The sequence below is a fragment of the Streptomyces sp. NPDC021562 genome, assembly GCF_040640875.1.
Taxonomy (GTDB): domain Bacteria; phylum Actinomycetota; class Actinomycetes; order Streptomycetales; family Streptomycetaceae; genus Streptomyces.
The window spans coordinates 1-57671 of sequence record NZ_JBFACN010000039.1 but is presented as its reverse complement, the minus strand read 5'-3'; the positions used below and the strand labels follow the sequence as shown (position 1 = coordinate 57671).

The window sequence follows — 57671 nt, the reverse complement described above, 5'->3', positions numbered from 1 at the left end:
GCCGCCGTGAACGCCGAACCACGCACCCCCACCGGCCCGGAGCTCCTGCCGTCCGTCCCCCTCCTGCGCGGGGTCGCCGAACTGGCCGCCGACTCGGGGGCCCGGCAGTGCTTCGAGTTCCTGCTGGGCCGGTACCTCGACGCCAACCCCCGCCAGTACACCCTCACCCCGCCCGAACTCGCCGGTCTCATGGCCGACCTCGCCGGCCCCGCCCGCACGGTCCTGGACCCGGCCTGCGGCACCGGCGCCCTGCTGCGGGCCGTGCCCACCGGTCCCGACCGGCAGCTGTACGCCCAGGACAGCGCCCCCGACCTCGCCGCGCTCACCGCGCTGCGCCTCGCGTTGCACTCCCGGGCCCGCGTGCACGCCGCCACCGGCGACACCCTGCGCGCCGACGCCCACCCGGAGCTGCGCGCCGACGCCGTGCTGTGCCACCCGCCGTTCAACGAGCGCAACTGGGGCCACGACGAGCTGGCCTACGACCCCCGCTGGGAGTACGGCTTCCCGGCGCGCACCGAGTCGGAGCTGGCCTGGGTGCAGCACGCCCTCGCCCGGCTCGCCGACGGCGGCACCGCGGTCCTGCTGATGCCGCCGGCCGCCGCCTCCCGCCGTTCCGGCCGCCGGATCCGCGCCGACCTGCTGCGCCGGGGCGCGCTGCGCGCGGTGGTGGCGCTGCCGGTCGGGACGGCGCCGCCGTACAACATCCCGCTGCACCTGTGGGTGCTGCGGGCACCCGACCGGACCCCGGCCGCGCCGGAGGTGCTGCTCGTGGACACCGGGAGGTTCGCGGGGGAGGGGCGGGGCGGCCCCGACCGGGCGGCGGTACGGGACGCCGTGCTGGACGCCTGGCGTGCCTTCGAGCGCGGCGGCGGCCCGGGGGAACGGCCCGGACTGGCCCGGGCGGTGCCGGTCATCGAACTCCTCGACGACGACGTGGACCTCGCACCCGCCCGCCACCTGCCGCCGGAGCCCGCGGCCGACGGCGCGGAGCAGCTCACGGCGGTCCGCGAACGGCTCGGCGAGACCCTGCGACTGACCGCCGACCTCACCCCGCCCCCGGCCGGCCAGGCGCCGCCCGCGCGCTGGCCGCTCACCACCGTCGGTGAACTCGCCCGCGGCGGGGCCCTGGTGCTGCGCACCGGCGGCCACGGCGGGCACGCGCGCGTGCCCGTCCTCACCGACCAGGACGTCCTCGCCGGCACGGCGCCCTCCGGTTCGCTCCCCGAGAGCGAGGAGGCGGCCGTGCTGACCGAGCCGGGCGACGTCGTGGTGCCGGTCCTCGGCGGGGGCTCGGTGGCGCGCGTGGTCGACGACGCCACGGCGGGCGCCGTCCTGGGCCGCAGCCTCGTCCTGCTGCGCCCCGACCGCACGGCGCTCGACGCCTGGTTCCTCGCCGGCTTCCTGCGGGGCAGCGCCAACAACCGGCAGGCCAGCAGCTACGCCTCCACCGCGACCCGGCTGGACGTGCGCCGGCTGCAACTGCCGCGGCTCCCCCTGGAGGAACAGCGGCGCTACGGCGCGCGGTTCCGCGCGCTCGACGAGTTCGAGCGGGCGCTGCGCCACACGAGCCGGCTCGGGGAACAGCTCGTACGCGGGATGTACGACGGTCTCACCACCGGCACGGTCGCACCCGACTGAGCCGTCACCCGGGCGGGGGCGCGGGCCCCCGGCCGGGCTGCGCACAACGGTTCGGTACAACCCCGACCGTATGTCCGTGCCGGGCCATATGCTCGGGACGACCACCGTACGACCGGTGCCTCCGTGAGCGGGCCGCACCGGACGGGCACGTACGCCCTTTTCCCGGCGACACAGGAGCGATCATGCAAGGCCAGGGCCATGCGCAGCCGGTGCAGCGGCCGCCGCACCACGCGGTACTGGCCCTGTTGCGCGTGGTGTTCGTGGCGACGGGCCTGTTCAGCCTCGGTTTCCTGGCGTGGGTGATGCTGCTGCGGCTGGCCGTCGTGACCCGCAGGCCGGTGGATTACGGCCTGCTGGTGGCGGCCGCGGCGGCCGACGTCCTCAGCCTCGTGCTGCTGGGCAGTGAACCCGGCGACGACGTGCACACCCCCGGCGGCTACCTGGGGATCACCCTGCTGTTCGGCACACTGCTGGCCACCGTCGGCTACTACCTCGCGGCCGACGTACGCCACTTCCAGCGCCGGCGCGCGGCGTACGCGGCGCAGCCGTACGGGTACGCGCCCCCCGCCCCGCCGTACACCACGGGCACGGTGCCCCTGGACACGCGGCCGCCGCACACCCCGCCCCCGGTCCTCCACCAGCCGCCGGCGCACCCGCCGATACCCGCCCCGCCCCAGCGCCCGGCACCCGCCCGCATCGAGCAGGTACGCGCCGAACTCGACGAACTCAGCGACTACCTGCGCCAGCACGACGGCCACCACGAGAGCGGAAGGTGACCGTGGCGACGGGACGGCTCGTCGCCGGCCGCTACGAACTGTCCACGCTCATCGGCCAGGGCGGCATGGGCCAGGTGTGGACGGCATACGACCAGCGGCTCGACCGGCGCGTGGCGGTGAAGCTGCTGCGCCCCGACAAGGTGGCCGGCGCGGAGGCGGAGGAGCTGCGCCGGCGGTTCCTGCGCGAGTGCCGGGTGACCGCACAGGTCGACCACCCGGGACTGGTCACCGTGCACGACGCGGGCAGCGAGGGCGAGGAACTGTTCCTCGTCATGCAGTACGTGGACGGCGCCGACCTCTCCGACCACCTGGCGGAACACGACCCCTACCCGTGGCAGTGGGCGGTGGCGGTGGCCGCGCAACTGTGCGCCGTGCTGAGCGCCGTGCACGCGGTGCCGATCGTCCACCGCGACCTCAAGCCGCGCAACGTGATGGTGAAGCAGGACGGCACGGTCACCGTCCTCGACCTGGGCGTGGCCTCCGTCATGGACACGGACACCACCCGGCTCACCCACACCGGCTCCCCGATCGGCTCGCCCGCCTACATGGCGCCCGAGCAGGCGATGGGCGGCGCGGTCGGCCCGTACACCGACCTGTACGCACTGGGCGTACTGCTGCACGAACTGCTCAGCGGCGAGGTGCCGTTCGCGGGTTCCACGGCCCTCGGCGTCCTCCACCGCCACCTGTACGAACCACCGGTGCCGGTGCGCCGGATCCGCCCCGAGGCCCCGGAACCGCTGGAGAGCCTCGTCCTGCGCCTGCTGGCCAAGGACCCGCAGCACCGGCCGGCGTCCGCGCAGGAGGTCTACGAGGACCTGGCGTCCCTCCTGCCCGCGCGCGGAACGCCCTCCGGAGCGCCACTGGACCCGACGCGCCCCTTCCTGCGCCCCCACGCCCCGTGGCCGGACCGCGCGCGCACGCCCGCACCGCAGCCCGCCGCCCCCGTGGCCGCCGTCCCCGGCCGGCCCGACGTCGCCACCGCCGTCGACGAGGTCAAACGGCTGCTCGGGGAGGGGCGGATCACCCGGGCCGTCGACATCCTGGGCGCGATCCTGCCGGTCGCCGCCGACCAGCACGGGGAGCGCTCCACGGTCGTACGGACCCTGCGCAAGCAGTACGCGGCCACCCTCATGGACGACGGGCAGTACCGGCGCGCGCTGCCCGAACTGCGCCGGCTCGCCGACGAACGCGCCGCCGAGGCCGGCCAGGCCGACCCGCAGGCCCTGCGCTTCCGCTACGAGATCGCCCAGTGCCTGGAACAACTCGGCGAACCGGCGGCGGCACTCGCGGAGTACCGCGCGCTGCTGCCCTACTACGAGAACCAGTACGTGGCCGGCGACCCCCAGCTCGCCCACGACGTGCGCCGCCGGATCGGGCACCTGCTGCTCGCCCTCGGCGACCGGCCCGCCGCCCACGACACCCTCACCCGGCTGCTGTTCGACGTCGAGCGGCTGCACGGACCCGGGCACCCCATGGCGGCGGAGGTCCGGCGGACGCTGCAGTGGCTGGGGCAGGTGCGCGGCTAGTCCCACCGCGCCTGATAGGTTGCCGTCCGTTTTCCGCAGGACTTTCTTGCATAGTGCACACACAGGGGTGGGATCCGGCATGTCCAGCCATCGCCAGTCGAAGAAGCGCAGATACATCACCTGGGGCGTCGCGGGCGCCGCCGTCGTCGCCGGCGCCGGCATAGCCGCGCAGACCTCCATGGCGGCCACCACCTGGCCCGCCCAGAAGACGTTCACCGGCCGCGCCTTCGACACCTGCGCCGCGCCCTCCCTCGCCGCGATGAAGGCGTGGAACACCGGCTTCTACGGCGCCGCCGCCGTCTACATCGGAGGCAAGAACCGCGGCTGCAACCAGCCCAACCTCACCGCCTCCTGGGTCAAGTCCGTCTCCGCCCTCGGCTGGAAGCTCGTCCCGCTCTACGTCGGCTCCCAGCCGTCCTGCGGATCCGGCGGCTCCGTGAAGATCAGCGCCTCCACCGCGGCCGCCGTGGGCACCTCCGAGGCGGACGACGCCGTGGCCAAGGCCGCCGCCCTCGGGATGAAGGCCGGCAGCCCCATCTACCTCGACATGGAGGCGTACGACACGACGAACACGTCGTGCAACAACGCCGTGCTGACGTACGTCCGCGCCTTCGACAAGGAACTGCGCGCCAAGACGTACCGCGCGGGCCTCTACGGCTTCACCAGCTCCAGCGCCAAGGCGATCGCCAACGCCACGGACAAGACGGACCTGCCGGGCAACCTCTGGTACGCGCTGTGGGACAAGCAGAACACCACCACCGCGGACTGGCCGTTCGGCTCGACCCAGTTCACCGGGCACAGCCGGGCGCACCAGTACATGGTCAACAGCAAGGAGACGCGCGGCGGTTACACGATCACCGTGGACCGCGACGCGTGGGACGCCCCGGTGGCGATCACGGGCTGAGCCCCGTCCACAGGGAGGGACGACCCGCAAACCCTTCCGGGGGGTGGCGCGGCGGTGCCGGATGCGTGTGTGAATCGTTGGTCGAATGGGTTGGCCAGAGCCTGCCCACTGCCTACCATCGATCACCGCAAGACCTTGTGCACCGTCGCACAATCTCCTCGGGAGGCCTCCTTGCACCGCCGCCGTCGCACCGCGCTCGTCCTGTCCGCCGCGATCGCCGCCGCGGCCCCCCTCCTCACCGCCTGCTCGGGCGGCGCGCACCCGGGCGCGGCGGCCGTCGTCGGCGGCGAGCGGATCACCGTCGCGCAGCTGGAGAACCGCGTGAACGAGGTGCGCCGGGCCCAGCGGGCCGCGGTACCTGACCAGGCGCAGTACCAGCAGGTGCTCTCCGCCACCAGCAGCCTCACCCGGGACACCCTCTACAACATGGTTCTCGACCGGGTGCTGCACCGGGCCGCCCAGGACGCGGGCGTCAACGTCTCCCGCAGGGACGTCGAGCAGATGCGCGCCCGCCTGGAACGGCAGGCCGGCGGCGCCAAGGCGCTCCAGGCCGCCTGGCTCCAGAAGTACGGCATCGCCCCCCGGCAGCTGGACGACAACCTCCGCTTCCAGGTGGAGGCCAACAAGCTCGCCCAGGTCCTCGGCACCGACACCTCGCAGCCCGCCTTCTGGAAGGCCCTCTCCCGGGCCTCCGAGGAACTCCACGTCGACCTCAACCCGCGCTACGGCGCCTGGGACGTGCAGAAGAGCAGCCGGGTGGACGCCAAGACACCGTGGGTACGGGAGGTCACCTCGGCCGGGAGCCAGGTGTCGGCGTAGGCCGGCCGGCACCCGGGTCGTCGCCCGGCCGGCACCCGGGCGGGGATGGCGGTCATACGATCGCTTGATCACCCCGGGGCTGTGGACAAAGCGCGAGGTCGGCGACGGCCGTGCGTTACGTTCGGAGCGTGAACACCACCAGCCCCGAACCCACCACCCCGGAAACCGGCACCGCCACCGACCCCGGCCGCATCGTCCTGCTCACCACCAGCCACCGGGTCGCCCCCGGCCTGCTGTCCTGGCCCGCCTGGCAGGCGCTGCGCACGGCGGACCGCGTGCTGTGCGCCGACGGCGCGCATCCGCAGCTGCCCTACCTGCGGGAGGCCGGGACGGCCGTGGACGAGGCCGCCCCCACCGCCGGGGAACTGGTCGACGCCTGCGCCGGCGGCCGCACCGTGGTGGTCGTCGCGACGGGTGAGGGCGAACCCGCCCTCACCGACGGCCTGGCCCGCCTCGCCGGCTCCGGCCGGGTCCGGATGCCCGAGCTGGAGCTGCTCCCCGCCTCCTACGACCTGCCGGGCGCCCGCCTGCTCGACCTCGTCCAGGTCATGGACCGCATCCGCGAGGAGTGCCCCTGGTCCTCCCGCAAGACCCACGAGGGCCTGGCGAAGTACGCCATCGAGGAGGCCTACGAACTGGTCGAGGCGATCGAGGCCGGCGACCGCGACGAACTGCGCGAGGAACTGGGCGACGTCCTCCTCCAGGTCGTCTTCCACGCGCGGATAGCGCAGGAGGACCCCGACGCCCCGTTCTCGGTGGACGACGTGGCCGGAGGCATCGTCGCCAAGCTCATCCACCGCCACCCGCACGTCTTCGGCGACGAGACCGCGTCGACGCCGGAGGAGGTCAAGGAGCACTGGCTGCGGACCAAGGCGGCGGAGAAGCAGCGGAAGTCGGTCACCGACGGCGTCCCCCTCGGCCAGCCCGGCCTCGCCCTCGCCGCCAAACTCACCTCCCGCGTCCGCACCGCGGGCCTGGACGTCCCCCTCCCCACCGGCGAGGGCATCGGCTACGAACTCCTGGCCCTGGCCGCCCGCGCCGAAACGGAGGGCGTGGACCCCGAAGCAGCCCTCAGAGCAGCGGCCCGCACGTACCGGGACGCGATCAGGGCGGCGGAGGGCTCTCCTTGATCAGCGTGCGGTGAACTCCACGGGGAGTTCCCGCAGTCCTCGCATGATGAGTCCGCCCCGCCAGCGCAGGTCGGCGGGGTACGCTGCGAGCCGGAGATCGGGGAGGCGGCGTAGCAGCGTCTCGAGCGCGGTACGGCCTTCGAGGCGGGCCAGGGGCGCGCCGAGGCAGTAGTGGATGCCGTGGCCGTACCCGAGGTGCTGATTGTCCGCGCGGGCGAGGTCGAGTGTGTCGGGTTCCGTGAACCGTGCTGGATCGCGGTCCGCGGCGGCAAGGACGACGAGGACCGGGTCCCCGGTGGCGATCCGCCGACCGCCGATGGTGAGTGGCTCGGTGGCGTAGCGCCAGGTGGCCAGCTCCACCGGCCCGTCGTAGCGGAGCAGCTCCTCGATCCCGGTGTCGAGCAGCCCGGTGTCACCGGCCTCGATCGACTTCAGGAGCCGGGCCCGTTGCGCGGGGTTGCGCAGCAGCGCGTACACGCCGTTGCCGATGAGGTTGATGGTGGTCTCGAAACCTGCGAACAGAAGTACGAAGCACATGGCGGCGGCTTCGTTCTCGGTGAGGTGCTCCCCGTGGTCGGAGGCGCGGATCAGCCCCGAGATCAGGTCATCGCCGAGGTTGCCCCGTTTGCGGTGGATGAGTTCGGCGAGGTAGTCGCGGATCTTCTTGACGGACCGGGCGACGCCACCGCGCGGGCCGCCGCCGTGCCGGATCATCATGCCTGCCCACTCGCAGAACTTGTCCTGGTCCTCGTGCGGTACGCCGAGCAGGTCGCAGATCGCATAGATGGGAAGGGGGAAAGCGAAGTCGTGGATGAGGTCGGCCTTGCCCTGCGGAGCGAACCGGTCGATGAGGTCATCGGTCAACTCCTGGACCCGAGGCGCCATGTGAGCGACGCGGCGCGGAGTGAACGCCTTGGAGACGAGGCGGCGCAGACGCGTGTGGTCCGGCGGGTCGATGTTGAGCAGATGCGTCATGAGATTGGCGCTGCGCTCACCGGGGATGCCGGTTCTGCTCTTGCCGTGCGCGTCCTGCGCGTGATGGTCGGGGTTCTTCGAGAGCCGTCCGTCCGCGAGAGCCTGGCGTGCGTCGGCGTAACGGGTCACCAACCATGCCTCCACCCCGCTGGGGAGCTTCGTCCAGTGAACGGGAGCATGCTCACGCAGCCAGGCGTAGGCCGGGTAGGGGTCGGCGGCGAACTCCCAGGTGAAGAGTTCAGGAGCGGTGTTCGGGACGTTCACGAGAAGACCGTATCCGGAGTTGGCCCGTGCATGCCCTGTCGCACAGATACCGGATCTCATCCGGATTCATCGGCAAACAGGCCCTCACGAGGGAATTCCGCCTGTTTTGCAGCGCTGTCCGTTGTGGCGCGTTAGGTTCCCACCAACGCAAGAGGTCCCAGAGCCGGCCAGGGCTCCAGGACCTTGCCAGCCGTGGAGGGGCTGACGTGGGCAACGCTACAGCGGTGTCTGCGCCTGCGGTCAACCGTGGGCCGGAACCGGTTCGTACAGTTCGAGCAGCTTTGATGCTGCGCGTGTCGACGCAGGAGCAGACGCAGGGGTACGGGCTCGATGTCCAGGAGCAGGCCGGGCGCGCCTATGTCGGCGCTCGGGCCGGGTGGGTCCTGGACCCTGAGCTGATCTTCAAGGATGTCGGGGTCTCAGGAGCGATCGTCGAGCGTCCCGCCATGCTGCGTCTGGAGGCCGCCGCCCGGCAGGGCCTCATCGATGTGATCGTGGTCCACAAGTTCGACCGCATCGGACGTACGGGTGGCGCGTTCTGGGCCTGGATCTGGGCCATGGAAGACCTCGGCGTCAGCTTCGCTTCGGTTACCCAGGACATCGGCACGACCACAGATCTCGGTCGGCGGCAATTACGGTTCCATGCCCTGATGGCCGAGGCCGAAAGAGATCTGATCTGCGAACGCACGCAGGGCGGACGTCAGCGAGCGGCTCTCGCGGGAGGCTGGGTGGGTGGGCCGCCGCCGTGGGGATACGCCATCGAGAAGACCGGGAGGCGCGGGTCCCGGCTTGTCGTTGCCGAGGCAGAGGCTCATGTTGTCCTCAACGCGGTACGTCTCATCGTGGACGAGAAGAAAAATGTGCGACATCACGGTGCGGCCGCTCGGCGAGGTGCGGAAGCGGTCCGGGGTGAAGTGCAAGGTGACCGCATGGCACGAACGCACGGGAACACCGGTGCCGGCGGAGGTGCCCGAGCCGCTGTGGCCCCTCGTGGAGGAGCTGATGACCGCCCACTTCCGTGGGCGTCAGTTCGCCCGTGGGGTGGTGGACGTCCGCACCCAGGTGAACGGAATTCTGCACAGGTTGCGCACCGGATGCCTGTGGGACGAACTGCCCGCGCGGTACGGGCCGTGGGCGCTCGCCAAGGACCGGCAGAACACGTGGTTCAAGAAGGGCTTCTGGCCGGTACTCGTAAGGCACCTGAACCTCGCCGGAGGGAGCGCACCGGTTCGACGCGAACCATGTGTTCCGCCCCTCGAGGTCATGGTGGGGGCTCCGGGGGGTCGAGCAGAACGTGAGGCGCGCTCAAGTCTGTGATCTTCACGTGATCTGCGCGGCATTAACTTGTGACAAGTGATCGTCTGCCGATACGTTCACCCATCAGCGCGGCGCCCCTGCGGGACCCGTCGCGCAGGTCACCGCTGTCGCTCGAAAGGTTTCCGCATGCTCTCCGGGAACGGTCGTCACCGTCGCCCCCGTCAGGCTCCGGCTCTTCTCGTCGCGGCCGGAGTGACCGGCTCCGCCATCGCCATCCCGCTGCTCGGTGCGGCGAGCGCCAACGCGGCCGACGGCACCACCTGGGACAAGGTGGCCGAGTGCGAGAGCGCCGGCTCCTGGAGCATGGACAGCGGCAACGGCTACTACGGCGGACTGCAGATGTCCCAGGACGACTGGGACAAGTACGGCGGTACGGACTACGCCGCCACGCCCGACCAGGCGAGCCGTTCGCAGCAGATCGCGGTCGCCGAGAAGATACTCGCGGACCAGGGCACCAAGCCCTGGCGGACCTGTGCCCTGCTGGCCGGGCTCTCGTCGGACGACGCCTCGGTGAACGTCGACACGGGCCTCGACGGATCGGATGGTTCGTCCGGTTCCTCCGGTTCTGCAGATTCGTCGTCCGGGTTGTCGGACTCGTCCTCCGCGAGTGACTCCGGCGATTCCGGCGCGTCGTCCGCGACGAAGGGGTCAGGGGCCGAATCCGCCTCCCCCGCTCCGAGTTCCAGCGCGAGTGACACCTCCAAGGCGCCCACTTCCGGCACGTCCGACAGTGCGGGCAAGACGGACAAGTCGGCGCCTTCTGCCTCCGCCTCCTCGAAGGCGAGCGAGAATCCGGTGATTCCGGACTCCGGTGACGACTCGGACCATTCATGGCAGACCGGCAGTTCTTGGAGCCTGGTCGACACGGGTGCCGTCAGCGGTGGCGGCAAGCATCGCGGTGACTCGGCGGACGAAAGTGTGACAAACGGTCAGGAGGTCGCAACCTCGGGCCGTCACGCCTCCGCCGACGCCGGTACCTACACCGTCCGCGACGGCGACACTCTCGCCTCCATCGCCGACTCCCTTGGCCTCGACGGCGGGTGGCGCGCGCTCTACGCGGCGAACAAGGCCGACATCGGCGCCGACCCGAACGACATCGCCCCCGGTCAGACCCTGAAACTCGGTAGCTGAACGGGCCAAATGGGGCGGGAGTTGACGGACCGTTTCGAGATTATTGTCCGCTTTGGTGAAAGTGTGGGATGAGTCTCAGAAGCGCTGATCATCTTTGAAATTCACCTGATCGTCTGATTACGGTCGAGGCCGCTCGTCACCACGAGCCCCGGCTGTCGCAACGCCGAGTCCTGCCAGCGGCCGCCCGGGAACAGTCGTCGCGTCAAGCGCCGTAGGCAGGAGCGGGGGACCCAAGGTAAGCGCCGGGTCCGGCAGTTGAGCCCTCAGGGGCCTCACGGCCGAAAGGCCGCCGGAACCGGCTAGGGGTGGAGCCGCGCGTCTCGCGAGAGCGGGCCGTGCGGCCGGGCAACTCAACCGGCCCGAACCCGACAGCTCACCTCGCAGGCGTCGGTGAGGGGATCTTCCATGCTGTTTTCCGGCAAGGGCAAGCACCGTCGTCCGTCCAAGGCCGTCCGCGCCATCGCCGTCGCCGGTGTCACCGGTGCCGCCGTCGCCGCCCCGCTGATGGCGGCCGGTGGCGCCTCCGCCGCCACCGCCTCCGAGTGGGACACCGTCGCCCAGTGCGAGTCCGGCGGCAACTGGTCCATCAACACCGGCAACGGCTACTACGGCGGCCTGCAGTTCTCCGCCTCCACCTGGGCCGCGTACGGCGGCACCGCCTACGCCCCGCAGGCCAACCAGGCCACCAAGGCGCAGCAGATCCAGGTCGCCGAGAAGGTCCTCGCCGCCCAGGGCAAGGGCGCCTGGCCGGTCTGCGGCAAGGGCCTGTCCGGCGCCGCCTACACCGGGGGCGCCTCCAGCTCCAGCGGCTCCAGCAGCTCCAGCTCCGCCGGCTCGTCGAGCAGCGGCAGCGCCGGCACGAGCAGCCGTACGACCGACACCCAGGCCGCCTCCCGCTCCGCCGAGCGTCCGGCCGCCAAGAAGACCGTCACCACCCCGACCGGCAAGAAGGTCAAGAAGGGTGACGGCGAGTACAAGGTCGTCAAGGGTGACACCATCAGCTCGATCGCCGAGAAGCACAAGGTGAAGGGCGGTTGGCAGGCGCTGTTCAAGCTGAACAAGGACATCGTCGACGACGCCGACTTCATCTACCCGGGCCAGCAGCTGCACCTGAAGTAGGAACCTGAGGGTCACCCCCGTCCCCCGCTCGCCCCGCTCCGGTGCGTTTTCCCCCGAACGCACCGGAGCGGGGTTTCTCTTTGCGGTCACGCTCCTTGACCCGCTCTTCTCCCGTTCTTCATCGGGACCCCCCTTTGTTCCGCGCATGAACAATGAGTACCGTCAGGGTGTCCACGGGCCGGTCGGTCGGCCGGCTGACGGCCCTTGGGCGGTTAGGCTCTAGTCGCAAGGCTGAGCAAGGGCCGACCAGGTCCGCGTGCGCCCTGCACAACCAGCGTCACATCCCAAGAAGGAGATGCTCGTGCCGTCCATCGACGTCGTCGTAGCCCGGGAAATCCTGGACTCCCGAGGCAACCCCACGGTCGAGGTCGAGGTCGGCCTCGACGACGGCAGCACGGGTCGTGCCGCCGTCCCGTCCGGCGCCTCCACCGGCGCCTTCGAGGCCATCGAGCTCCGTGACGGCGACCCCAACCGCTACCTCGGCAAGGGCGTCGAGAAGGCCGTCCTCGCCGTCATCGAGCAGATCGGCCCGGAGCTGGTCGGCTACGACGCCACCGAGCAGCGCCTGATCGACCAGGCGATGTTCGACCTGGACGCCACCGACAACAAGGGCTCGCTCGGCGCCAACGCCATCCTCGGTGTCTCCCTCGCCGTCGCGCACGCCGCCTCCGAGGCGTCCGACCTGCCGCTGTTCCGCTACCTGGGCGGCCCGAACGCGCACCTGCTGCCGGTGCCGATGATGAACATCCTCAACGGCGGCTCGCACGCGGACTCCAACGTGGACATCCAGGAGTTCATGATCGCCCCGATCGGCGCGGAGTCCTTCTCGGAGGCGCTGCGCTGGGGTGCCGAGGTCTACCACACCCTGAAGAAGGTCCTGAAGGCCAAGGGTCTGTCCACCGGCCTCGGCGACGAGGGCGGCTTCGCCCCGAACCTGGAGTCCAACCGCGCCGCGCTCGACCTCATCCTGGAGGCGATCAAGCAGGCCGGTTACGTCCCCGGTGAGCAGATCGCGCTCGCGCTCGACGTCGCCGCGTCCGAGTTCTACAAGGACGGCCGGTACGAGTTCGAGGGCAAGTCCCGCTCGGCCGCCGAGATGACCGAGTACTACGAGGAGCTCGTCGCCGCGTACCCGCTGGTCTCCATCGAGGACCCGCTGTTCGAGGACGACTGGGCCGGCTGGAAGGTCATCACCGACAAGCTCGGCGACAAGGTCCAGCTGGTCGGCGACGACCTGTTCGTCACCAACCCGGAGCGCCTGGCCCGCGGCATCGAGGAGGGCACCGCGAACGCCCTCCTGGTGAAGGTGAACCAGATCGGCTCGCTCACCGAGACCCTGGACGCCGTCGAGCTCGCCCAGCGCAACGGCTTCAAGTGCATGATGTCCCACCGCTCCGGCGAGACCGAGGACGTCACCATCGCCGACCTGGCCGTCGCCACCAACTGCGGCCAGATCAAGACCGGCGCCCCGGCCCGCTCCGAGCGCGTCGCCAAGTACAACCAGCTGCTGCGCATCGAGGAGATCCTCGACGACGCGGCGGTGTACGCCGGCCGCTCCGCGTTCCCCCGCTTCAAGGGCTGAGCCGGTACCGCCTCTCGTGGGTAAGGCTTAGCCAGTCGTACGTACGTCCCCGAACGCGGTCCCGTACCGTGTGCGGGGACGTACGCACGTATCAGGGAGGCGGGGACATGGCCGTGAGGGACCGGGACCGGTTCTCCACCGCGACCAGGCTCAAGCTGCTCGGCGAGCAGACGGCGGCCCGGGTCTACCGCTCCCAGACCAAGCGCCAGGCCCGCCGCTCCCGGCTGACCGGGCGTGCGGCGCTGCTCGCGATCGTGCTGTGCACGATGATCGTGGCGCTCGCCTATCCGATGCGGCAGTACGTCTCCCAGCGCGCCGAGATCGCCGACCAGCAGCGGCAGCAGCGGCAGGCCAGGCAGCGGGTCGAGCAGCTGCGCGACCTGAAGGCGCGGTGGCAGGACGACTCGTACGCCGAGCAGCAGATCCGGCAGCGGCTGCACTACGTGATGCCGGGGGAGACCGGGTACGTCGTGATCGACCCGGGTGCCGCCCGGCAGGCGCGCGCGGACCTCGGGGCGGCCGACCGGCCCTGGTACGCGAACGTCTGGGACGGCGTCGACAAATCCGACGCGTCCGACCAGTGAACCGACAGAAAGCCACGCAGAACACAGTCATGCACACGCCTCCGCCCTCCACTGAGCGTACCGAGCCCACCGACGCCGACGTCGAGGCCTTCAAGCAGCAGCTCGGGCGGCCGCCGCGCGGGCTGCGGGCGATCGCGCACCGGTGCCCCTGCGGGCAGCCGGACGTCGTGGAGACCGCGCCGCGGCTGCCGGACGGGACGCCGTTTCCGACGCTGTACTACCTGACGTGCCCGAAGGCGGCCTCGGCGATCGGCACCCTTGAGGCCAACGGGGTGATGAAGGAGATGACGGCGCGGCTGGAGAGCGATCCGGAGCTGGCGGCGGCGTACCGGGCCGCGCACGAGGACTACATCCGGCGCCGGGACGAGATCGAGGAGCTGTCGGGGTTCCCCAGCGCCGGGGGGATGCCGGACCGGGTGAAGTGCCTGCACGTGCTGGTGGCGCACTCGCTGGCGGCCGGGCCGGGCGTGAACCCGCTCGGCGACGAGGCGATCGCGATGCTGCCGCAGTGGTGGGCCAAGGGTGCCTGCGTGACGCTCGCCGGTGACCCGGCGCCGACGCACACCCCGGAGGACGACAAGTGACCCGCGTCGCCGCCGTCGATTGCGGTACAAACTCCATCCGGCTGCTGGTCGCCGACGTGAACCCGGAGACGGGGGAACTCGTCGACCTGGACCGCCGTATGACGATCGTCCGGCTGGGGCAGGGCGTCGACCGGACCGGGCGGCTCGCGCCGGAGGCGCTCGCGCGGACGTTCGCCGCCTGCCGGGAGTACGCGGAGGTCATCAAGGAGCACGGCGCCGAGCGGCTGCGGTTCGTCGCCACCTCGGCGTCCCGGGACGCCGAGAACCGGGACGAGTTCGCGCGGGGGGTGCTGGACATCCTCGGCGTGGAGCCCGAGGTCATCACCGGCGACCAGGAGGCCGAGTTCTCCTTCACCGGTGCCACCAGGGAGCTGGGCGGCCGGGACGACCTCGCCACGCCGTTCCTCGTGGTGGACATCGGCGGTGGTTCGACCGAGTTCGTGGTCGGTGACGGGCACGTGCGGGCCGCGCGGTCCGTGGACGTGGGCTGTGTGCGGATGACCGAGCGGCACCTGGTGCACGAGGGGCGGGTCAGCGACCCGCCGACCGAGGCCGAGACCGCCGCCATGTGGGCCGACATCGAGCGTGCCCTCGATCTCGCGGAGGAGACCGTGCCGCTGCGCGAGGCGCGCACCCTGGTCGGTCTCGCGGGCTCCGTCACCACCCTCGCGGCGATCCACCAGGACCTGCCGGAGTACGACTCCGCCGCCATCCACCACTCCCGCATCCCCTACGCGCGGGTCCGGGAGATCACCGAGTGGCTGCTGCGGTCGACGCACGCCGAGCGGGCGGCCGTGCCCTCCCTGCACCCGGGCCGGGTGGACGTGATCGGCGCTGGTGCCCTCGTGCTTCAGTCGATCATGGAACGGGTGGGTGCGACGGAGGTCGTGGTGAGCGAGCACGACATCCTGGACGGCATCGCCTGGTCGGTCGCGTGACGGTGTCCGGAGGTCTCGACTGAGCAGGTCAGGTCTCCGGATGAGCGGTTTTTCGGCCTGTGACACGCCGTGCCACGAGGCTCCGCCGGAAACCTTCGTGAAGTTCTTCACAAGGATTTCGGCGCAGGTGAGGGGTCCGGAGGGGCCTGTTGGGCCGTAAGGGGTCTCAACAGGCCCTGGCGGGTGCTCAGGAGAGCGTCCGTGGAGGGTGCCGGGAGGCGCTCGTGCGGGTGACATCGGGTGCCCTCACGGCACCCCCGGAAGCCTGGAGAGGCAGCTCACGCGGCATTGACAACGGGTCGTATCGGAAGTGGGTTCCCGCCGACGACCATGACCTGGGTCACGTGGGCCGCGGAGTGTAGCACGACCCCTGTGAAAGCTTGTGAAGGGGCGCACGAGCAGGGCTCTCCGGGCGGGTGGATACTCGATGCCATGAGCACCACGGAGCGTCCCAGGATCCTCGTAGTAGGCGGTGGGTACGTAGGCCTGTACGCAGCTCGGCGCATCCTCAAGAAGATGCGCTACGGCGAGGCGACCGTCACGGTCGTCGACCCCCGGTCGTACATGACCTACCAGCCCTTCCTCCCCGAAGCCGCCGCCGGCAGCATCTCCCCTCGGCACGTCGTCGTCCCGCTGCGACGCGTGCTGCCGAAGGCGGAGGTCCTCACCGGCCGGGTCACCACCATCGACCAGGACCGCAAGGTCGCCACGATCGCCCCGCTGGTCGGCGAGGCGTACGAGCTGCCCTTCGACTACCTGGTCATCGCGCTCGGCGCGGTCTCCCGCACCTTCCCGATCCCCGGCCTCGCCGAGCAGGGCATCGGCATGAAGGGCATCGAGGAGTCCATCGGCCTGCGCAACCACGTCCTCGAGCAGCTGGACAAGGCCGACTCCACGACCGACGAGGAGATCCGCCGCAAGGCGCTCACCTTCGTCTTCATCGGCGGTGGCTTCGCGGGTGCGGAGACCATCGGCGAGGTCGAGGACATGGCCCGCGACGCGGCGAAGTACTACAAGAACGTGTCCCGCGAGGACATGCGCTTCATCCTGGTGGACGCCGCCGACAAGATCCTCCCCGAGGTCGGCCCCAAGCTCGGCCTGTACGGCAAGGAGCACCTGGAGAGCCGCGGTGTGGAGATCTACCTCTCCACCTCGATGGACTCCTGCGTCGACGGCCACGTGGTGCTGAAGAACGGCCTCGAGGTCGACTCCAACACGATCGTGTGGACCGCCGGTGTCAAGCCGAACCCGGCGCTGGCCCGCTTCGGCCTGCCGCTCGGCCCCCGCGGTCACGTCGACACCGCCCCGACCCTCCAGGTGCAGGGCACCGACTACATCTGGGCCGCGGGCGACAACGCCCAGGTGCCGGACGTCGCCGCCCGCAAGGCCGGCGTCGAGAACGCCTGGTGCCCGCCGAACGCGCAGCACGCGCTGCGGCAGGCGAAGGTCCTCGGCGACAACGTGGTCTCCGGCATGCGGGGCTTCCCGCAGAAGGAGTACAGCCACTCCAACAAGGGCGCGGTCGCCGGTCTCGGTCTGCACAAGGGCGTCGCGATGATCGTCCTGGGCAAGACGAAGATCAAGCTCAAGGGCCGTCTCGCCTGGTACATGCACCGTGGCTACCACGGTCTGGCGATGCCGACCTGGAACCGCAAGATCCGCATCTTCGCGGACTGGACCCTCGGCATGTTCCTCAAGCGCGAGGTCGTCTCCCTGGGCGCCATGGAGAACCCCCGCGAGGAGTTCTACGAGGCCGCCAAGCCGGCGCCGGTCGCCGCTCCCAAGGCCGAGGAGAAGGCCAAGGCCTCCTGACCGCGGTCACCGGTCGCTGAACCACCCGAAGGACCTCCCGCCATCCGTGGTGCGGGAGGTCCTTCGGCGTTCCCGGAACCCGGCGAACTGCATGGCCTCTACAGCTGTTTTGCCCAGTTGTAACGCGGACGGGGGAGTGCGGCCGGGCCCCAGCGGTGTTTACGTGGTACCCGGCATCCGGGATCGACGTCTTGGAGGTGTGCACCATGGCCGACGCCGCGTCGCGGCTGAGGAGTATTGCCGAGCAGGTGCTGGGAGTCCCGCTCCCGGTACGGCTGCGGGCCTGGGACGGATCGCAGGCCGGACCGCCGGACGCGCCGGCGCTCGTCCTGCGCAACCGCCGCGCCCTGCGCCGCATGTTGTTCAAACCGGGCGAACTGGGCCTGGCCCGTGCCTGGGTCGCCGGTGACCTGGACATCGAGGGCGACCTCTACACCGCACTGGAGTCGGTGGCCGGTCTCGTCTGGGAGCGCGGGGAGGACGGCCGTACCCTCGGCCAGGCGCTGCGCGATCCCGGGGTGCGGGCCGCCGTGCGGGAGTTGCTGAGACTCGCCGGGCCGCCCCTGCCGCCCGCCCCGCCCCGCGAGGAGGTGCGCAGACGCCGGCACCTGCACACCCGCCGCAGCGACCGGCAGGCCATCAGCCACCACTACGACGTGGGGAACGACTTCTACGAGCTCGTCCTCGGCCCGTCGATGGTGTACTCGTGCGCCTACTGGGGGGCCGACGGCGACGCGGACACTCTGGAGTCCGCGCAGCGCGACAAGCTCGGACTGGTCTGCGCCAAGCTGGCCCTGACCCCCGGTCAGCGGCTGCTCGACGTCGGCTGCGGCTGGGGCTCCATGGCGATCCACGCGGCCCGGGAGCACGGCGTGAGCGTCGTCGGCGTGACCCTCTCCCAGGAGCAGGCCGCGTACGCCCGTAAACGGGTCGCGGACGAGGGCCTGACGGACCGGGTGGAGATCAGGGTCCAGGACTACCGGGACGTCAGGGACGGGCCGTACGACGCGATCTCGTCGATCGGGATGGCCGAGCACGTGGGCGCCGAGCGGTACCTGGAGTACGCGCAGGACCTGCACGGGCTGCTGAAGCCCGGCGGGCGGCTGCTCAACCACCAGATCGCACGGCGCCCGCAGCGCGACGAGTCGGCCTACAGTGTCGACGAGTTCATCGACGCCTACGTCTTCCCGGACGGCGAACTCGCCCCGATCGGCACCACCGTCACGCAGCTGGAACGGGCCGGGTTCGAGGTGCGGGACGTGGAGTCGATCCGCGAGCACTACGCCCTTACCCTGCGCAGCTGGGTGGCCAACCTGGAGGCCGAGTGGCGGCGCGGGGTCCAGCTGACCAGCCCCGGGCGGGCCCGTGTCTGGCGGCTGTACATGGCCGCCTCCGCCCTCGCCTTCGAACGCAACCGCATCGGCGTCAACCAGGTGCTGGCGGTGCGCACGCCCGAGTCGGGTGCCTCGGGGCTGCCGCTGCGCACCCGCACCTGGCACCGGTAGTCCCTCAAGGACACGAAAGGGGCCCCACGTCGCTCGTGTGGGGCCCCTTCGGCGTACCCGCCGCTACTCGGACTTGATCGCCGACAGCATGTTCAGGCGGGCCGCGCGCCGGGCCGGCCACAGGGCGGCCAGCACGCCGACCACGCCGGCCAGCAGGAGGAAGACCGCCATCCTGGCCCACGGCAGGACCAGTTCGTACGTGGGCATCTTCGCGCCGACCAGCTGTCCGGCCGCCCAGCCGAAGAACACGCCCAGGCCGATGCCGAGCACCCCGCCGAAGAGCGAGATGACCAGGGACTCCAGGCGGACCATCCGCTTGACCGCCTTGCGGTCCAGGCCGATCGCGCGCAGCATGCCGATCTCCTGGGAGCGTTCGAACACCGACATGGCCAGGGTGTTGACGACACCGAGGACCGCGACGATCACCGCCATCGCGAGCAGGCCGTAGACCATGTTCAGGATCAGCGTGAAGGCCTGCGCGATGGAGTTCGACAGGTCCTGCTTGTCCTGGACCTTGATCGCCGGGTTGGAGCCGAGGGCCTTCTCCAGCCTGTCCTTGGCCGCGCCCGACGCCCCGTCCGCCGTCTTGACCATGACCTGCATGTCGGCCGGATCGCTCTGGTGCGGGGCGAGGGCGGCGTTGTCGAGCATGATCCCGTTGATCATCTGGTTGCCCTGGTAGACCCCGGCGACCGTCATCCGCCGCGCCTTGCCGTCCTCGAAGTGGACGGTGAAGGCGGAGCCCGCCTTCCAGCCGTGCGTCTTCGCCGTGTCGTCGTCGACGACGACGTCCGAGCCGCCGACCCGGAAGGTGCCGCTGTCGACCGTGAGGTCGGTCAGGCTGCCGATCGCCGCCCCGTCGACGCCGGTCAGGTACTCGGTGTCGCCGTCGATCCGGGAGGGGGCGTTGCGCAGCGGGCTGGAGGCGGTGACGCCGTCCGTGGCCGCGACCTTCTTCGCGACGTCGGGGGAGAGCGGGTTGCGGTTGGCCATCGAGACGACGTAGTCCGCGCGGATCGCGGAGCTCGCCATCTTGTCGATGGACTTCTGCAGGCTGCCCGCCATCACCGTCATACCGGTGATCAGGGTCAGGCCGATCATCAGCGCGGAGGCGGTGGCGGCGGTACGGCGCGGGTTGCGCACCGAGTTCTGCCGGGCCAGCTTCCCGGCCACGCCGAACCCGCGCAGCAGCGGGGCCGCGGCCGCGATCAGCGGGCGGGAGAGCAGCGGGGTGAGGACGAAGACGCCGATGATGAGGAGGACCGCGCCGAGCCCCATCGGGGCCTGGCCGTCGCTGCCGCTCATGGTCGTCGCCGCCAGGATCACCGCCACGCCCGCCGCCGAGAACAGGGCGCCGATCGTGTTGCGCAGCACCAGGGACCTGGTGGTCGGGGTCGCGTGCAGGGCGCTCATCGCGGCGACCGGCGGGATCTTCGCGGCGCGGCGGCCGGGCAGCCAGGCGGCCAGCATGGTGATGACGACGCCGACGGCCAGCGCGGCGGCCACCGTGCCCGGCGTGACCACCAGGGGGCCGTCCGGGACGGTCGCGCCGAACGAGCCGAGCAGCGAGCGCAGTCCGGCGCCGATGCCGATACCGGCGACCAGACCGGTCACGCCGGCCACCGCGCCCACCACGAACGCCTCGATCAGCACCGAACGGGTCACCTGGCGGCGGGAGGCGCCCACCGCCCGCAGCAGCGCCAGTTCCTTGGTGCGCTGGGCGACCAGCATGGTGAAGGTGTTGGCGATGATGAACGTGCCGACGAACAGCGCGATGCCGGCGAAGACCAGCAGGCCCTGGCGCAGGCCGCTCATGCTGCTGGAGATCAGCTCGGCCTGGTCGGCGGCGAGCTTGTGGCCGGTGGTGGTCTCCACGAGCTTCGCCGGAAGGGCCGCGTCCAGCTGGGACTTGAGGGCGGCCTGACCGGTGCCGGACTTCGCGGTCACGTCGATCTCGTCGTACGCGCCCTTCTTGCCGAACAGCTGCTGGGCGGTCGCCGTGTCGAACAGGGCGAGGCTGCCGCCGGCCGTGACGTTGCCGTCGTCGGTGGTGAAGATGCCGGCGATCCTCGGGGTGAGGACGGGCCCGTTCACCGAGATGCGCACGGTGTCGCCGACCTGGTAGCCGGCCCGTTCGGCGGTCTTCGAGTCGATCAGCACCTCGTTCGCGCCGCTCGGCGCGTGGCCGCCGACCAGCGGGTAGCGGGCGTCCTTGGTGCCCCAGTAGTTGCCGCCCTCGGACTGCCAGCCGCCGCCGATCAGCTTGCCGTCCTTGTCGGCGATGGCGGTGAAGCCGGAGACGACACCGGTGGCGGAGGCGGCACCGGGGACCTTCCCGGCCTTGTCGAGCACCGCCTGGGTGAGGTCGGGTGTCCTGCCGACCTTGTCGCCCTTGGAGTCCTGGTACTTGGCGGTGACGGCGACGTCGACGCCCTTGAAGCCCTTGGCGGAGCTGTTCTGGTAGGCGTCCGAGATGGTGTTGGTGAAGACGAGGGTGCCGGAGACGAACGCGACGCCGAGCATGACGGCGAGCACGGTCATCAGCAGCCGGGCCTTGTGCGCGAGGACGTTGCGCAGGGCGGTGCGGAACATCAGCTGGTACGGCCCTTCGCGTCGAATTGCTTCATGAAGTCGAGGACCGTCTCGGCCGTCGGCCGGTACATCTCGTCGACGATCCGGCCGTCCGCCAGGAAGACCACGCGGTCCGCGTAGGCGGCGGCCACCGGGTCGTGGGTCACCATGACCACCGTCTGGCCCAGTTCGCGCACCGAGTTGCGCAGGAAGCCCAGCACCTCCGCGCCGGAGCGTGAGTCGAGGTTGCCGGTCGGCTCGTCACCGAAGATGATCTCCGGCCGGGAGGCCAGGGCACGGGCGACGGCGACGCGCTGCTGCTGGCCGCCGGAGAGCTGCGAGGGGCGGTGGCCGAGCCGGTCCTTGAGGCCGACCATCCCGATCACGCTGTCCAGCCACTCCTTGTCGGGCTTGCGGCCCGCTATGTCCATCGGGAGGGTGATGTTCTCCAGGGCGGTCAGGGTCGGCAGCAGGTTGAACGCCTGGAAGATGAACCCGATCTTGTCCCGGCGCAACCTGGTCAGCTGCTTGTCCTTCAGGGAACCCAGCTCGGTGTCGCCGATCCGCACCGAACCCGAGGAGAAGGTGTCGAGGCCGGCCACGCAGTGCATCAGCGTGGACTTGCCGGAACCGGACGGCCCCATGATCGCGGTGAACTCGGCCTGCCGGAACTCGACGGTGACCCGGTCCAGGGCGACCACCTGGGTCTCGCCCTGGCCGTAGATCTTCGAGAGGTCCGTGGCGCGTGCGGCCACGGAGGTGGTCCGCCGGTCGGCGATGGGTGTGGTGGACACGGAAGGGTGCTCCTCGGGACGACGGCGTTCGGTCATGGGGACCGCACCATCGTCTCCGCTCCGCCGGCGCGTGAAGTCAGCCGCAGTTCCCGTTCCGGGGGGCGACCGAGGTCGGACCGCGGGGCGCGATCTCATACCTGGGGATGACGGCCGACCCCGAGAGCGCGATCCGGGATCGCTCACTCCGGCGCGTCGAGAACAGGTGGAGCCCCCTTGTTCGGACGGTGAAATTCCGTCATTCCGCGTACGTGCGCACCCACCGCGCGTAACGCTATTGGCAAGTGCGGATGGCTCGTTCCGGCGGCTGATGCACCCTCAGACGTCAATAAAATAAGACAACATCGGGTCGCCCGTCCGCTGTTCGGGGGACGCCTCCCGATAGGGTCGGAGCCTCGTACGCGGAGCCCATGGCCTGCCCGGATGGTGGAATGCAGACACGGCGAGCTTAAACCTCGCTGCCCCTCGCGGGCGTACCGGTTCAAGTCCGGTTCCGGGCACTTCCCGCCCCCTCCGGGTGGCGTCGGCTCACCCCTCGTAGACCGTCAGGACCGCCCCGTCGACCTCGATGCGGCGGCCCGCGCGCATCCCGTTGCGGCGCAGGGCGCGCAGGCACTCCTCGAAGAGGGCGAGTTCGCCGGTGTCCAGAATGGCCGCCGCCAGGTCCAGGAGGTCGCTCACCGACGCGTCGGTGAGCACCTCGGGCAGTTCCCCGGACAGCAGGACGACGGACTCGCCGTCGGGGCCCCGGACCACGGCCGTGGCGGGTCCGCCGTGCACGAACAACACATTTCCCCCTGAGAGCCCGTGGTCGTGCGGCTCTCGCCTGCCGGGCAGGACGAGAGACTAGTCCGGGAGCCTGGCGGTTTCGTGCGGAGTCGGATTCTTTACCCGGGTTGACGGAAATACACCCGGGAGTGTGACGGCGGCGGTCACTTCTCCCGCGGGGAGCGGTCCAGCAGCGACTCGACGAGGGCCGCGACGTGCCGGCGGTCGTCGGACGACAGCTTCTGGACGCTCGCGATCAGCAGGGCGACCTCGGGGTCGGCGGCGGGCGCGTTCGGGTCCGCGTCCGGCGCGGTGTCGTACACGTGGATCCCGCAGGCCTCGGCGGCGGCCCGGCGCACCGTCTCCAGGGGCAGTTCCAGCCCCTTGGCCAGGCCTTCCAGGGTCGTCGTCTGGGGCATGCGGACCACCCGTTCCGCGGTGGCCAGGTGGTGGACGGTGGAGCGGGGGACGGAGCCGCGGCGCGCCACGTCACCGTAGGACCAGCCCTTGCGGTCGAGGTGCTCACGGATCAACTGCTGCAGTGCGTTGGCCACTGACCGTCACTTCCTGCTCGCCACGGGCGGAGTCCGCCATGTCGGGGCCGATTCTACGGTCGGGTAGCCGATCGGCCGAGAGGGTGATTTCCCGAAGGGGTTGCGCGAGGGGTTTCCGAGCCCGTAGTGTCCAATCTCGTTGGACAGCACGTCCGACCAGATTGGACAGAGTCCGGGGGGAACCTGACTCGGTCCGATCGGAAATGTTCTATCCCTGAGGGGGAAATGATCATGATGGACGCCCATGAGCTCGAGGCCGAGTCCGCGGAGCTGCTGCCGGGTCGTGAGGCCCTGGGCCGGCTGAAGTTCGGCTTCGGCAAGACGGTCAACGTCACCAAGCACGTCGCGAACATCAGCGCCCACAACGAGTCCGCCGCCCTGAACGACCACTCCTCGTGGTCGGTGGCCGACTCCGGCGCCGCCCAGACCATCAGCGTCACCCAGTAACACCGTCCCGGCGCCCGGCGCCGGGACCGTCCGGACACACCGATCTCACCGCACACGCACCGAAAGGACATCCGTCATGAGCATGGACATGAACGAGCTGGAGAACGAGTCCGCCGAGCTGCTCCCCGGCCGTGAGGCCCTGGGCCGCCTGAAGTTCAGCTTCGGCAAGACGGTCAACGTCACCAAGCACGTCGCGAACATCAGCGCCCACAACGAGTCCGCCGCGCTGAACGACCACTCGGCCTGGTCGTCCGCCGAGTCGGCCGCCGCCCAGACGATCAGCGTCACCCAGTAGTCCCCGCGAGCGCCACCGCCGTCGCCCCGGCGGTGGCGCTCCTGGGTGTCGGGGGGAACTTCATGGGGGATCCGGGGGGAGACCACATATGACGGTGCTCGGAGACGGGACCGCCGCGCTGTACGACACGGGCCCGGTGCCCGGACCCGGCGGCTGGCCGGTGACCTACGAGCAGGTGGCGACGGGCAACCTGCCGGTGGTGGAGGCGCCGTCGCCGGTCCCGAGGCTGAGCGCGGGACTGCGGCTGCACGGCGAGTACCAGGGGTCGGGATTCACCGAGCCCAAGTACATCGCCCGTCGGGGGGACGGGCAGGTCGTGCAGCTGTCCAGGCTGCTGTACCTGGTGGCGTCGTCGGTCGACGGCGTCCGCGATGCCGAGGCCATCGCGCACCGGGTCAGCGCCCGCTTCGGCCGCGAGGTCAGCGGGGAGAACATCCGCTTCCTCGTCGAGAAGAAGCTCCAGCCGCTGGGCGTGACGGTCCCGGAGGGCCAGGAGGACGACGAGGTCGACGCCCCGCGCTCCGACCTGCTGCTCGCCCTCAAGGGCCACCGGGTCGTCTTCGACGAGCGGCGCACGATGAAGATCGCGCGTGCGCTGGCGTGGCTGCACCGGCCGGCCGTGGTCGCGCTGGTGCTGGGCTCGGCCGTCGCCATGGACGTCTGGCTGTTCGGGTTCTTCGGGGCGATCGAGCCCGTCCTGCAGGTGCTCGACCAGCCGGTGCTGATCCTCGTCGTCTTCGTGCTCACCGTGGCCTCCCTCGTCTTCCACGAGTTCGGCCACGCCTCCGCGTGCAGATACGGCGGAGCCCGCCCCGGTTGCATCGGGTGCGGGCTCTTCCTCATCTGGCCCTCCATGTACACGGACGTCACCGACGTCTACCGGATCGGACGGGCCGGCCGGCTCCGCACCGACCTGGGCGGCGTGTACTTCAACGTCGTCTTCATGCTGGCCATGGCCGGCGCCTACTTCGCCACCGGGGCCCAGTTCTTCCTGGCCACGGTGTACCTCGGGCACTTCGAGATCATGGAACAGCTGATGCCGGCCGTACGGCTGGACGGCTACTACATCCTCGGCGACCTGGCCGGCGTCCCGGACCTGTACGGCAAGATCAGACCGATCCTGCTGGCCCTGGTCCCGGGAGCGAAGGGGGACAAGGCCCGCGAGGAGGTCGCCGGGCTGAAGAAGTCGGCGCGCGCCATCGTCGCCACCTGGGTGCTGACGATGGTCCCGCTGATCATCGGCGAACTCGGCTACGCGCTGTGGAACCTGCCCAGGATCCTCACCACGATGATCCGCTCGCTGACCGAGCAACTGGTCGGCACCGGATCGGCGTTCGTGGACGGCAAGATCGTTGAGGGGCTGGTCGGGACGATCGGCTGCGTGATGCTGCTCTGCCCGATGGCCGGTGTCGTCTACCTGTCCGTGAAGATCGGCGGGCGGATCTTCCGGGCCGCGAAGCGGTCCACGGACGGCCGCCCCGGACTCCGGCTCGTGGTCTGCGCGCTCGCCCTGGCCACGCTCACCGGGCTCAGCTACGCCTGGGTGTCCGGGGTGACGCCGAAGCCGCTGCCCAAGCAGCCGCCGATCGCACCGATCCTCCAGCCCGGGGTGCCGACCACGGCGCCGCCGACCCGGCCGGCCACGGCCCCCGACCGGCCGACCGGCGGCTCGGGCCGGCCCTCGGACACGGTGTCCGGGACCCCGGCGGCCGCGGCCGGACCGAGCGGCGCGCCCTCGGACGAGCAGACGTCACGCGGCGCGTCCGCCTCGGCGTCGCCGTCCGCCTCGGTGCCGGTCCGTCCCGGCGCCGGGACCGGCACGTCGCCGACACCCTCCAGCGGGGGTACGGCCACCGGGCCGACGCCCGTCCCGTCGGAGAGCGTCGCGGTGACGCCGACGCCCACCCCGTCGGAGAGCGTCCCGGTGTCGCCGCCGCCCAGCGTGTCCCCGCCACCGGCCAGCGACCCGCCGAGCCCGGCCCCGGCGACGTCCTGACGACGGCGGCACCGGTGCCGCCGTACGGCATCCGCCGGCACCGGGCCGTCGTCCCACTCATCGCTTACCGCAGCAGTACAGGAGCACAGGAGCACTCCATGAGCAGTCACCGAAAACCACCCACCGCCAGCCCGCTCACCCGGCGCGCCCTCCGGATCGGCCTGTTCGCCGCCGGGCTCGCGGGGGCGGCCACCGCCGTGCCCGCCCAGGCGGCCACCGCGACGACGCACGCCGCTTTCGCCTCCGACCACGTGTTCAGCCACGCCGACCGAGGCCACCACACGCAGACCCGGGACTCGTTCACGGTCCGTCAGTTCGGCACCGTGAACGCCGCGGCCGCCCGCAACCAGGCCAACGCCGTCTCGGCCGGCTGCTCCGCGGACGACCACTGCCGTTCGGTCGCGCTGTCCTTCCAGATCGTCACGATCGCCGGGGAGCACACGCACCTCAACGCGGTGAACCTCAGCGACGCCGCCAACAAGAAGTGCACGGGCTGCCAGACCCTCGCGGGCGCCTACCAGTTCGTGGTCTCCACGCCGACCGCACTGCGCTTCGACCAGGCCACCCAGGACAAGCTCGCCGACATCCACCGCCGGCTCGACGCGCTGACCCGGTCCACCCTGCCCGCCGCCGACCTGCGCACCCAGGTCGACGGGCTCGCCGGTGAGGTCACCACCGTCCTGCACGACGCGGTCGCGAACGCCCCCAAGGGCGACCCGAAGACCGACGTCACGCTCCACCGCCACCTGGACGGCTGGCCCCAGGGCCGCTGACCCCCGCGCCCCGCCGCCGCACGGCAACCACCCATCGCGCACCGCACGCCGGCCGCCGGGTCCACGACCGCCTCTCGTGGACCCGGCGGCCGGCCGTGTCCATTGACACGGGGTACGACCGGAAGGAGACTGCGAAGACCTCAGTGAAGGAAGTTTCACCACGCGAACAAACAGGGTGAACGAACGGAAGGGAACGACCGATGCGCACCACCGTCGGCATCATCGGAGCCGGACCGGCCGGGCTCCTCCTGGCCCGGCTGCTGCACAACGCGGGCATCGACTCGGTCGTCCTGGAGAGCCGCGACCGCGCCTATGTCGAGCACCGCCAGCGCGCCGGGATCCTGGAGCAGGGCACGGTGGACGTGCTGCGCGCGGCCGGCGCCGGGGAGCGCATGGACCGCGAGGGGCTGCGCCACGACGGCATCGAGCTGCGGTTCGCCGGGCAGCGCCACCGCGTGGACTTCCCCGGCCTGACCGGCGGGCGGTCCGTGACCGTCTACGCGCAGACCGAGGTCTGCAAGGACCTCATCGCCCTCCAGCTGGCGGAGGGCGGCCCGCTGCTCTTCGAGGCGGAGGCGCTGGCGGTGGAGGACGCCGAGGGCGAGCGGCCCCGGGTGCGGTTCCGGCACGAGGGCCGGGAGGACGTCCTGGAGTGCGCGTACGTCGTCGGCTGCGACGGCTTCTGGGGAGTGGCCCGCACCGCGTTCCCCGAGTCCCTCTCCAGGGTCTTCGAGCGGACGTACCCCTACGCCTGGCTGGGCATCCTCGCCGACGTCGCGCCCTCCCACGACGAGCTGGTCTACGCCCGCCACGAGCGCGGCTTCGCCCTGCTCTCCATGCGCTCCCCGGCCGTCTCCCGCCTCTACCTCCAGGTGCCGGCGGACACCGACGCGCAGAGCTGGAGCGACGAGGCGATCTGGGACGAGCTGGAGCGGCGCCTCGAGACCGACGACGACTGGCGTCTGGAGCGCGGCCCGATCACCCAGAAGTCGGTCACCCCCATGCGGTCCCACGTCCACGAGCCCATGCGGCACGGACGGCTCTTCCTCGCCGGGGACGCCGCCCACATCGTGCCGCCGACCGGCGCCAAGGGGCTGAACCTGGCGGTCGGCGACGTCGTGACCTTCGCGCGGGCCCTCGTGCACGAGAAGGAGACGGGCTCACCCGAGCTGCTCGACGCCTACTCGGCGACCTGCCTGCGCCGGGTCTGGCAGGCCGAGCGGTTCTCCTACGACATGACGACGCTGCTCCACCCCGGCCCCGACGACTCGCCGTTCGACGCCCGGCTCCAGCTGGCCCGGCTCGGCCGGATCGCCTCCTCCCGGGCGGCCGAGACCGACCTCGCCGAGGCGTACACCGGGTTCCCCCTGGAATGAAGCCCTCCGCGACCGGGAATGAGGGGTCCGCACGGCGTGTTGCGCAGCACGGCGGGGGAAAGATCCTCCCCAGGTAGCATGGCAGACTTTTGCCAATCCATTACTCTTGACGCCAAGGCCACGCACGGTGGCCATGGAGGAGTGAAATGAGGAGCAGCAACCCGGTCTTCTCGCGACGGGGGTTCAGCCGCGACAACGGCTACGCGGGCTTCAACGCCGCGCCGCAGGCCGGGTACGCACAGGGCAACCCGTACGCGCAGAACCCCTACGCGAACAACCCCTACGCGCAGGCGGACGTCCAGCAGGGCGCCCCGCCGCAGGCCCCGGCCACCACCGGCCGCATGACCATGGACGACGTGGTCCTGCGCTCGGCCATGACGCTGGGCACGGTCGCCGTCGGCGCGGTCCTCGCCTGGGCCCTGCTGCCGGTCTCCAGCACCAGCTTCGGCCTGGCCTTCGGCTCCGCGATCGTCGCGATGGTCCTGGCCCTGATCCAGAGCTTCAAGCGCACCCCGGTGCCCGCGCTGATCCTCGGCTACGCCGCGTTCGAGGGTGTCTTCCTCGGCGTCATCAGCGAGATGTACAACAGCCAGTGGAGCGGCGCCCCGTTCCAGGCGGTGCTGGGCACCATGGCGGTCTCGGCCGCCACCCTGCTGGTCTACCGGGCCGGCTGGATCCGGGTCACCGCCCGCTACGCCCGGATCGGCATGGCCATCGCCATCGCCTTCGTGCTGGTCATGGCGGTCAACCTGCTGCTGGTGGCGTTCGGTGTCGCCGGGGACGGCGGACTGCGCAGCTTCGGCCCGCTCGGCGCGATCGTCGGCATCATCGCGATCCTGCTCGGCGCGTTCTTCCTGACCCTCGACTTCAAGCAGATCGAGGACGGCATCGCGTACGGCGCCCCGAAGAACGAGGCCTGGCTGGCCGCGTTCGGCCTCACCATGACGCTGGTGTGGATCTACGTCGAGATGCTGCGCCTGGTGGCGATCTTCAGCAGCAACGACTAGCCGGTGAGCCGAGAAGGGCCCCGGGGCACCGCCCCGGGGCCCTTCGCCGTCCGTCGTGGGCGCCTACAGGAGTTTGCGCGCCGCCCTCCTCAGGTCGTACTCGTGGATCAGCGCCTTCGCGTGGCCGTAGGCGAGGTTGTGTTCGTGGCGGAGCCAGCTGACCTTTTCCTCGAAGCGGAAGAGGGACGGGCCTTCGTCGACGGTGCGCAGCCAGTCGGACACTTCACGACCGGTGCAGTGGGGGATGCGGGCGAGCAGGTTGCGATGGGTCTCCTCGGAGAAGACTTGGGACATCGGCGCCTCCGGTGCGCAAAGGGGGTTGTAGCCGGTCCTTCACGTCACCGTGCCTGAGTGTTGGCGCGTTGGCAACAGTCGCGACGCGTCCTGGCCGAAGAGCCGACGGGACGCGTTACGCTCGCGGCGTGGTTGATACGACGCCTCTTACCCGTGCCGTGGAGCATTTCGCCGACAAGTTGAGGGCGGCGCCCCAGAGTCGGTTGCAGAGGGGAGCGGCCGCGGAGGCGCTGGCGCTGGCCCGGCAGTTGGCCGACTGGGCGCAGTCCGTGGAGGAGCCGGGCGGCACGGTCCGGGAGATGCCGGACGCGGGGATGTTCGCGGTGGCCGACCAAATCACGGTGGCCGGGAACGACTTGGCGGTGGTGCTGGAGAGCGACGCCGAGGTGGGGGACGCGGTGCGGATGGTGGAGGCTGCGCAGAAACGGGCGGGGGTGTGAGCCGAGCGTTCCAGGGTGCGGCTGCGCGGGGAACTGCGCGGCCGGCCGCGACGCACCCGCACCCTGGAACGCACCCCGGCGTCTCAGAGTGACGCTATGACGCGGTCCGCCAGGATGTACACGTTCTCTTCGCCGCACGCGAACGTCAGCGTGTACGCGCCCGAGATCCCCGACCCGCCCAGCAGGTACGGCGTCTCCCCGGCGCCCAGGGCGGCAGCCAACCGCTCCGCCGTCTCCCGGTGCCCCGGCGTCATGCACAGGGTCGTGCCGTCGGCGAAGACGTAGACGTCCAGCGTCCCCAGCGGACCCGGCCGCACGTCGGAGAGCTCGATCTGGGACTCGGCCAGCTGCTCCAGCGTCGCGACCGTGCGCTCGTGGTCGTTCACCATCGGCGACTGCACCGGCACGAAGTCAGGGTGGGACGGGTGCCGGCGCCGTGCCGCGGCCAGCTCGGGGGAGTCCCCGGTGAACTCGTCGGGCTCCGCCGCCGACTCGGCGACCGGCTCCAGCCCGACGAAGTCGGTCTGCCGGGGCAGGAACAGCTCGCCGTCCGCCAGGCCCAGCAGCGACGGCGCGTCGGACGTGTCGCGGGCCTCCTGCGCGGCCCAGAAGGCACGCGCCTCGGCCAGCTCCCGCTCCCGCTCCTCGGCCAGCGCCTCCGCCACCGCGGCCCGTATCGCCTCGGCGTCGGTGTGGCTACGGGCGGCGGGCAGCAGGGCGCGCATGGCGGCGGCCTGGTTCTGGGCCAGCTGGGTGTGCAGCTCGGCGAGCTGGCGGCGCAGCTTCAGTACGGTGCGCAGGACAGCGACGCCCACGGCGCCCGTGGCGGCCGTGGTGAGCAGCAAGGCGATCGGCATGGCGCTCACTGACGTACTCCCGGTTCAAAGTCGACCCCCGACTTCCTACATCAGCTTGAAGGGCGGACTACCAAGCTGTCAGTGCGTAACGTCACGAAACGGACAGGGAATTGGCCCTGGGGTCTCTCGGGGCTCCGCTCTGACCTGCTGTGATACCTCCGTCAGGGAGATAGGTCACATCCTGAGGGAGATTGGATCACAAATCGGCCCGGCGTTCGGGGGTTTCTCGAACACCGGGCCGTAACGTCACGGTCGGTTCCGTGACGGTCACTCAGAGGTCAGCTCAGGCGCTCGATGACCATCGCCATGCCCTGGCCGCCGCCGACGCACATGGTCTCCAGGCCGAACTGCTTGTCGTGGAACTGGAGGGAGTTGATCAGCGTGCCGGTGATGCGGGCGCCGGTCATGCCGAAGGGGTGGCCGACGGCGATGGCGCCGCCGTTCACGTTCAGCTTCTCCAGCGGGATGTCCAGGTCGCGGTAGGAGGGGATCACCTGGGCGGCGAACGCCTCGTTGATCTCGACCAGGTCGATGTCGTCGATGGTGAGGCCGGCGCGGCGCAGGGCCTGCTTGCTCGCCTCCACCGGGCCGAGGCCCATGATCTCGGGGGAGAGGCCGGTGACACCGGTCGACACGATGCGGGCGAGCGGGGTGAGGCCCAGCTCACGGGCCTTGGTGTCGCTCATGGTGACGACCGCGGCGGCGCCGTCGTTGAGCGGGCAGCAGTTGCCGGCGGTGACCAGCCCGTCGGGGCGGAAGACCGGCTTGAGGCCCGCGACGCCCTCCAGGGTGACGCCGGCGCGCGGGCCGTCGTCCTTGCTGACCACCGTGCCGTCGGGGAGGGTGACCGGGGTGATCTCGCGCTCCCAGAAGCCGTTCTTGATGGCTTCCTCGGCGAGGTTCTGGGAGCGGACGCCGAACTCGTCCATGTCCTGGCGGGTGACGCCCTTGATCCGGGCCAGGTTCTCGGCGGTCTGGCCCATCGCGATGTACGGGTCGGGGAGCAGGCCGTCCTCGCGCGGGTCGTGCCAGGTGGAGCCGGTCGAGGCGGCGGTGGCGGCGGTGCGCTCCTGGGCCTCGGCGAAGAGCGGGTTCATGGTGTCCGGCAGGCCGTCCGAGCTGCCTTTGGCGTAACGGGAGACCATCTCGACGCCGGCCGAGATGAAGACGTCGCCCTCGCCGGCCTTGATCGCGTGCAGGGCCATGCGGCTGGTCTGCAGGGACGAGGAGCAGTAGCGGGTGATCGTGGTGCCGGGCAGGTGGTCCATGCCCATCTGCACGGCGACGATCCGGCCGAGGTTGTAGCCCTGCTCGCCGCCGGGGAGGCCGCAGCCGAGCATCAGGTCGTCGATGTCCCTCGGGTCCAGCTCGGGGACCTTCGCCAGGGCGGCCTGGATGATCGTCGCGGTGAGGTCGTCGGGGCGCAGGTCCTTCAGGGAGCCCTTGACGGCACGGCCGATCGGGGAACGGGCGGTCGAGACGATGACGGCTTCGGGCATCACGGCTCCAATGAGGGGGTTGGCAGGGCCGCTTCGGAAGTTACCTGTACGTATCTCATCGGTCACCGGTGTCGGAGTGTGACACTGACCGCACTTTCTAAGCGCTTGCTTTTGTCCGCTACTCGGCTGTCCCCGCCCTCGACCTCGCCTCCCCGGAAGCCTGGTCGGACGGGAGCGGCTCCACCTGCCGGCGCCGGCGGCGTTTCAGCAGGGCCCACGGGCCGCGCGGGCCCGTCGGCATGGCCGCCGTGACCTCCGTGCCGGCCTCGGCGGCCGCCTCCGCCGCGGCGCGGGCCACCGGGAGGAAGCCCTCGCGGCGGGTGACGTCGGGGCGCTCCTCCTCCGGCCACAGGCCGAGGGCCGCGCAGACGGTGGGCAGCACGGCCATCGCCGCCGTGGCGTAGCCCTCCGCGGAGGGGTGGTAGTTGTCGGGGCCGAACAGCTCGCGCGGGTTCGCCGCGAACTCGGGGCCCAGCAGGTCACCGAGCGACACCGTGCGGCCGCCCTGCTCCACCGTGCCGATCGTCTGGGCCGCCGCCAGCTGCCGGGAGGCCCGCCGGGCCAGCCAGCGCAACGGCTGCCGTACCGGCTCGATCGTGCCCAGGTCGGGACAGGTGCCGACCACCACCTCGGCGCCTGCCGTGCGCAGCCGGCGGACCGCCGCCGACAGGTGCCGGACCGAGCGGGTGGGCGGCATGCGGCGCGTGACGTCGTTCGCGCCGATCATGATCACGCAGACGTCGGGGACGGGCGAGCCCGCGGCCAGGACCAGTGCCACCTGGCGGTCGAGGTCGTCGGACTGGGCGCCGGGCAGCGCCACGTTGGTGAGGTCGACCGGGCGTTCCGCGACGGCCGCCAGGCCCGACGCCAGCAGGGCGCCCGGCGTCTGGGCGGCCCGGTGCACGCCCTGGCCCGCAGCCGTGGAGTCGCCCAGCATGGTCAGCCGCAGCGGCGGCTCACCGGCCGCGTCGTACCCGAGGCCGTACCGGCCGTCGGCGGTCGGCACCCGTCCGCCGCTGTGGCCGTTGTGCACCGCCGCCTGGGCCATCCGCACCTCGGCCAGCACCAGCCCCACCGCGGCCGCGCCGACCAGTCCGATCCCGCCTCCGCCGTACGCCGCACCGGCCGCGATCCGCCGGGCCACCCGCGCCCTCGACATGTTCGTCATGCGTCGCCGCCACCTCCTCGTTGCCGTACATCCACTCCTTGCCCCGTACCGCCCGTCCGCCAATCTCAACAGGGAGTGAACCTCCGGCATGCCCCGTAGGCTGGCCGCACCACCAGGACCACATGTATGCAAGCGACCGGAGACAACGGTGCAATACCACGACTCGATGATCAGCCTCGTCGGCAACACCCCGCTCGTGAGGCTCAACAGCGTCACCCAGGGCATCTCGGCCACCGTGCTCGCCAAGGTCGAGTACTTCAACCCGGGCGGGTCCGTGAAGGACCGCATCGCGCTGCGGATGATCGAGGCCGCCGAGAAGAGCGGGGAGCTGCGGCCGGGCGGCACCATCGTCGAGCCGACCAGCGGAAACACCGGGGTGGGGCTGGCGATCGTGGCCCAGCAGAAGGGCTACAAGTGCATCTTCGTGTGCCCCGACAAGGTGAGCACCGACAAGATCAACGTGCTGCGCGCGTACGGTGCCGAGGTCGTGGTCTGCCCGACCGCCGTCGACCCCGAGCACCCGGACTCGTACTACAACGTCTCCGACCGCCTGGTCCGCGAGACGCCGGGCGCCTGGAAGCCGGACCAGTACTCCAACCCCAACAACCCCCTCTCGCACTATCACTCGACCGGCCCCGAGCTGTGGGAGCAGACCGAGGGGAAGATCACCCATTTCGTCGCGGGCGTCGGCACCGGCGGCACCATCTCCGGCACCGGGCGCTACCTGAAGGACGCCAGCGAGGGACGCGTCCGGGTGGTCGGCGCGGACCCGGAGGGCTCCGTGTACTCCGGCGGCTCCGGACGGCCGTACCTCGTCGAGGGCGTCGGTGAGGACTTCTGGCCCACCGCCTACGACCGGACCGTCGCCGACGAGATCGTCGCCGTGTCCGACAAGGACTCCTTCCAGATGACCCGGCGCCTCGCGAAGGAGGAGGGCCTGCTGGTCGGCGGCTCCTGCGGGATGGCGGTCGTGGCCGCGCTGCGGGTGGCCGAGCGGCTCGGCCCGGACGACGTGGTCGTCGTCCTGCTCCCGGACAGCGGCCGCGGCTACCTCAGCAAGATCTTCAACGACGAGTGGATGGCCGACTACGGCTTCCTGGAGGACGAGGGCCCGAGCGCCCGCGTGGGCGACGTGCTCAGCGACAAGGCGGCCGGCGCCATCCCCTCCCTCGTCCACATGCACCCCGAGGAGACCGTCGGCCAGGCCATCGAGGTGCTCCGCGAGTACGGCGTCTCGCAGATGCCCGTCGTCAAGCCGGGCGCCGGGCACCCGGACGTGATGGCCGCCGAGGTCGTCGGCTCGGTCGTCGAACGGGAGCTGCTGGACGCGCTGTTCAGCAAGCGCGCCTCCCTGGAGGACCCGCTGGAGAAGCACATGTGCGCCCCGCTGCCGCAGGTCGGCTCCGGTGAGCCGGTCGGGGACCTGATGACGGTGCTGGGCTCGGCGGACGCGGCGATCGTCCTCGTCGAGGGCAAGCCCACCGGCGTGGTCAGCCGCCAGGACCTGCTGGCGTTCCTCGCCAAGGGCGGGAAGCAGTAGCGAATCCACGGTGAACGGCCCGTGAACCGGCGGAACTTCCCGTTTCCCCGGTGAGGTGGCGGACTTCGCGGAAGTGGTACGAGCGTGTCACGTACACGCAGCACACGCTTAACACGGGTCCGGCACATTAGTGGGTGTCGGCAGGGCGGGAGCGGCTCCCCGCCCCAGCCGGCGCCGAACGTCCAAGGACCTCCGGAGCGGCTCCCGGACCTCCATGGACGCCGGACGTGAGACCCGGCCCTGACCCGGTCAGCGTCCCTCGCGGGGACCGCCGTCGTCCCGCCCCCCGTCAAGGGGGTGCGGCGGTCCCCGCGCACACACCTCCCGGCGGCCTCAGCCCGCCGTCGTCGCCCGCCAACTGCCGAGCAGCGCCAGCCGCGCCGCCGTCTCCGAACCCGGCTCGGGTGTGTACGCGACGAGCGTCTGGTCCGGGTCCTCCGGCACCGCCAGGGTCTCGTAGGGCAGCGTGAGCAGGCCCGCCACCGGGTGCCGGACGCGTTTCACGCCGTACGCGCAGGCCTTGACCTCGTGGTCCGCCCACAGCCTGCGGAAGTCCGCGCTCTTGACGGACAGTTCGCCGACCAGGGCGGTCAGGGCGGGGTCGTCGGGGTGCAGGCCCGCGCTGATGCGCAGGTTGGCGACGGTCTGGGCGGCGATCGCCGCCCACTCGGGGTAGAGGTCGGCCGCGGCCGGGTCCAGGAAGACCATCCGGGGCATGCTGCGGGCGGCCGGGTCCAGCGCGCCGAAACCGAGCAGCGCGTCGGCGAGCGCGTTCCAGGCCAGCACCTCCATCCGGCGGCCCAGCACGAACGCCGGGGACCGCTCCATGGCGTCCAGCAGCAGCTGCACCCCGGGCCGCACCCGCGGAACCGAGGGACGTCGGACAGCCCTGCCCGGCTGTGGGCGGGCCACCGCGCGCAGGTACGCGTGCTCGGTCTCGTCCAGCCGCAGCACCCGCGCGACCGCGTCCAGCACCGCGTCGGACACTCCCCCGGACTTCGTCCGGGAGGTGCCCCCAGTGCCCCGTCCCTGCTCCAGCCGGATGTAGTAGTCGACGCTGACCCCCGCCAGCTGCGCCACCTCCTCGCGGCGCAGCCCCGGTACGCGGCGCCGCCCGTACGAGGGCAGCCCCACCTCCTCGGGCCGGATGCGGGCGCGGCGCGAGCGCAGGAAGTCTCCGAGGTCCCCGTCCATGGGTTCGATCGTAGGGGAGCGGCCGCTGCCCAGCCTGGTACTGGTGGACCCAGGAAAAGCGTCGCCCTGGGTAGGGCCGCCGGACCGGCCGAAGGTGGAGGCACGCCACCGGGACCGACCCGGCGGCACCGACCAGGGAGCACCTCATGTCGTACGACAGCCTGTCCGGCCGTACCGCCGTCGTCACCGGAGCCGCCAGTGGGATCGGGGAGGCCGTGGCCGTGCGGCTCGCCGAGGAGGGCGCCCGGGTGGCGCTGCTCGCCCGGCGTGCCGACCGGCTGGAGGCGGTGGTGGCGAAGATCCGGGCGGCCGGCGGCGAGGCCCTCGCGGTGGCCGCCGACGTCACCGACGACGCCTCCGTGCAGGGGGCGGCGGACGCCGTGCACGAGGCCTTCGGCACCGTGGACCTCGTCGTCAACAACGCCGGTGTGATGCTGCCGCACCCGGTCGACGACGGCCGCCTCGACGAGTGGCAGCGCATGATCGACACCAATGTGACCGGCGTGCTGCGGGTGCTGCGGGCCTTCACCGGGGACCTGGTGGCGGCGGCCGCGCGGGGCCGTACCGCCGACCTCGTCAACGTCTCGTCCATCGGCGCGCACCTCGTCTTCCCCACCTACGCCGTGTACGGCGCCACCAAGGCCGCCGTCACCCAGCTCTCGCAGGCGCTGCGCGCCGAGTTCGGGCCGCGGGACGTGCGGGTCACCAACGTCGAGCCGGGCCTCACGGAGACCGAACTGGCCGACCACATCGGGTCGGCCGAGGGGCGCGCGCAGGTCGACGGCATGCTGGCGCAGATGGGCGCTCTGGCCGCCGCGGACCTCGCCGACCTGGTGGGCTACGTGACCAGCCGGCCCCGGCACGTCAACCTGAGCCAGGTCGTCGTCCTGCCGACCCGTCAGGCCTGACCGGGCAGGGTACGACCGGGGGGCCGGCCTCAGTCCTCGCGGCCGGGGCCGCGGAACAGGCCGGGGTTGAGGCGGACCGCCTGGGCCATGTTGACGCCGACGATGCCGACCCAGGCGGCGATCAGGCCGGTCATGCCCGCGAAGGCGCCGCCGATCGCGGACAGCGGGATCGCCAGCACCAGCGAGACGATCCCGAAGCCGAACCGCTCGCCCCAGGAGTCGGTGCCCCGGGACCGCCGGGCCCCGCGGGCCGCCTGCATCTGCTGCTCGGCCAGGCCCCTGCGCAGCCGGCGCTCCACCGCGCCGTCGATCCGGCTGTCGATCTTCTCCAGGAAGGAGTCGACCAGCTCGGACTCGTACTCCGGCCCCAGCTCCCCGCGGGCGTGCAGGGTGGCGGCGAGGTCCTTCTTCAGATCGGTGTCACGCGCGTCCGTCATGGCGCCCACGGTAGGCAGCCGGGACGCCGCGCGCACTGGGGCAGGCCCCCGCATCGCACCGGGGGTCCGCCCCTCAGGGCAGCAGCGACACGAGGCCGCAGGCCGGGTCGAACCGCGCCGCGACCACCGACGCCCCGGCGAACGCGGAGTCCGCCCTGATCGCGTCCCGCACCCACACCGCGTGCGCCCGCACGGTGTGGGCGGCCCAGTCCCCGGGCAGCGCCCTGGTACGGCGGGCGGCCGGGGCGATCTCCTCGACGAGGAGGTGGAGGTGAGCGGGGACGGGCGCACCGGTGCGGAGCCGGCCGAGGGTGGCGGTGACCGCCCCGCAGCCCTCGTGGCCGAGGACCACGACCAGCGGGACGCGTAGTTCGGCCACCGCGTACTGGATGGAGCCGAGCACCGCCTCGTCCAGCACCTGCCCGGCCGTCCTTATGCACAGCAGGTCGCCGAGGTCCTGGTCGAAGACCAGCTCGGGCAGGATCCCGGAGTCGATGCAGTCCAGGACGACGGCGAAGGGCCGCTGTGCGGAGATCCGCCCGCGGCGCGCGCGGCCGGTGGCGTAGCGCCGGTTGCCCTCCAGCAGTTCGTCGAGGGCGGCGCTGGTCGAGCAGCGGGCGGCGGCCGGCGCGCCGACGGCGGTGGCCGCCGGTAGGGCCCGGGGGTTCGAGGCCATGACGCTTCCTCAGGTGGGGTGCCTGTCGAGCTTCATCACTGTACGCGGCGGAAACGTTACTCTCTGTTCCTATTTAACGATCCTTGGCCGTATCATCGACCGCGCGATACCCGGCGCGGACACCGGCCGGGACGGGAGGTCCCGCCGTTTCTGAGGGGGACGTCAGGGGATGGCCCGCGATCCCGGGCGCCGTATCGTCGCCGTGTCCCCCGGCCCGGAGGACCTCCGTTGCGGAAGGCGGTCAGCGCGTGGACGCCGTGACCATCAAGGGCACCACCCGGCTGTACGCGGTGCTCGGCGACCCGGTCTCCCAGGTGCGGGCACCGGCCCTGCTCAACCCGCTGTTCGCGGGGATCGGCCTGGACGCCGTGCTGGTGCCGGTCGAGGTGTCCCCGGCCGGACTCGCGGACGCCGTACGGGGGTTGACGGCCGTACGCAACCTCGACGGGCTGCTGGTCACCGTGCCGCACAAGACGGCCTGCCGGGAGCTCGCCGACCGGGTGACCGAGGCCGCGGCGCTCAGCGGCTCCGTCAACGCGCTGCGCCGGCTGCCGGACGGCGGCTGGGAGGGCGCGAACTTCGACGGGGAGGGGTTCGTCCGGGGCCTGCGCACCGCCGGGCACGAGCCGCGCGGCGCGACGGTGTGCCTGGCCGGGGCGGGCGGCGCCGGCTCGGCGATGACCGTCGCGCTGCTGCGGGCGGGCGCCCACGTCACCGTGTGGGACGCGGACGCGGACCGCGCGGCCGCACTGGCCGCCCGGCTCGCCCCGCACTTCCCGGGCCGGCTCGTCGCCGCCCCCGGGCACGTCGACGCGGACCTCGCCGTCAACGCCACCCCGGCGGGCCTGCGCCCCGGCGACCCGCTGCCCTTCAGCCCGGCCGCACTGCGCCCCGGCACGCTGGTGGCCGACATCATCATGTCGCCGCGTCGCACCGCCCTGCTGCGGGCGGCCGAGGAGTCGGGCCTCGCGGTCCACCACGGTGAGCCGATGCTGGCCGAACAGATCACGCTGTACCGGGACTTCTTCCGACTGGGCTGACCTGTGCCCCAGGGCGCAGATGGGCACCCGGTTACCGCTCAGTGGCCTCGGCCCCGAACGGCCTGCCTACTGTCCTGGGCATGCCTCCACTCATCCAGACCACCGCCGCGGCGAGCAGCGCCGCCCTGCCTTCCGCAGTGGCCGAACGGGTGGCCGACGCGCTCGACCGACCCGCGGCCCAGCAGCCGCAGTACCCGGACCCGGCCCGGGTCGCCGAGGTGCGCGCCCGCCTGGAGCGGCTGCCCTCGCTCGTCCTGCCCGGCGAGGTCGACCGGCTGCGCCGGCGGCTCGCCGAGGTCGCCCACGGACGCGCGTTCCTGCTGCACGGCGGGGACTGCGCGGAGACGTTCGAGGGCAACACCGGGGAACACGTCCGCGCGAACATCCGCACGCTGCTGCAGATGGCCGTCGTCCTGACGTACGGCGCGAGCCTGCCCGTGGTGAAGGCCGCGCGGATCGCCGGCCAGTACGCCAAGCCCCGTTCGAAGCCCTCCGACGAGCTGAACCTGCCGGTCTACCGCGGGGACATCGTCAACTCCGCCGAGCCCAGCCCGGCCGCCCGCGTCGCCGACCCGGAACGCATGATCGAGGCGTACGCCCACTCCGCCGCCGCCCTCAACCACGTGCGGGCGATGGCCGACTCCGGCATGGCCGACCTGGACCGGGTGCAGGGCTGGAACCTCGACTTCGTCCGGGCCTCGCCGGCCGGCCAGGGGCTGCGCGCCCTCGCCGCCGAGATCGACAGCGGGCTGCGCTTCATGAAGGCCTGCGGCGCCGACCACCGGGCGCTTCACACCACCGAGGTGTACGCCGCCCACGAGGCACTGCTCCTCGACTACGAGCGGGCCCTGCTGCGCGGTGCCGTCGACGAGGACACCGGCCGTACGGCGCTGTACGGGCTCTCCGGGCACTTCCTGTGGATCGGTGAGCGCACCCGCGACCTGGACGGCGCGCACATCGCGCTCGCCGCGCAGCTGGCCAACCCGATCGGGCTGAAGATCGGCCCGGGGACCAGTCCCGAGCAGGCCGTCGAGTACGTCCGGCGGCTGGACCCCGACCGGGTGCCCGGCCGGCTCACGCTCATCTCCCGGATGGGCCGGGGCCGGGTCCGCGAGGTCCTGCCGCCGATCGTGGAGAAGGTCACCGCGCTCGGTCACCGGGTGGTGTGGCAGTGCGACCCGATGCACGGCAACACCCAGGAGACGGAGAGCGGCTACAAGTCCCGGCACTTCGACGACATCCTCGACGAGGTGCGCGGCTTCTTCGAGGTGCACCGGGCGCTGGGCACCCACCCGGGCGGCCTGCACGTGGAGCTGACCGGCGACCGGGTCACCGAATGCCTCGGCGGTGCCGCCGAACTCGACGACACCGCGCTCGCGGCCCGCTACGAAACCCTCTGCGACCCCCGCCTCAACCCCGAACAGTCCGTGGAACTCGCGTTCCTCGTGGCCGAGTTGATGCGCGGATGACAGCCCTGCGGCAGCCGGGGCCGCCCCCGGCCGGGCCCTCCGTGCCCGGGCGGGGGAACGGTCGGGCACGGAGGGAGTTCTCAGGACGACCGCACGGAGGCCGGACCGGCGCCGGGCACGCTCCCCGCCGCCCGCACCTCGACGACGTCGGCCGGGGGCTCCGCCGCCTCGCCGACGGTCCTCGGGTGCGCGGCCCGCGCCGCCCCCGTCGCCTTGGCGGCCCGGTCCGCGCGGGAGCGGCTCAGGTAGCGCATCGCGGGCGTCTCCACGCAGGTGTACAGCAGCCAGCCGGCGAGCAGGGTGGCCGCGAACATGCCGATCATCACCAGGATCGCGACGGGGGTGCTGAACGTGCCGTTGCCGAGGACCGCCTGCCGGCCCCAGAAGATGACCACGCCCTGGCTCAGGTAGAAGCCGAAGGACACGTTGCCGAGCCAGACGAGGACCCTGCCGTCCAGGCGGGTGCGCACCCCGTGCGCGTCGGCGCGGGCCACCGAGGCGATGGCGACACCGAACGGGACGATCGTGGTGGCGACGAAGTCGAACGGCGCCGGCACGTACATGGCGGCGGCGTACCCGGCCACCAGCAGCGCCACCACCCACCCTGCCGGGATCCGCGGCCAGCGGCCGGCGATGACCAGCCGGGCCAGCAGCATCCCGAGGACGAACTCGAACATCCGCATCGGCGGGAACGTGTAGTTGAACCAGTTCTGGGTCGGGGAGAGCGGGATCACCGGCAGCCGGGGGGTGTCGGGCAGCAGGAACTTCGTCACCAGGCCGACCCCGACCGGGGCCGCCGCCGTCCCGGCCGCCCACCACCACAGGTGCTCCACCCTGATGCGCCGCACCACGAGCAGCAGCAGCGGGAAGGACAGGTAGAACAGCAGTTCCGAGCACAGTGACCAGGACGGCGCGTTCACGCTCATCTGCACGGTGAATTTGTCTATCCAGGAGTTCACCAGGAAAAGATTCGGCATCCAGGTGCTCACCGGCGTGTACGCGGACGCGAACAGCAGCATGGCGGCCGCCCACATCACCAGGTGATTCGGAAAAACCTTGGCGAGCCGGCGCCGCCAGTAGGCGGTGAGCCGCTCACCGGGCCGCGCCGACCAGGTGATGACGAATCCGCTCAGCAGGAAGAAGAAGGAGACGCCGAGGTAGCCGGCCGGGCCGAAGAACTTCAACAGGCCCTGGGCGACGTCCTTGTCGGCGAACGGGTTGACCGGCCCCGTCGGGTCGACCGGCCCGATCGGCTGCAGGGAGTGGATGAAGAAGACGAGGAGCGCGGCGAAGAACCGCATGCCCGTCAGGGACGGCAGCGCTTTCCGTCGTGCTCTGGATGCACCGGAATCCACTTCCGGAATGGTTGCGGTCACGATCGACTCCTGTTTCTCCCTGGGCGGTTGACCGACTCGAAATCCGAAGACGTCAGGAGCGTAGGGGTGAAGGGCGGCGCACCGGCACCCGTATATTCCTCCGCCCTATTTCCACAGGGGAATTCAGGGGGGAGGTAGGGGAATTCAGGACCGGCCGCCCGGCCCTAGCGTTCTCGCGTATTCACGGCAACGGAGGGATCATGATGGATCGAAGGAAGCTGCTGCGCGCCGGCGGTGCGGTGGCCGTCTCGGCCGCCGCGATGTCGGCGGCCACCTCGTCGGCGTCGGCCGTCGTGCGCAGCACCGGAACCCCGGACTGGCAGAGCCTGCGGGAGGCCGTCGGCGGCGATGTCGTGCTGCCCACGGACGCCTCCTACGACACCGCCAAGCAGCTGGCCATCGGCGAGTTCGACAGCCTCACCCCGCAGGCCGTCGTCTACGCCGAGAACGCCCGGGACGTACGGACCGCGATCCGTTTCGCGGCCGACAACGGCGTCAAGCCCCGGGTGCGCAGCGGTGGCCACAACTTCCTCGGCTGGTCCTCCGGCGAGGGCATGATCCTCGACGTCCGCCGGATGAACCACGTGACCGGCGCGGGTGCGCCGACCGTGCACGTCGGCCCCGGCACCGTGAGCATCGAGGCGCTGAACGCGCTGAAGCCGTACAACCAGCAGCTGGTGACGGGCACCTGCCACGACGTCGCCGTCGGCGGCTACGTCTCCGGCGGCGGGGTCGGCTACCAGAGCCGTGGCTTCGGCATCGGCTCCGACCGGCTGGTCTCCGCCAAGGTGGTGCTGGCCGACGGCCGGCTGGTGACCGCGAGCGAGACCAGCAACCCCGACCTGTTCTGGGCACTGCGCGGCAGCGGCGGCGGCAACTTCGGCGTCGTCGTCGACTTCGAGCTGCGGCCGATCTCCGCACCCCGCATGGTCTACTACGAGCAGATCTGGAACTGGGCGGACGCCGAGAGGTTCCTCACCGCCTGGCAGGACTGGTACACCAGCACCCCGCGCCACTCCACCGGCCAGGTCATCGTCATCCAGCCCGACGCCGGCTCCGGCAACCCGCCGGTCGTCCTCCAGCAGGGCGCCTACTACAGCACCCAGGCGGAAGCCGACGCCGGCCTCGCCGAACTCGCCTCCGCGGTGGGCACGCGGCCCGCCAGCAGCCGGGTCCTCGACCTGCCCTTCGACGAGGGCATGCAGTACGTGTACGGGCTCGCCGACGGCGCCTCCCACCCGCGCACCGAGTGGCAGCGGATGCGCGCCCGCGTGGTGGGCCGGCCGCTCGGGTCGGCCGACACCGCCGCCGCGCTCGCCGCGTTCGAGGCCGACCCGCGCGCCGGGCAGACCCGCTACCTCAGCTTCATGGGCCTCGGCGGAGCCGTCGCCGACCTCGCCCCGGACGCCACCGCCTTCGTGCACCGCGACGCCCTGTTCCATGTCGGCTACGGCGTGGCCCTCGGCACCGCCACGCCGAGCGCGGAGGAGGCGGGCGCGGCGGTGGCCTGGGCCACCAAGGGCTTCGACGTCATCGACCCGCTGTCCGACGGCCAGTCCTACATCAACTTCCCCGACCTGTACCTCGACCGCTGGCAGGACGCCTACTACGGCCGCAACTACCCGCGGCTGACGGCCCTGAAGCGGGCCTACGACCCGCACCGCCTGTTCGACTTCCCCCGCGCCATCGGCAACTGACGGACCACCACCCACCGCGCCAGAGAAAGGGCGACCTTCCGATGACGGTCACCGACCACGCCAGCCCGCAGCCCGGTGATGCGGCCGTGCCGCCGCCCGGGTGCCCCATGCACCAGGTGCTCGCCTACCCCTTCGCCGAGCCCGTGGCCACCGACCTGCACCCGAAGTACGCGGAGGTGCGCGCCGAGCAGGCCCTCACCCGCGTCGACATGCAGTACGGCGGCGAGGCCTGGCTCGCCACCCGGCACGCCGACATCAAGACGGTCCTCGCCGACCCCCGCTTCAGCCGCAACGCCACGGTCGGCAAGGACGTGCCGCGCGTCCGCAAGGCCTACGAGGAACTGAACATCGTCTCGATGGACGACCCGGAGCACTCCCGGCTGCGCAAGCTGGTCGCCAAGGCGTTCACCGTGCGGCGCGTGGAGCAGATCCGCCCCCGTGCCCAGCAGATCGCCGACGAACTCCTCGACCGGATGCTCGCCTCCGAGGACCGCACCGGTGACCTGGCGGCCCAGTACGCGTGGATGCTCCCGATCACCGTGATCTGCGAGATGCTCGCCGTGCCGCTGGAGGACCACTACAAGTTCCGCGGCTGGATCGACACCTGGCTGACCATCGGCAACGAGCACACGCTCGAGGAGATGAACGAGGCACGCTTCGAGAAGCTCCCCGAGTACATGTCCGCGCTCATCGCGAAACGGCGCGCCGAACCCGGTGACGACCTGCTCTCCGCGCTGGTCGCCGCCCGCGACGAGGAGGACCGGCTCAGCGAGGAAGAGCTGATCACCATGTCGATCGCGCTCCTCGCCACCGGCCACCACACCACCGCCAACCAGCTCGCCAACCACCTGTACATCCTGCTCAGCCGGCGCGAGGAGTGGGAACGCCTGGTCTCCGAGCCGGAGTTGCTGCCCACCGCCATCGAGGAGCTGCTGCGGGTCACCCCGCTCAGCCCCTACTCCGAGAACACCCGGATCGCCGTGGCCGACGTCGAGCTGGGCGGGCAGCTGGTCCGGGCGGGCGAGGCCGTCATGGTCTTCCCGGCCGTGGCCAACCGCGACCCGCGGGTCTTCGACCGCCCCGAGGAACTCGACCTGACCCGCGAGCACAACCCGCACATCGCCTTCGGCCACGGCATCCACCACTGCCTGGGCGCCCCGCTGGCCCGGCTGGAGCTCCAGGTCGCCCTCGGCACCCTGCTGCGCCGGCTGCCCTCCGTGGAACTGGCCGTGCCCGCCGCCGAGGTGCCGTGGAAGCGCGACCACGTGGTGCGTGGGGTCGCCGCCCTGCCCGTTCGGTGGTGACCGCCGTGACCTGGCACATCGAAGTCGACCGTGGCGCCTGCATGGGCTCCGGGCTGTGCAACGGCACGCTGCCGGACCACTTCCGGCTCGTCGCCGGCAAGGCGGAGCCCGTCCTGCCGAGCATCGAGCCCGACGAGGACGTCCTCGACGCCGCGGACTACTGCCCCTACCGGGCCATCCACATCACCGACCAGGCAACCGGCGAAGACCTGGCTGCCACGGACTGACCCGGGTCCGGCGCGGACCCTGGGGCGGACAGGAGAACGGCGTGACGATCACGACGACGCAACCGGAGCGGTCCCCGGGCGGCCCACCGGACCCGCGCCGCACGGCCGGCGACCGACAGGCGCCGCCGCGCTGGTGGCGGCGGCCCTGGGTGGGCCCGCTCGCCCTGGTGGTGGCGGTGTTCCTGGCCATGGACGTGCCCCGCTACCTCACCTTCGACCCGGCGGAGTCCAAGATCCCGCCGAACCCGCAGTACCCGTGGCACTACCCGGTGCTGGTGGTGCACATCCTGTGCGGCACCGTCGCCATCGTGACCTGCTGCCTTCAGGTGTGGCCGGCCCTGCGGCAGCAGTATCCCAAGGTGCACCGGGTCAGCGGACGGCTCTACGTGGCGGCGGGCGTGCTGCCGGGCGGCCTGGCGGGGCTGGCGGTGGCGTATGCCAGCCCTTCGGGACTGTCCATGCAGCTCAGCACGGCGACCACGTCGGTGCTGTGGATGGCCACGGCCGTGGCGGGGCTGCGCATGGCCCGGCAGGGCCGTATCGCCGACCACCGGCGCTGGATGGTGCGCAGCTTCGCGCTCACCCTGTCGATCGTGGTCAGCCGGGTCCTCGGGGTGGTCTACGACCACACGATCCTGCCGCCGCCCGTCACCCAGAGCGTGCCGGAGCTCATCGCCTGGGGGCAGGAGCGGGCCGGCCTGGCCTCGTGGCCCGGCTGGATCCTGCCGCTGCTGATCGCCGAGTGGTGGCTGGTCGAACGCGGGGCCGGCGCCCGGCACCGCGCCCGCCAGGCCCGCCGCACGGCGGCCGCGCCGAAGGCCTGACCGGGACCCGGTGGGTCCCCCCGGCCGCGGAGGGGCGCACGACAGGAGGGGCTGCCTGCCGTGCGCCCGCCCCGGCCGGGGGGACCCACCGCGTGGCACCGATCCCTGCGGGCGGGACGGTTGCGGCGGGGGGGCGTTCGCCGTGGGGGTGTTTGTGCGGGTGCCCGTACGGATGGGACAGGGGCCGTCCCCGGTAGGGGCGGCCCCTGGCTGTGGGTGGGGGTCAGGGGGTGAGGGTTTCGCGGTGGCCGTGTTCCGCTGTCGACTTGATCGCGTCCAGCAGGCGGTGGGTGCGTACCGCGGTGGTGAAGTCCGGGCCGAACGCGTCGCCCGTACGGATCGCCGCGGCGAGGTCGCTGTACACCTGGGCCACGTTGCTCACCGGCGAGGGCGGTCCGGGCAGCAGCGGCCGGTAGGCGTCCGGCACCGGCACCTCCACCGCGGGCGTGCCGTTCGCCGTGGCGTGGGTCAGCGTGAACCGCGGGCCGACCAGCGAGTCGTCCGAGGAGACCAGGACCAGCCGGCCGGCCCGGCCGTGCACCTCGATACGGAAGCCGTCACCGCGCGGACCGCCCGTCATGAAGTGCGCCGACGCCGCCGCGCCCGAACGCAGCAGACCGCCGGCCACGATCTGGTCCGGCGAGGTGACCTCGATGCGCTCGCCCGTCTCCTCCATCGTCACCCGGTCGATCCGGGTGGTGAGCGTCGCGGAGACCTCGGCGAACTCACCGACGGCGTACTGGAACATGTCCAGCGAGTGGCCCCCGACCACCGCCACGTGGTTGACGCCCTGCGTCCGGTCGAACAGGGCCGCGTACCGCGTCGACCACACCTCCGGGGTGCTCAGCGAGTACAGCAGCGACGCCGACAGCACCTCGCCGATCAGCCCCTGCGCCAGCAGGTCCCGCAGCAGCCGTACCGACGGGTGGTGCCTGCTCTGCAGCCCCACCGCGTGCCGTACCCCGGCGGCCCGTGCCTTCGCCTCGAAGCGCTCGGCGGTCGCCGCGTCCCGGGCCAGCGGCCATTCGCAGTAGACGTGCTTGCCCGCCTCGATCGCGGCCTCCACCAGGCCGTCGCGGCGCGGCAGTTGCACGGCGACGGTGACCAGCTCGACCTCCGGGTCGGCCAGCAGGGCGTGGGCGTCGTCGTAGGCCCGCCCGGCGCCCCAGACCGCGGCCGCCGCCTGCGCCGAACCGCCGCTGGTGCCGGCGACGGCGACGATCTCGAAGTCGTCCAGCGCCGACAGCGCCGGCAGGTGGATGCCTCGCGCCCAGCCGCGTTCGGCGTGCGCGCCGACGACTCCCACTCGGATCCTGTCCGCCACGGTGCAACCTCTTTCGTAGTGAGTGGATTCTGCTCTGTGGATCAACCCGGCCCGCGCGGCCGTCGCGCGCGGACACGCGTCGGAGCGTGACCGGTGGTCCGGTCACGCTCCGACCAGGTGCGGTGCTGTCAGATATGGGCGTTCGCCGTCGCGGTGTCGGCCGCGGCGGCCGGCGCCCCGGCGGGGGCCGCCTCCTTGGGGTCCCTGAGCACGAAGAAGGTCACGCACCAGGCCAGGAACACGAACCCGGCGGCGAACACGAACGCCAGACTGTAGCCGTCCCGCAGCGCCTCCACCTGCGGACGGCCCTGGTGCAGCAGCGTGTTGCTGTGCGAGGTGGCAAGGGTCGCGAGGACCGCGAGACCCACCGCGGCACCCGCCTGCTGCGCCGTGTTGTTCAGTCCGGAGGCCAGACCCGCGTCCTCGGGGGCCGCGCCCGACATGGCGCGCATGATGACCGACGGCACGGTCAGACCCATGCCGAAGCCCTGGATGACGAGCGTGGGGGCCACGTCCACCCAGTAGTCGCCGTCCACGGGCGCCCTGCTCAGCAGCAGCAGGCCACCGCCGAGGAACAGCAGACCGGTCAGCAGCACCCGTCGGGTGCCGAAGCGCCCGGTGAGCTTGGCCGTGAAGAACAGCGACATGGTGCCGATCACCACCGGCGCCGGCAGGAACGCCAGACCGGTCTGCATCGAGTCGAAGCCCAGCACCCGCTGAAGGTACAGCGCGTTCAGGAACTGGAAGCCGAATCCGGCCGCGAACACCAGGACCACCGCCAGGTTGGCGCCGACGATCTCCCTGCTGCGGAAGATCCGCAGCGCCAGCAGCGGACGCCCCGCCGTGGCCTGCCGCCACACGAACGCCCCGAGCAGCGCCACCGCCACCGCCCCGTACAGCGCCAGCTCGCCGCCGCTGAACCGGTTCTCGGAGATCTGCGAGATGGTGAAGACACCCAGCGACAGACCGACCGTCACCAGGACCGCGCCGATCGCGTCGGCGCCCGCGCCCAGCCCGATGCCCGGCTGGGCGGCCAGCTCGCGCAGGCCGAGGACGAGGGCGACCACGCCGATCGGCAGGTTGATCAGGAACACCCAGTGCCAGCCGAGCGCGTCGGTGATGACACCGCCGGCGATCAGGCCGACCGAGGCGCCGCCCGCCGAGACGAAGCTGTAGATGCCCATCGCCTTGGCCTGGTCGCCCGGCTCCGGGTACAGGCCGACGATCATCCCCAGCACCACGGCCGAGGCCAGCGCGGCGCCCACACCCTGGAGGAAGCGGCCCGCGATGAGCAGCTCCGAGGTGTTCGCCAGACCGCACAGCAGGGACGCCACGGTGAAGATGGTCAGGCCGCTGAGGAACACCTTCTTGGTGCCGATCAGGTCGCCGAGCCGGCCGGACAGCAGCAGCAGCCCGGCGAAGGCGATGAGGTAGGAGTTCACCACCCAGGACAGGCCGCTCTGGGAGAAGCCGAGCCCGCTCTGGATGGTCGGAAGGGCGACGGTGACGATCGTCCCGTCAAGGATGATCATCAACTGCATCGCGCAGAGGATGCTGAGCGCGAGGCCGCGGGAACGGCCCAGTGCTGTCGGGGGGGTCATCACTCACTTCTTTCGTCGTCACATCGGGGACGTGGCTCGGTCTTCACAGGGCGCGCCGCGGGCGCGTTCCGCTCGCGCCCGCGCGTGGCTCAAGTACGCCACGCACCGGACCACCACCCGGCAATCGCGCGGTAATCGCGCAGGTGGCGGCGGGTGTTCGGACCCGCGGGCACCCGCCGCGGGCCACCTCGGAACACGCTTCACACGGTGCTGAGCGCGGGCTGGAGGGCGTCGCGCAGGGCGTCGACGAGCGCGCCCGCCGCCTCGGCGCCGTCCGCCGCGCCGAACGCGTAGGTGTCGGGACGCACCAGCACACAGCGGGCCCCGATCCCGGCGAGGTACGCGCCGAAGCCGCCCTCGACGTCCACGACCGCGTCCGCCGGTGCCGTCGCCGCGTCGGTGCCGGCCGGCAGCAGCCGCACCAGGCGGACGCCGAGGGACTCCAGCCACGCCGACCGCCCGTCGCCCAGCAGCAGGCGCGGGTCGTCGAGGGCGGCGAACACGAAGCCGCGGCCCGCCACCTCGTCGAACAGGCCCTCCGCCGGCCCCGCTGCCACCCGAGGCTGGGGCACCTGGTCCCCGGCGCCGGGCCGCCGCCGGCCGGTGCCGTCCCGCCACACCAGACCCCGGGTCAGCGGCTGGAACGGCGACTGCTGCGGCCGCGCCACCCGCCGTTCGCGGGCCGCGGTCATCACCGCGTCCCGGTCGGCGGCGGCCCGCGGGTCGGTCTGGCAGATCACCTTGCCGAGGTTCACCGACATGCCGATGGCGTGCTGCACATGGGCCCTGCGTTCCTCCGCGTAGGAGTCCAGGAGCCCCTCACCGGCCCGCCCGCCGAGCACCAGGTCCAGCTTCCAGGCGAGGTTGGCGACGTCCCGGAACCCGGAGCTCATGCCCTGCCCCGCGAACGGCGGCATCAGGTGGGCGGCGTCACCGGCGATCAGCAGCCGCCCCTCGCGCCAGCGGCGGGCGGTCGCGGCCTGGAAGGTGTAGACCGCGTGCCGTTCCATGGTGCCGTCGGCCGGGGTGATGCCGCACCCGGCGAGCAGCCGCCACGCGGTCTCCGCCGTGTCCATCTCCTCCTTGCGCTCACCGGGCAGCAGCATGAACTCCCAGCGCCGGTGGCCGGGGCCCGCCGAGACCTGGGTGCGCGGCCGGGCCGGATCGCAGATCTGCAGGTTGTTGGGCACGAACGTACGGTGGCCGGGCAGCGCCAGATCGCAGATCAGCCAGTCGTGGTGGAACCCCAGGTCCTCGAACTCGGTGCCGATCGCGCGGCGCACCAGGCTGTTCGCGCCGTCGCAGCCGACCGCCCACCGTCCGCGCAGCAGCCGCGCGGTGCCGTCGGCCCCCGCGACCCGCAGCTCGACGCCGTCCTCGTGCTGCGCGACGTCCACGGCCTCGTACCCGCGCAGCACCGTCAGGTTCGGCAGTTGGCTGCCGTACCCGATCAGCGCGTCCTCCAGGCCCGGCTGGTACATGGAGGTCGACTCCGGCCAGCCGTTGCGCCCGTTGACCTCGGCCGCGTCGATGTAGAGCAGGTCGTGGCCCGCGCCGTTGCGCCACAGGTAGTCGCCGGAGGGTTCACCGACCGCCGTGAGGTGGTCCGCGACCCCGGCCGCCGCGAGGATCCGCGCGGCCTCCCCGTCGAAGGCCACCGCGCGCGGCATCGGGTACGGGCGCGGGTGCCGCTCCACGACGATCACCCGCCGTCCGCGCCGCGCCATCAGGTTGGCCAGCACCTGGCCCACCGGTCCGTAGCCGACGACCAGCAGGTCCGCGATGTCGTCGGGCCACCGGCCGGAGTCGGCCGCCGTTGCCGTCATGTCCGCCGTCCCCCTTCAGGCCGCCGCGGACCGGGTCCGCAGCAGGATGTCGTCGAGCGCGGCCTCGTAGTCGGCCGCCTTCACCAGGACCCGCACCCGCTCGCGGCCGTCCTCCACGATCAGCAGACGGCGGCCGGTCAGCGTCATCTGCCCGTTCTCCAGGGCCCGTCCGCGGATGTAGGTCACGTGCGCCGCGAGCATCCGGGCGTACTCGTCCAGCTGCGGGTTGTCCGCGTCGAGCCACTCGGAGAACGCCCGCGGCCGCAGCCGGAACCGGTGGACGACACCCCACTCGCCGTCCCGCGGCCGGCGCTCCAGGTACCGGAAGCCGTCGTCGCCCTCCAGCACCCGGAAGCTCGTCCCGTACTGCTCCTGGGGCTCCGGGGACACCCGCACCGGTTCGATCAGCGACGGACCGGAGTAGCCGACGTCCGCGATGTACCACTCGCCGTCGACGCGCACGCCGTTGAACAGGTGCTCCATGTCGGGGCCGTACGAACCGTCCGGACCGCGCACCCCGGCGGACAGCACGACCACCTCGTAGCCGAGGCGGGTCAGCAGGGCCCGGAAGAGGCCGTTGAGCTCGTAGCAGACGCCGCCGCGCCCGCCGACGACCACCTCCTTGTAGACGGCGTCGACGTCGATGTCCACGCCGTCCCAGATGGCCGTGCCACGGGCCTCGTTGAGCTGGTTGTCGAACGGCACGCTCATCAGGTGGCGCTTGTGCAGCAGCCGCAGCGTCTCCAGCGTGGGCGCGGGCGCGGGTCCGGTGTGGCCGAGGGCGGCCAGGTAGTGGTCGAGGTCGAACATCGTCAGGTCCGTTCCTTCGGGAAGTGGCGGGTGGGGGGCGGGAAGAGGCGTGCGCGGCAGCCGGGTTCAGGCGTATTCGGCGTCGGGCGCGGCCACCCGGTCGAGCAGGTACGCGGCGAGCAGCCCCGGCGTGGGCTGGTCGAACAGGAGCATCACGGGCAGCTCCGTGCCGATCTCGGCGGCCAGGCGGTTGCGCAGTTCGACCGCGGTCAGCGAGTTGAAGCCGATGTCGAAGAAGCCCTCCTCGTCCTCGATCGCGCCGGGATCGGAGTGCCCGAGCACGGCCGCGGTCTCGGCGCGCACCAGGTCGAGCAGGGCGCCGGGGCGCTCCTCGGCGGGCAGGGCGCCGAAACGCCGGCGGAAGGTCTCCTGGTCGGGTGCGTCGTCGGGCATGTCACTCTCCTGGTGCGCTGCGGTCAGGACGTCGGGCGCCGGGCCCGTGGGCTGGAACTGCCGGAGCCAGTAGGGCCGGTGCTGGAAGGCGTACGTGGGAAGCGCCGCGGCCACCTCGGGGGTGAGCCCGGCGGAGCGGCCGAGCAGACCGCTCCAGTCGACGCCGACGCCCCGCACGTACACCTCGGCGAGCGAGCCGGCGAACCGCTCCGGGCCGCCCTCGCCGCGCCGCAGGGTGCCCACGACGACGGTCGCCGCCCCCGGCCGCCCCTCGACCGTCTCGCGCACCGCCACGTTCAGCACCGGATGCGCGCTGACCTCGACGAACGCCCGGTGCCCGGACTCGAAGAGCGCGTCGACGGCGTCCGCGAAGCGGACCTGGTGGCGGAGGTTGGCGTACCAGTAGGCGGCGTCGAGGGGGGTGGTGTGGTCGAGCCAGGCGGCCCGGCAGGTGGAGTACATCGGGACCTTGGGCGCCTGGGGCCGCACGTCGGCCAGAAGGTCGGCGAGTTCGTCCCGGATGGCCTCGACGTGGGTGGTGTGGGAGGCGTAGTCGACGGGGATGGTGCGGGATCGGATGCCGGCTTGGGTGGTGGTTTCGTGGAGGTCGGCGAGGGCGTGGGGGTCGCCTGCGACGACGGTGGAGTGGGGTCCGTTGACGGCGGCGATCTCGATGCGTCCGCCGTATTCGGCGATGCGGTCTTCGGCTTCGGCGCGCGGGAGGGGGAGGGACATCATGCCGCCGTGTCCGGCGAGGCGGTGGGCGATGGCTTTGCTGCGCAGGGTGATGATGCGGGCGGCGTCGTCGAGGGTGAGGGCGCCGGCGATGTGGGCGGCGGCGATCTCGCCCTGGGAGTGGCCGATGACGGCGTCGGGCTGGATGCCGTGGTACTGCCAGAGACGGGCCAGGGCGACCATGATGGCGAAGGAGGCGGGCTGGACGACGTCGACGCGGTCGAAACCGGGTGCTCCCTCCGCCTGTTTCAGGACGGCGACGAGGTCCCAGTCGACGTAGGTGGACAGGGCGTGCGCGCAGTCGGTGATCGCCTGGGCGAACACCCACTCCGTTTCGAGCAGCCGGGCGCCCATGCCCGCCCATTGGTGTCCCTGGCCGGGGAAGACGAAGACGGTCTTGCCGTCGACGTCGGCCGTGCCGGTGACCAGGTGGGGGGAGGGGGTCCCGTCGGCGAGCGCCTTCAGCCCGTCCGACAACTCCTCCGCCGTCGACCCCAGCACCACCGCGCGCCGGTCCAGCCGGGCCCGGTGGAACGCCAGACCGCGCGCGACGGCCGCCGGGTCGAGAGACCCCGGCGACGTCAGCAGCCGGTCGGCCTGGGCCCGCAGCGCGGCCTCCGTCCTGGCGGACAGCAGCCACGGTACGACCGCGGGCCGCGGCCCCGCCTCCGGCCCGGGGGCGTCCGGTGCCTGTTCGAGGATGACGTGGGCGTTGGTGCCGCTGACGCCGAACGAGGACACCGCGGCCCGGCGCAGCCGGCCGGTCCTCGGCCACTCGCGCCGCTCGGTGAGCAGTTCGACCGCCCCGGCGCTCCAGTCGACCTTGGTGGAGGGCCGGTCGACGTGCAGGGTCCTGGGCAGCACGCCGTGCCGCATCGCCTGCACCATCTTGATGATCCCGGCGACACCGGCCGCCGACTGCGCGTGCCCGATGTTCGACTTCAGCGACCCCAGCCACAGCGGATAGCCGCGGTTCTTGCCGTAGGTGGCGAGCAGGGCCTGCGCCTCGATCGGGTCGCCGAGCGTGGTCCCGGTGCCATGCCCCTCGACGGCGTCCACCCCGTCCGGGGCCAGTCCCGCCGCGGTCAGCGCGGCGCGGATGACGCGCTGCTGGGACGGCCCGTTGGGCGCGGTGAGGCCGTTGGAGGCGCCGTCCTGGTTCACGGCCGAACCGCGCACCACCGCCAGCACCGGGTGACCCGACCGCTGTGCGTCGGAGAGCCGTTCCAGGGCGAGGACACCGACGCCCTCCGCCCAGCCGGTGCCGTCGGCCGCCTCCGCGTACGCCTTGCAGCGGCCGTCCGCCGCCAGCCCCCGCTGGGTGGAGAACTCCACGAACACGCCCGGCGTCCCCATCACGGCGGCACCGCCGGCCAGCGCCATGTCGATCTCGCCGGACCGCAGCGCCTGCGCCGCGAGGTGCACCGCGACCAGCGACGACGAGCAGGCGGTGTCCACCGTGATCGCCGGGCCCTCGAGACCCAGGGTGTACGACACCCGGCCCGAGGCCACGCTCCCGGAGTTGCCGGTGCCCAGGAACCCCTCCAGGCCCTTCGGGGAGAACTCGAGACCCGGGGCGTAGTCGTGGTACATCACCCCGGAGTAGACCCCGACCCGGCCACCCGCGAGCGCGGTCGGGTCGACCCCCGCCCGCTCCAGGGCCTCCCACGACGTCTCCAGGAGCAACCGCTGCTGCGGGTCCATGGCGAGCGCCTCACGCGGCGATATCCCGAAGAACCCCGCGTCGAACTCGCCGGCGTCGTGCAGGAAACCGCCCTGGCTCACATACGACGTGCCGGCGCGTTCCGGGTCCGGGTCGAAGAGGCGCTCCAGGTCCCAGCCCCGGTCCTCGGGGAAACCCGAGACCGCGTCCCGGCCCTCGTCCACCAGGCGCCACAGCTCGTCGGGCGTGCTCACGCCGCCCGGCAGCCGGCACGCCATGCCGACGATCGCGATCGGCTCGCGGGCCGCCGCGGCGATCCGCTGGTTCTCCTGCTTGAGGCGTTCGTTCTCCATCAGCGAGGCGCGCAGCGCCTCGACCACCTTGTCGCTGGGTGACGTACCCATCACGTTCTCCGTTCCGTCGGGCAGTGCAGTTGGCTGGTCAGTTCCCGAGCGCGCCCAGGGCGCGGGCCACCAGGTCGTCGGCGTCCATGGCGGCGATCCGGTGCAGCTCCGCCTCCACCGCCACGGCGGCGTCCGGCTCCGCGACCGACCGCTCCGGCGGCTCGGGCACGGCCGCGGCCCCGGAGTCCCCGGCGGCCCCGGGCAGCAGTTCGGCCAGCAGGTGGCCGGTCAGCACGGCCGCGGACGGGTAGTCGAAGATCAGCGTCGCGGGCAGCCGTACACCGGTCGCGGCCGCCAGCCGGTTGCGCAGCTCGACCGCGGTCAGCGAGTCGAACCCGACGTCCTTGAAAGGCTGCTCGGGCCGCACCGGCACGCCCCCGAGCACCGTCGAGGCGTGCCCGCGCACCAGCTCCAGCAGCCGGCGCCGCCGGTCCGGACCGGGCAGCGCGGCCAACTGCGCGGCCAGCGGCTCCTCGTCGGTCCGCGCGTCCCCCGCCGCCCTGCGCGGCGGACTCACCAGCGCGCGGAAGACGACCGGCAGCCGCCCCTCGGCCGCCGCGGCACGCAACGCGGGGAAGTTCATCCTGCTCGTCACCAGCATCGCCTCGGGCGAGCGCAGCCCCGCGTCGAACAGGGCCATGCCCTCCTCGGCGGACAGCGCCAGCGCGCCCTGCCGGCTCATCCGGCTCTGGTCGCCCCCGTCGAGGTGTCCGGTCATCCCGCTCGCGTCCGCCCACAGGCCCCAGGCGAGGGAGACGGCGGGGGTGCCGTGGGTGCGGAGGTGGTGGGCGTAGGCGTCGAGGGCGGCGTTGGCGGCGGCGTAGTTGGCCTGTCCGGGGTTGCCGAGGGTGCCGGCGGCGGAGGAGAAGAGGACGAAGGCGGCCGGGTGGTGGTCCTTGGTCAGTTCGTGGAGGGTGCGGGCCGCGTCGGTCTTGGGTGCGAGGACGGTGTCGAGGTGGTGCGGGGTCTGGGCGGCGAAGGTGGCGTCGCTCAGGACGCCTGCGGTGTGGATGACGGCGGTGAGGGGGTGGTGCGGGTGGATGGCGGCGAGTGCGGTGGTGAGCTGGTCGGGGTCGGCGGCGTCGGCGGCGACGAGGGTGACGTGGGCGCCGAGGGTGGTGAGTTCGCGGGTGAGGGTGTCGGCGCCGGGGGCGTGGGGGCCGCGGCGGCTGAGGAGGAGGAGGTGGCGGATGTTGTGGTGGGTGACGAGGTGGTGTGCGGTGAGGGCGCCGAGGGTGCCGGTGCCGCCGGTGATGAGTGCGGTGCCGTTGGGGTCGAGGGGGCTGGGTGCGTCGGTGGGTTCGGCGCGGATGAGTCGGGGGACGTGGATGTGGCCGTCGGTGAGGGCGAGTTGGGGTTCGCCGGTGGTGAGGGCGGCGGGGAGCAGGTGTCGGTCGTCTTGGGTGGTGTCGACGAGGATGATCCGGTCGGGGTGTTCGTTCTGGGCGGTGCGGAGCAGGCCCCAGACGGCGGCCTGGGCGGGGTCGTGGAGGGCGTGGCGGGTGAGGACGACCAGTCGGGTGCCGTCCGCCCCGTCGGCGAGGTGGGTCTGGACGGTGGTCAGGACGTCGCCGGTCAGTTCCCGGGTGTCGGCGCCGGTGCGGCCGGTGAGGTCGAGTACCGGCCAGTCCGCTCCGGTGCGTTCCGTGGGCGTCGCGATCTCCTGCCACGCCACCCGGAACAACGCGTCCCGCGAGACGTCGGAGCCCGACTGCCCGGGGTCGACGGCCCGGAAGGCCAGCGAACCGACCGACGCCACCCGGTTCCCCGACTCGTCGGCGGCCTCCACGGACACCGCGTCCGTGCCCCGGGGCGCGATCCGCACCCGCAGGGCCGTGGCGCCCGCCGCGCCGAGAACCACGTCGTTCCACGCGAACGGCAACAGGGTCCGCTCGTCCGTGGGCTTGTCCGCGAACGCGGCGGCGTGCAGTGCCGCGTCCAGCAGCGCGGGGTGCAGACCGAACTCCCCGGCGGTGGCGGCCGCCTCCGCGCCGAGCGCCACCTCGGCGAACAGATCGGTGCCCCGCCGCCACACCTTCCGCAGACCCTGGAACACCGGCCCGTACTCGTAGCCGGCGACGAAGCGCAGATCGTAGAAGTCGGCGACGGACAGCGACTCGGACCCCTCGGGCGGCCAGACCGCGAAGTCGTACGCTTCCGCGTCGGACCCGGTGGACCCGGTGGATCCGCCTGGCTCGGCGGTGAGGAACCCGGACGTGTGCCGGGTCCACGCCTCGTCGTCCGCGCCCCGCGAGTGCACGGTGACGGAACGACGGCCCAGGTCGTCCAGCGCGCCGACGGCCACCCGCACCCGCACCGTGCCCGAGGCGGGCAGGACGAGCGGTGCCTCGACGACCAGTTCGTCCAGGACGCGGGCGCCGACCCGGCCGCCGGCGTGCACGGCCATCTCGACCAGCGCGGCCCCGGGCACCAGGACGGTGCCGGACACGGCGTGGTCGGCCAGCCACGGATGCGCGTCGAGCGACAGTCGTCCGGTCAGCACCACTCCGCCGTCGTCGGGGAGTTCGACCATGGCGCTCAGCAACGGGTGTTCGGCGTCGTCCAGACCCGCCGTGCCGAGGTCGCCTGCGGACTGGGTGGTCTCCAGCCAGTAGCGCTGGTGTTGGAAGGGGTAGGTGGGGAGGTCGGTGTGGTGGCTGGGGGTGGGTGTGGGGGTGGTGGGGGTGTGGGTGTGGGGGGTGGTGGTGTGTCGGGTGTGGAGGGTGGCGAGTGAGGTGAGGAAGCGGGTGGGGGTGTCGTCGTCTCGGCGGAGGGTGCCGGTG

The 57671-nt window shown here is 72.0% G+C and carries 49 protein-coding genes, 1 tRNA gene, 1 pseudogene and 1 riboswitch (1 of these 52 running past the window's edge); of the genes and pseudogenes, 32 read left to right on the top strand and 19 right to left on the bottom strand.

Annotation, left to right across the window (positions count from 1 at the left end):
* From AB0G52_RS37645 to AB0G52_RS37620, 6 genes are all read left to right on the top strand, one after another.
* Nucleotides 1–1638, top strand: partial view of an N-6 DNA methylase gene (locus AB0G52_RS37645; RefSeq protein ID WP_361343303.1) — the 3' portion only. Its footprint begins 543 nt before the window's first position; 1638 of the gene's 2181 nt are visible here — the last part of the coding sequence; the start codon falls outside the window, past its left edge; the stop codon is at nt 1636–1638.
* A 182-nt stretch (nt 1639–1820) separates the two neighbouring features.
* A complete protein-coding gene (locus AB0G52_RS37640) occupies nt 1821–2414 on the top strand; it encodes a hypothetical protein (RefSeq protein WP_132891869.1) in 594 nt (197 codons plus the stop codon).
* Nucleotides 2415–2452: 38 nt separating this feature from the next.
* Nucleotides 2453–3940 (top strand): serine/threonine-protein kinase, encoded by a 1488-nt coding sequence (locus AB0G52_RS37635; RefSeq protein WP_361343315.1) that lies wholly within the window; start codon nt 2453–2455, stop codon nt 3938–3940.
* 79 nt (nt 3941–4019) lie between these two features.
* Complete coding sequence (locus AB0G52_RS37630; protein WP_132891867.1) at nt 4020–4844, top strand: glycoside hydrolase domain-containing protein; 825 nt, start codon at nt 4020–4022, stop codon at nt 4842–4844.
* 171 nt (nt 4845–5015) lie between these two features.
* On the top strand, nt 5016–5663 hold the full coding sequence (locus AB0G52_RS37625) for a SurA N-terminal domain-containing protein (RefSeq protein WP_132891866.1): 648 nt from the start codon (nt 5016–5018) through the stop codon (nt 5661–5663).
* 128 nt (nt 5664–5791) lie between these two features.
* Entirely contained in the window at nt 5792–6793 is a 1002-nt protein-coding gene (locus tag AB0G52_RS37620; RefSeq protein ID WP_132891865.1) for a nucleoside triphosphate pyrophosphohydrolase, read from the top strand.
* Here the strand turns inward: AB0G52_RS37620 and AB0G52_RS37615 are convergent, their stop codons facing one another.
* Nucleotides 6794–8032 carry a cytochrome P450 gene (locus tag AB0G52_RS37615; RefSeq protein ID WP_361343298.1) on the bottom strand — a complete coding sequence of 413 codons (1239 nt, stop codon included), beginning with the start codon at nt 8030–8032 and terminating at the stop codon, nt 6794–6796.
* 284 nt (nt 8033–8316) lie between these two features.
* Between AB0G52_RS37615 and AB0G52_RS37610 the strand changes: the two are divergent.
* The 10 genes and pseudogenes from AB0G52_RS37610 to AB0G52_RS37565 form a co-directional block, all read left to right on the top strand.
* Nucleotides 8317–8748 (top strand): annotated as a pseudogene (locus AB0G52_RS37610) (recombinase family protein); the annotation flags it as partial.
* A 142-nt stretch (nt 8749–8890) separates the two neighbouring features.
* The gene (locus tag AB0G52_RS37605) at nt 8891–9349 is read left to right on the top strand and encodes a transposase (protein WP_165939499.1); all 459 of its coding nucleotides are present in this window, start codon (nt 8891–8893) and stop codon (nt 9347–9349) included.
* A 126-nt stretch (nt 9350–9475) separates the two neighbouring features.
* Nucleotides 9476–10480: a transglycosylase family protein gene (locus tag AB0G52_RS37600; protein WP_361343295.1), complete on the top strand. Its 1005-nt coding sequence runs from the start codon at nt 9476–9478 to the stop codon at nt 10478–10480.
* A gap of 197 nt (nt 10481–10677) precedes the next feature.
* Nucleotides 10678–10882, top strand: a riboswitch (cyclic di-AMP (ydaO/yuaA leader).
* A 3-nt stretch (nt 10883–10885) separates the two neighbouring features.
* Nucleotides 10886–11599, top strand: coding sequence for a transglycosylase family protein (locus AB0G52_RS37595; protein WP_361343292.1), 714 nt, complete (start codon nt 10886–10888; stop codon nt 11597–11599).
* Between the two features lie 295 nt (nt 11600–11894).
* Nucleotides 11895–13181 carry a phosphopyruvate hydratase gene (gene eno, locus AB0G52_RS37590; protein WP_132891860.1) on the top strand — a complete coding sequence of 429 codons (1287 nt, stop codon included), beginning with the start codon at nt 11895–11897 and terminating at the stop codon, nt 13179–13181.
* 107 nt (nt 13182–13288) lie between these two features.
* Nucleotides 13289–13765, top strand: a complete 477-nt coding sequence (locus AB0G52_RS37585; RefSeq protein ID WP_132891859.1) for a septum formation initiator family protein — start codon at nt 13289–13291, stop codon at nt 13763–13765.
* 29 nt (nt 13766–13794) lie between these two features.
* On the top strand, nt 13795–14349 hold the full coding sequence (locus AB0G52_RS37580; RefSeq protein WP_132891858.1) for a DUF501 domain-containing protein: 555 nt from the start codon (nt 13795–13797) through the stop codon (nt 14347–14349).
* The gene (locus AB0G52_RS37575; protein WP_361343287.1) at nt 14346–15287 is read left to right on the top strand and encodes a Ppx/GppA phosphatase family protein; all 942 of its coding nucleotides are present in this window, start codon (nt 14346–14348) and stop codon (nt 15285–15287) included. The genes AB0G52_RS37580 and AB0G52_RS37575 overlap by 4 nt, the downstream gene beginning before the upstream one ends.
* Nucleotides 15288–15719: 432 nt before the next feature.
* On the top strand, nt 15720–17099 hold the full coding sequence (locus AB0G52_RS37570) for an NAD(P)/FAD-dependent oxidoreductase (protein WP_132891856.1): 1380 nt from the start codon (nt 15720–15722) through the stop codon (nt 17097–17099).
* Nucleotides 17100–17305: 206 nt separating this feature from the next.
* Nucleotides 17306–18604, top strand: a complete 1299-nt coding sequence (locus tag AB0G52_RS37565; protein ID WP_361343284.1) for a class I SAM-dependent methyltransferase — start codon at nt 17306–17308, stop codon at nt 18602–18604.
* Between the two features lie 63 nt (nt 18605–18667).
* On the opposite strand, the gene AB0G52_RS37560 is transcribed toward AB0G52_RS37565, so the two are convergent.
* On the bottom strand, nt 18668–21196 hold the full coding sequence (locus AB0G52_RS37560) for an FtsX-like permease family protein (RefSeq protein WP_361343281.1): 2529 nt from the start codon (nt 21194–21196) through the stop codon (nt 18668–18670).
* Nucleotides 21196–21969, bottom strand: a complete 774-nt coding sequence (locus AB0G52_RS37555) for an ABC transporter ATP-binding protein (protein ID WP_132891853.1) — start codon at nt 21967–21969, stop codon at nt 21196–21198. Before AB0G52_RS37555 ends, AB0G52_RS37560 begins: the two co-directional genes overlap by 1 nt.
* A 414-nt stretch (nt 21970–22383) precedes the next feature.
* On the opposite strand from AB0G52_RS37555, the gene AB0G52_RS37550 reads away from it, so the two are divergent.
* Nucleotides 22384–22466: transfer RNA gene (locus AB0G52_RS37550), tRNA-Leu, on the top strand.
* Between the two features lie 28 nt (nt 22467–22494).
* On the opposite strand, the gene AB0G52_RS37545 is transcribed toward AB0G52_RS37550, so the two are convergent.
* Nucleotides 22495–22746, bottom strand: a complete 252-nt coding sequence (locus AB0G52_RS37545) for a hypothetical protein (RefSeq protein ID WP_361343277.1) — start codon at nt 22744–22746, stop codon at nt 22495–22497.
* 152 nt (nt 22747–22898) lie between these two features.
* Complete coding sequence (locus tag AB0G52_RS37540; RefSeq protein WP_132894448.1) at nt 22899–23288, bottom strand: helix-turn-helix transcriptional regulator; 390 nt, start codon at nt 23286–23288, stop codon at nt 22899–22901.
* 231 nt (nt 23289–23519) lie between these two features.
* Between AB0G52_RS37540 and AB0G52_RS37535 the strand changes: the two genes are divergently transcribed.
* The 6 genes from AB0G52_RS37535 (at nt 23520) to AB0G52_RS37510 (ending at nt 29182) form a co-directional block, all read left to right on the top strand.
* The gene (locus tag AB0G52_RS37535; protein WP_207921928.1) at nt 23520–23735 is read left to right on the top strand and encodes a hypothetical protein; all 216 of its coding nucleotides are present in this window, start codon (nt 23520–23522) and stop codon (nt 23733–23735) included.
* Nucleotides 23736–23811: 76 nt separating this feature from the next.
* Entirely contained in the window at nt 23812–24030 is a 219-nt protein-coding gene (locus tag AB0G52_RS37530) for a hypothetical protein (protein ID WP_132894446.1), read from the top strand.
* Between the two features lie 88 nt (nt 24031–24118).
* Complete coding sequence (locus tag AB0G52_RS37525; protein ID WP_361343273.1) at nt 24119–26026, top strand: hypothetical protein; 1908 nt, start codon at nt 24119–24121, stop codon at nt 26024–26026.
* 98 nt (nt 26027–26124) lie between these two features.
* On the top strand, nt 26125–26799 hold the full coding sequence (locus tag AB0G52_RS37520) for a hypothetical protein (RefSeq protein ID WP_361343271.1): 675 nt from the start codon (nt 26125–26127) through the stop codon (nt 26797–26799).
* A 200-nt stretch (nt 26800–26999) separates the two neighbouring features.
* Complete coding sequence (locus AB0G52_RS37515; protein ID WP_132894440.1) at nt 27000–28175, top strand: 4-hydroxybenzoate 3-monooxygenase; 1176 nt, start codon at nt 27000–27002, stop codon at nt 28173–28175.
* A 146-nt stretch (nt 28176–28321) separates the two neighbouring features.
* Nucleotides 28322–29182: a Bax inhibitor-1/YccA family protein gene (locus AB0G52_RS37510; RefSeq protein ID WP_132894438.1), complete on the top strand. Its 861-nt coding sequence runs from the start codon at nt 28322–28324 to the stop codon at nt 29180–29182.
* Nucleotides 29183–29245: 63 nt separating this feature from the next.
* Here AB0G52_RS37510 and AB0G52_RS37505 read toward each other — a convergent pair whose 3' ends face one another.
* The gene (locus AB0G52_RS37505) at nt 29246–29476 is read right to left on the bottom strand and encodes a DUF4287 domain-containing protein (protein WP_132894436.1); all 231 of its coding nucleotides are present in this window, start codon (nt 29474–29476) and stop codon (nt 29246–29248) included.
* Between the two features lie 128 nt (nt 29477–29604).
* Between AB0G52_RS37505 and AB0G52_RS37500 the strand changes: the two genes are divergently transcribed.
* On the top strand, nt 29605–29916 hold the full coding sequence (locus tag AB0G52_RS37500) for a hypothetical protein (protein WP_132894434.1): 312 nt from the start codon (nt 29605–29607) through the stop codon (nt 29914–29916).
* Between the two features lie 83 nt (nt 29917–29999).
* Here the strand turns inward: AB0G52_RS37500 and AB0G52_RS37495 are convergent, their stop codons facing one another.
* The 3 genes from AB0G52_RS37495 to AB0G52_RS37485 all read right to left on the bottom strand — a co-directional run bounded on the left by AB0G52_RS37495 (nt 30000) and on the right by AB0G52_RS37485 (nt 33440).
* Entirely contained in the window at nt 30000–30782 is a 783-nt protein-coding gene (locus tag AB0G52_RS37495) for a hypothetical protein (RefSeq protein WP_132894433.1), read from the bottom strand.
* A gap of 269 nt (nt 30783–31051) precedes the next feature.
* Nucleotides 31052–32272 (bottom strand): acetyl-CoA C-acetyltransferase, encoded by a 1221-nt coding sequence (locus AB0G52_RS37490; RefSeq protein WP_361343265.1) that lies wholly within the window; start codon nt 32270–32272, stop codon nt 31052–31054.
* Between the two features lie 118 nt (nt 32273–32390).
* The gene (locus AB0G52_RS37485) at nt 32391–33440 is read right to left on the bottom strand and encodes an SGNH/GDSL hydrolase family protein (RefSeq protein WP_207921927.1); all 1050 of its coding nucleotides are present in this window, start codon (nt 33438–33440) and stop codon (nt 32391–32393) included.
* Between the two features lie 148 nt (nt 33441–33588).
* On the opposite strand from AB0G52_RS37485, the gene AB0G52_RS37480 reads away from it, so the two are divergent.
* Entirely contained in the window at nt 33589–34980 is a 1392-nt protein-coding gene (locus tag AB0G52_RS37480; protein WP_132894429.1) for a cystathionine beta-synthase, read from the top strand.
* 333 nt (nt 34981–35313) lie between these two features.
* On the opposite strand, the gene AB0G52_RS37475 is transcribed toward AB0G52_RS37480, so the two are convergent.
* Nucleotides 35314–36174, bottom strand: coding sequence for a helix-turn-helix domain-containing protein (locus AB0G52_RS37475; protein ID WP_132894427.1), 861 nt, complete (start codon nt 36172–36174; stop codon nt 35314–35316).
* Between the two features lie 146 nt (nt 36175–36320).
* Between AB0G52_RS37475 and AB0G52_RS37470 the strand changes: the two genes are divergently transcribed.
* Complete coding sequence (locus tag AB0G52_RS37470) at nt 36321–37082, top strand: SDR family oxidoreductase (protein ID WP_361343261.1); 762 nt, start codon at nt 36321–36323, stop codon at nt 37080–37082.
* Between the two features lie 29 nt (nt 37083–37111).
* Here the strand turns inward: AB0G52_RS37470 and AB0G52_RS37465 are convergent, their stop codons facing one another.
* A complete protein-coding gene (locus tag AB0G52_RS37465) occupies nt 37112–37519 on the bottom strand; it encodes a hypothetical protein (protein ID WP_132894423.1) in 408 nt (135 codons plus the stop codon).
* A 73-nt stretch (nt 37520–37592) separates the two neighbouring features.
* The gene (locus tag AB0G52_RS37460) at nt 37593–38195 is read right to left on the bottom strand and encodes a carbonic anhydrase (RefSeq protein ID WP_132894421.1); all 603 of its coding nucleotides are present in this window, start codon (nt 38193–38195) and stop codon (nt 37593–37595) included.
* Between the two features lie 248 nt (nt 38196–38443).
* Here AB0G52_RS37460 and AB0G52_RS37455 point away from each other — a divergent pair, with 248 nt between their 5' ends.
* Nucleotides 38444–39235: a shikimate dehydrogenase gene (locus AB0G52_RS37455; protein ID WP_361343254.1), complete on the top strand. Its 792-nt coding sequence runs from the start codon at nt 38444–38446 to the stop codon at nt 39233–39235.
* Between the two features lie 80 nt (nt 39236–39315).
* Entirely contained in the window at nt 39316–40704 is a 1389-nt protein-coding gene (locus AB0G52_RS37450; RefSeq protein WP_132894418.1) for a class II 3-deoxy-7-phosphoheptulonate synthase, read from the top strand.
* An 80-nt stretch (nt 40705–40784) separates the two neighbouring features.
* On the opposite strand, the gene AB0G52_RS37445 is transcribed toward AB0G52_RS37450, so the two are convergent.
* Nucleotides 40785–42005 carry an acyltransferase gene (locus AB0G52_RS37445; protein WP_361343251.1) on the bottom strand — a complete coding sequence of 407 codons (1221 nt, stop codon included), beginning with the start codon at nt 42003–42005 and terminating at the stop codon, nt 40785–40787.
* Nucleotides 42006–42280: 275 nt separating this feature from the next.
* On the opposite strand from AB0G52_RS37445, the gene AB0G52_RS37440 reads away from it, so the two are divergent.
* From AB0G52_RS37440 to AB0G52_RS37425, 4 genes are read left to right on the top strand one after another with little or no spacing between them, the layout of a single operon-like run.
* Nucleotides 42281–43777 (top strand): FAD-binding oxidoreductase, encoded by a 1497-nt coding sequence (locus AB0G52_RS37440; protein WP_361343248.1) that lies wholly within the window; start codon nt 42281–42283, stop codon nt 43775–43777.
* Between the two features lie 41 nt (nt 43778–43818).
* Nucleotides 43819–45081 (top strand): cytochrome P450, encoded by a 1263-nt coding sequence (locus AB0G52_RS37435; protein WP_361343245.1) that lies wholly within the window; start codon nt 43819–43821, stop codon nt 45079–45081.
* 5 nt (nt 45082–45086) lie between these two features.
* A complete protein-coding gene (locus AB0G52_RS37430; protein ID WP_361343242.1) occupies nt 45087–45308 on the top strand; it encodes a ferredoxin in 222 nt (73 codons plus the stop codon).
* Nucleotides 45309–45349: 41 nt separating this feature from the next.
* Entirely contained in the window at nt 45350–46132 is a 783-nt protein-coding gene (locus AB0G52_RS37425) for a DUF2306 domain-containing protein (RefSeq protein WP_207921926.1), read from the top strand.
* 223 nt (nt 46133–46355) lie between these two features.
* Here AB0G52_RS37425 and AB0G52_RS37420 read toward each other — a convergent pair whose 3' ends face one another.
* The 6 genes from AB0G52_RS37420 to AB0G52_RS37395 all read right to left on the bottom strand — a co-directional run.
* Complete coding sequence (locus AB0G52_RS37420) at nt 46356–47456, bottom strand: Gfo/Idh/MocA family oxidoreductase (RefSeq protein ID WP_361343239.1); 1101 nt, start codon at nt 47454–47456, stop codon at nt 46356–46358.
* Nucleotides 47457–47584: 128 nt separating this feature from the next.
* Nucleotides 47585–49057, bottom strand: coding sequence for an MFS transporter (locus AB0G52_RS37415; protein WP_132894412.1), 1473 nt, complete (start codon nt 49055–49057; stop codon nt 47585–47587).
* Between the two features lie 200 nt (nt 49058–49257).
* Nucleotides 49258–50883 (bottom strand): bifunctional 3-(3-hydroxy-phenyl)propionate/3-hydroxycinnamic acid hydroxylase, encoded by a 1626-nt coding sequence (locus AB0G52_RS37410; RefSeq protein ID WP_132894410.1) that lies wholly within the window; start codon nt 50881–50883, stop codon nt 49258–49260.
* 15 nt (nt 50884–50898) lie between these two features.
* The gene (locus AB0G52_RS37405; protein ID WP_132894409.1) at nt 50899–51693 is read right to left on the bottom strand and encodes an arylamine N-acetyltransferase; all 795 of its coding nucleotides are present in this window, start codon (nt 51691–51693) and stop codon (nt 50899–50901) included.
* Nucleotides 51694–51759: 66 nt separating this feature from the next.
* Nucleotides 51760–54888 carry a beta-ketoacyl synthase N-terminal-like domain-containing protein gene (locus tag AB0G52_RS37400; RefSeq protein WP_361343234.1) on the bottom strand — a complete coding sequence of 1043 codons (3129 nt, stop codon included), beginning with the start codon at nt 54886–54888 and terminating at the stop codon, nt 51760–51762.
* Nucleotides 54889–54925: 37 nt separating this feature from the next.
* Nucleotides 54926–57671: type I polyketide synthase (locus tag AB0G52_RS37395; protein WP_361343231.1), on the bottom strand; the 2746-nt coding region annotated here is incomplete at its 5' end.

Coding starts and splice junctions, on each gene's coding strand:
- AB0G52_RS37460 (WP_132894421.1), bottom strand. CDS start 38,195: ATGGCCTCGAACCCCCGGGCCCTACCGGCGGCCACCGCCGTCGGCGCG.
- AB0G52_RS37570 (WP_132891856.1), top strand. CDS start 15,720: ATGAGCACCACGGAGCGTCCCAGGATCCTCGTAGTAGGCGGTGGGTAC.
- AB0G52_RS37410 (WP_132894410.1), bottom strand. CDS start 50,883: ATGACGGCAACGGCGGCCGACTCCGGCCGGTGGCCCGACGACATCGCG.
- eno (WP_132891860.1), top strand. CDS start 11,895: ATGCTCGTGCCGTCCATCGACGTCGTCGTAGCCCGGGAAATCCTGGAC.
- AB0G52_RS37535 (WP_207921928.1), top strand. CDS start 23,520: ATGATGGACGCCCATGAGCTCGAGGCCGAGTCCGCGGAGCTGCTGCCG.
- AB0G52_RS37505 (WP_132894436.1), bottom strand. CDS start 29,476: ATGTCCCAAGTCTTCTCCGAGGAGACCCATCGCAACCTGCTCGCCCGC.
- AB0G52_RS37585 (WP_132891859.1), top strand. CDS start 13,289: ATGGCCGTGAGGGACCGGGACCGGTTCTCCACCGCGACCAGGCTCAAG.
- AB0G52_RS37600 (WP_361343295.1), top strand. CDS start 9,476: ATGCTCTCCGGGAACGGTCGTCACCGTCGCCCCCGTCAGGCTCCGGCT.
- AB0G52_RS37405 (WP_132894409.1), bottom strand. CDS start 51,693: ATGTTCGACCTCGACCACTACCTGGCCGCCCTCGGCCACACCGGACCC.
- AB0G52_RS37510 (WP_132894438.1), top strand. CDS start 28,322: ATGAGGAGCAGCAACCCGGTCTTCTCGCGACGGGGGTTCAGCCGCGAC.
- AB0G52_RS37565 (WP_361343284.1), top strand. CDS start 17,306: ATGGCCGACGCCGCGTCGCGGCTGAGGAGTATTGCCGAGCAGGTGCTG.
- AB0G52_RS37520 (WP_361343271.1), top strand. CDS start 26,125: ATGAGCAGTCACCGAAAACCACCCACCGCCAGCCCGCTCACCCGGCGC.
- AB0G52_RS37440 (WP_361343248.1), top strand. CDS start 42,281: ATGATGGATCGAAGGAAGCTGCTGCGCGCCGGCGGTGCGGTGGCCGTC.
- AB0G52_RS37560 (WP_361343281.1), bottom strand. CDS start 21,196: ATGTTCCGCACCGCCCTGCGCAACGTCCTCGCGCACAAGGCCCGGCTG.
- AB0G52_RS37445 (WP_361343251.1), bottom strand. CDS start 42,005: ATGCGGTTCTTCGCCGCGCTCCTCGTCTTCTTCATCCACTCCCTGCAG.
- AB0G52_RS37490 (WP_361343265.1), bottom strand. CDS start 32,272: ATGCCCGAAGCCGTCATCGTCTCGACCGCCCGTTCCCCGATCGGCCGT.
- AB0G52_RS37465 (WP_132894423.1), bottom strand. CDS start 37,519: ATGACGGACGCGCGTGACACCGATCTGAAGAAGGACCTCGCCGCCACC.
- AB0G52_RS37525 (WP_361343273.1), top strand. CDS start 24,119: ATGACGGTGCTCGGAGACGGGACCGCCGCGCTGTACGACACGGGCCCG.
- AB0G52_RS37515 (WP_132894440.1), top strand. CDS start 27,000: ATGCGCACCACCGTCGGCATCATCGGAGCCGGACCGGCCGGGCTCCTC.
- AB0G52_RS37580 (WP_132891858.1), top strand. CDS start 13,795: ATGCACACGCCTCCGCCCTCCACTGAGCGTACCGAGCCCACCGACGCC.
- AB0G52_RS37475 (WP_132894427.1), bottom strand. CDS start 36,174: ATGGACGGGGACCTCGGAGACTTCCTGCGCTCGCGCCGCGCCCGCATC.
- AB0G52_RS37640 (WP_132891869.1), top strand. CDS start 1,821: ATGCAAGGCCAGGGCCATGCGCAGCCGGTGCAGCGGCCGCCGCACCAC.
- AB0G52_RS37470 (WP_361343261.1), top strand. CDS start 36,321: ATGTCGTACGACAGCCTGTCCGGCCGTACCGCCGTCGTCACCGGAGCC.
- AB0G52_RS37595 (WP_361343292.1), top strand. CDS start 10,886: ATGCTGTTTTCCGGCAAGGGCAAGCACCGTCGTCCGTCCAAGGCCGTC.
- AB0G52_RS37485 (WP_207921927.1), bottom strand. CDS start 33,440: ATGACGAACATGTCGAGGGCGCGGGTGGCCCGGCGGATCGCGGCCGGT.
- AB0G52_RS37605 (WP_165939499.1), top strand. CDS start 8,891: ATGTGCGACATCACGGTGCGGCCGCTCGGCGAGGTGCGGAAGCGGTCC.
- AB0G52_RS37630 (WP_132891867.1), top strand. CDS start 4,020: ATGTCCAGCCATCGCCAGTCGAAGAAGCGCAGATACATCACCTGGGGC.
- AB0G52_RS37415 (WP_132894412.1), bottom strand. CDS start 49,057: ATGACCCCCCCGACAGCACTGGGCCGTTCCCGCGGCCTCGCGCTCAGC.
- AB0G52_RS37435 (WP_361343245.1), top strand. CDS start 43,819: ATGACGGTCACCGACCACGCCAGCCCGCAGCCCGGTGATGCGGCCGTG.
- AB0G52_RS37400 (WP_361343234.1), bottom strand. CDS start 54,888: ATGGGTACGTCACCCAGCGACAAGGTGGTCGAGGCGCTGCGCGCCTCG.
- AB0G52_RS37450 (WP_132894418.1), top strand. CDS start 39,316: ATGCCTCCACTCATCCAGACCACCGCCGCGGCGAGCAGCGCCGCCCTG.
- AB0G52_RS37530 (WP_132894446.1), top strand. CDS start 23,812: ATGAGCATGGACATGAACGAGCTGGAGAACGAGTCCGCCGAGCTGCTC.